Origin of the sequence: Microcystis sp., assembly GCF_048564745.1 — a bacterium.
GTDB classification, from domain to species: domain Bacteria; phylum Cyanobacteriota; class Cyanobacteriia; order Cyanobacteriales; family Microcystaceae; genus Microcystis; species Microcystis ichthyoblabe_A.
This window is the reverse complement of sequence record NZ_JBLZRT010000148.1, coordinates 1-56,460: the sequence shown is the minus strand read 5'-3', so window position 1 is coordinate 56,460 and position 56,460 is coordinate 1. Positions and strand designations below refer to the sequence as shown.

Here is a 56,460-nt window from a genome sequence, read left to right as displayed (position 1 = left end):
TAGGAGTGAATTTAGACCAGATTAAAGCGAAAATAAGGGCTACTGGCACAAAAAAGCTGCCTCCCATTGTCGGGGTTCCTGCTTTCTTTAAATGAGCCTGTGGTCCATCTTCGCGCATGATCTGACCCATTTTCAAGCGCCGCAGCATCGGTACTACTTGACAACCAAGACCACCACTGATTAACGTTGTGGCCATCAGGGGGAGTAACAGGGAATTAGTGGACTGAAAAAAAACTACTAACAGAAATAGTAATCCCGTTAGTAGAATCAGGAGATGGGTTCCAGTGGGTTTTTTAAAGATAGGGGCGGAAAAAATGTTAGCGTTCACGACTAAAGCGCCAGATAAGGGTAAAATTTGCCAAAGAAGACGGGATTAATCTTCATCTAAGACTAATTCATCTTCGTCGTCATCATAACCGATATCATCGACATCCATCAGTTCAGATAGTTCCACATCTTCTTCGAGAGTCAGATCTGGTTCGGCGATTTTATCCCGGGGAATCATGCGATTATTTTTTTCTAACCACTCGACAATGGAAGCGTCTTTTTTTAGGGGAATAACCGCGGCCGGTTCGTAGCGGGGTTCTTGACGAATAGAAGGATTAAGCATAATCACTCGACGATTAACAGCAATCATTTCGAGTTTACCATGTCTTTTAAGGCTCTGATAATCTCTTGATTGGCAGCGGGGAAAGTGTAATGATCTAGTTCCTGGATAGTTACCCAGCGGATTTCTTCACATTCGATCGCCCTTGCTTTGCCGCTGAGATAACGACAGTTATATACTTGTAGATTAACCCGAAAATGACTATAGGTGTGATCGATAGTGATTAAATGACTATCCACTGCGATTTCAATGCCAATTTCTTCTAATATCTCCCGTTTAATACATTCCTGTACCGTTTCATTGCCTTCGATTTTGCCCCCGGGGAATTCCCAAAAACCGCCCAAGAGTCCCTTGGCTAGACGGCGATCGATTAAAATTAAATCTCGATCATCTCTAATTACGGCCACACCGATTTGTTTAGAAGCTAAAGAGTCTGTTTCGGGAATCATAGCGGTTATTGGCGAAAAAATAGGAAAAAATAGTTAAAAACTGACTGCGGAAAATTGAGTCAAAAGATGATATAATCGAGAATTGTACGATTAACGATTAACAATGACAGTCAGTTCCGAATCAAAGTTTATTTTAAAAGTATTGTGGTTAGATCAGAACGTAGCGATCGCTGTGGATCAGGTGGTCGGCAAAGGAACTAGCCCCCTCACCGCTTATTTTTTCTGGCCGCGCAATGATGCTTGGCAACAACTGCAAGAGGAGTTAGAAGCAAAACACTGGATTGATGAGTCCGATCGCGTTGATGTTCTCAACAAAGCCACAGAAGTAATTAATTTTTGGCAAGAGTTACGCAATCAAGGCCGACAAATCCCCATGGCCGATGCACAGTTAAAATTCCCCGAAGTTGTTTTTAGTGGTAGCAATTAATCGGCTTTTTAGCCGTCAGCTAGATAATCTTGATAATAGGCAGAAAAATGGCTAAAAGCTGATTGCTAAAGGCTAAAAAATTAATCGGGTAGGTTTATATAAACCCGCCCGATTTTGCTTTAATTTAATTTGATTTGGTTGGGTTTAAACCGATACTAAACCGCCGGCGGCCTGGTATCTAGCGCGAGCTTTGCGCCATGATTGTTGCGCTTGGATAGTTTTGCGACGGTCATCCCCTTTACTGACTTCATCGAGACGGGTTTGGGCCCGTTCGTATTCGGCGCGAGCTTTTTCTTTATCGATTTTTGAGCCTAATTCCGCCCCATTAACAAGGACTTTGATCTCATTATTTTCGACTTCAGCAAAACCGCCCAAAACTGCGATATTTTCCCAGTCTTTCCCCGGTCGAATTCGCATTACGCCAATATTCAGGGCAGTTAATAAAGGAGCGTGACCACTAAGAATACCTAATTGTCCCGTGGAACTGGGTAGGATTACTTCTTCAGCCACGTTATCCCAGACAATGCGATCGGGTGTAATAACCCGTACTGTAATGCTCATTGGTGATAATAACGATAATTTTGGCAGATTTCTGGGTTAAGTAACCGCTAAACGCGGTTACTACTGACTTTTAATTAGCCTTTTTTGAGTTTTTCGCCTTTAGCGATCGCTTCATCGATATTGCCGACCATATAGAACGCTTGTTCGGGTAAGCTATCGAGTTCACCTTTGAGGATCATCTGGAAGCCTTTGATCGTATCGGCGAGGGTAACGTATTTACCCGGAGAACCGGTGAACACTTCGGCCACGAAGAAAGGTTGCGAGAGGAAACGCTCAATTTTGCGAGCGCGGTCAACGGTGAGACGATCTTCTTCCGACAATTCGTCTAAACCGAGAATAGCGATGATGTCCTGTAACTCTTTATAGCGTTGCAGGGTAGATTGGACGGCGCGAGCGGTGCCGTAGTGTTCATCACCGACGATATCAGCTTGGAGCATGGTGCTGGTGGAACCGAGGGGATCTACCGCCGGATAGATACCTTTGGAAGCCAGGCCACGGGATAGTACAGTAGTTCCGTCCAAGTGAGCGAAGGTAGTAGCGGGAGCGGGGTCAGTCAAGTCATCCGCAGGTACATAGACCGCTTGGATGGAAGTGATCGATCCTTCTTTGGTGGAGGTAATCCGCTCTTGCAGGTCGCCTACGTCAGTGCCGAGGGTGGGTTGGTATCCTACCGCAGAAGGCATCCGACCGAGGAGCGCCGATACTTCCGAACCAGCTTGCACGAAACGGAAGATATTATCAATAAATAAGAGTACGTCTTGCTTGCTGACATCGCGGAAATATTCGGCCATGGTCAAAGCAGAGAGACCGACGCGCATTCTCGCTCCGGGGGGTTCGTTCATCTGACCGTAAACGAGGGCAATTTTCGAGTCTTCGGGGTTATCAGCGTTGATTACCTTCGATTCGATCATCTCGTTGTAGAGGTCGTTTCCTTCGCGGGTTCTTTCACCCACACCGCCAAAAACCGAGACACCCCCGTGTTGAATGGCGATATTGTTGATTAATTCCATCATAATGACGGTTTTGCCCACACCAGCACCCCCAAAGAGGCCGATTTTGCCACCTTGACGGTAGGGGGTGAGCAGGTCAATTACCTTGATACCGGTTTCAAAAACCGTCGGTGTTACTTCAAGATCGACTAATTTGGGAGCGGGACGGTGAATAGGAGAGGTTTCGGTGACGTTAACCGGTCCTTTTTCGTCCACGGGTTCACCAAGAACGTTAAAAATCCGACCGAGGGTGCATTTACCCACGGGAACGCTAATCGCTGCACCGGTATCGACGATATCCATACCGCGCACTAAACCATCGGTGGTACTCATGGCAACGGCCCGCACTTGGTTGTCACCGAGTAACTGTTGTACTTCACAAGTAACGGATAAATTTTGACCAGCGGAGTTGGTTCCTTTTACGGTTAAGGCATTATAAATACGGGGCAGTTTGCCACTGGGAAATTCGGCATCGATGACAGGACCGATGATCTGGACGATTTTACCAACGTTAGTTTCTGTTGTCGCTACCATTGTTTATGTCTACTCTGGGTTTTAGCTGATAACTCCCACAAGGGGAAAGTCTTAATTTTTTGTAAAATTAGCCAATACACAGCTTATCACGCTAGGGGATCAGATCAGTTATCAGTTACCAGTGATCAGATGTGAGTTTTCCGTGGACAGTCTGAGCGGTGATTGGTATTAAATGGCAATTTTCTGCTTACTGGTTACTGATCACTGATAAAAAGTAAGGCAGGCCTTAGCCTACCTTAAAACAAAGCGAGGTTGATCAACTTTGAAGATGCCGATGCGGATGCAGTGCATGGAATTAGTCCATTACCATATATTGTCGATTATAGCAAGGGTTTTGCTGGCTGTATAGATTCAATTAACAAATAATTGTAAGCTTGACCATAGATTTTAATCTATAAATCGATCCACAAGAACTATCTCCCGTCAAATTTTCAAGGGACAGCTTTAGATAGGGTTTATGGTAGGGGTGCCGGGCCTGCGCCCAAAATGTGTTATGGATATTTCTACAAAACTGAGATGCACTGCCTTCTCAACCGTCCGGGAGAATTGTGCTGTAAGATATCCTCAGTTTAAATTGTTTAGGCTCGCAATCGTAGATGAGAATAAATTTCGGTAGCTTTTGCGGCAATCTCAGGAAATTATCGGTTAATTATATGAATTCTGGTAAAATTATCGCCATTATCACAGGAGCGATTTCGATTTTAATCGCCGTTGCCTATTTAATCCTAGTCCAGATTCTGGACTTTCGCACCGAGATGATTCCCGCTCCCCTAGAAGTTATTTTTCCAGGATGATAAAAATCGGGGTTGAAAAATTTTCAACCCCGAAAAAAGCAATTTTTGAGGGGATTAACCCACCGGTTGTAACTGTAATTGCGAGAGAATATCGCTCTGCTCAGAGCGCTGATGACTAGAGACTGTCACCACAGCTTCAGCAGTTACATCTAATATCGCATGGTCTCCAGAATTGACTTTTCCCGATAACATCGCCTCGGCTAAACTATCCTCTAAGCGTCGAGTTAAGGCACGACGTAAAGGCCGCGCACCGTAGCTAGGATCATAACCCTCATTGATGACCAAATCCTTAAAAGCGGCGGTAACTTCCACAGAAATGCCTTTTTCTGTCAATTGTTTGGCTATATCTGCGATCAGAATATCGGCAATCTGGGTAACTTCTTCGCGAGTTAACTGTCGGAAAACAATGATTTCATCGAGACGGTTGAGAAATTCGGGACGGAAATATTGTTTTAACTCCTCTGTCACCCGATTAGAAATCTGTTGGTAACGGGATTGAGCAAAATCGTCAGCAATCTCGAATCCTAAGCTATTACCGCCCTTTTCGATGACTTTTGAGCCAATATTCGAGGTCATGATAATTAGGGTATTCTTAAAGTCCACCCGACGACCTTGGGAATCGGTCAAATGACCATCTTCTAACAGTTGCAGGAGAAGATTAAAAACATCGGGATGTGCTTTCTCGATTTCGTCAAACAAAACCACTCTATAGGGTTGACGACGCACTGCTTCCGTTAACTGACCGCCTTCATTGTAACCGATGTATCCGGGAGGCGCACCAATTAACTTAGAAACCGTATGGGATTCCATAAATTCCGACATATCTAGGCGAATCATACTGGATTCCGAGCCAAAGAGCAACTTAGCTAAGGCTTTCGTTAATTCAGTTTTACCGACTCCCGTGGGACCGGCAAAAATAAACGAGGCAATCGGACGGTTAGGATTCTTTAAATTTACTCGCGCTCGACGAATGGCACGAGAAACGGCATTTACTGCCTCCTGTTGACCAATAATCCGCTCGTGCAGTTGAGATTCCAGATTTAAGAGCGATTCTGACTCAGTTTCAGTTAATTGGGTAACGGGAATACCTGTCCAAGCGGCGACAATTTGGGCAATTTCCTCCGCATCCACCACGGGAATTAAAGATTCGGGGTTAATTAGGGGTGATTCTTCCCTAACCTCCGCAGGACTTTTACTTTGCAGGGAATAGCGTAGATGGGTGCGGGATCCCGCTTCATCGAGAAGATCGATCGCTTTGTCCGGTAAAAAGCGATCATTGATATAGCGAGAGGATAGATTAACGGCAGCTTCGATCGCTTTTTGATCGTATTTTACCTGATGGAAATCCTCGTAGGTGGCTTTTAAACCGCGTAAAATCTCGATCGCCTGCTCTTTAGTCGGTTCTCCCACCATAACTGGCTGAAAACGTCTTTCTAGAGCCGCATCTCGCTCAATATGCTGTTTATACTCATCGAGAGTGGTTGCCCCTAAACACTGTAACTCGCCGCGAGCTAAAGCAGGTTTAAGCAAGTTAGAAGCATCCATGGCTCCTCCCATGCTACCAGCACCCACAAGAGTGTGAATTTCATCGATAAACAGGATAATACTGCCCGATTTGCGAACTTCCTCCACAACACCCTTTAAACGTTCCTCAAAATCGCCGCGAAAACGGGTTCCTGCCAGTAAAGACCCCATATCGAGGGCAATTACCTGTTTATCCTGCAAAAGTTCGGGAATATCGCCATTATGGATGCGTTGTGCTAACCCTTCAGCGATCGCAGTTTTCCCCACCCCCGGCTCACCCAGTAAAATCGGGTTACTTTTGGTACGACGGCCTAAAATTTGGACAACTCGCTCGATTTCTGGCTCTCTACCGATTACAGGGTCAATTTTGCCATTTTTGACCTCTTGGCTTAAATTGCGACCATATTGGGCTAAAATACCGTCTTTGGGAGTATTTTTCTGGTCTTCATAGTCACTATCACTCGTGAAGCGACCACTAGCGACTTTTTCCCCGGCATTTTTAATTAAAAGGCCGCGAAGTTGCAGGAGATCAACACCCTGCATAATTAAAATTTTAGCGGCTAGGGATTCGGGATCGGCGGTGATAGCGAGTAATAGATGTTCAGGTGCGATCGCTTTTTCCCCTAATTGTCGAGCTTCCTGAAATGCTTGCTCGAACATCTTTTTCGCTTTCGGGGTAAAAGGGATATTAACGGGACTGTAACCCGTGCCGCGGCCGGTCATTCCTTCAATCAGGCGGCGACTTTCGTGCAGGGTGACTTTTAAATCCTTGAGAATTAAGGCTGCGGTGGCGGTGGCTTCTCCTATCAATCCTAACAGTAAATGCTCCGTACCCACGACACTGTGACCGGTACGACGGGCCTCTTCTTGGGCGAACATCACCGCTTTGATAGCTTTCTGGTTAAAGTATTCAAACATGATTGACGGCTTCCTGGCTACTGGGCTTTACCTGTTACTGTAACGTTTTCTTTACATTAGCCGGAAGGGTGATATCCGTATCAGTAGGGTGGGTTAGGGGACAGGAGTAGGGAGTAGGGGCAATTCATGAATTGCCCCTACTAGCGGGCGCATCGCACGGGTCATTTTCTACACCATCCAACGGGCGGCTTCTTTGGTAGGCCGCCAATTGCGAATCGAGTTGCTCTGATGAGCTTCTGGTATTGCATTATGAACTGGAGGCGGCGTAAATTCTGCTTAAGGGAAAACGCTATGGCTCAAGTAGCGGTTAGCGAAATTTTGAACCCTATTACCGAATCTGACACACCGCGCCACAATCCCTCACGGAAGGCGATAGGTCGCCTGAGAAGCAGTAAAACAGGGGAAAATACCTGAAACTCTTTACCCTGTGAATCCCTAAGCGAGGGAGAAGAATATAAAGATTTATTAAATTGTAGCTTTTGCTACAGTTGTGGGGGGGAGTGTGTATTAGTTTTCTATCTCATTTTGGTGTTGGGTTGGGGTGTTGCTTTACCTAGCTACGAAGAAGCGATCGCAATACCCGCAATTTCAACAATGGCATGGGCAAGGATGCGCGAGTCTATCTCGATTCGATAGAAACACTACTAAAAAGATTAATATTCATTATGGGTTGGAGAAATTCACTTTTACTAACATTGTTGATTTTTGTTGGTCTTAGACCTCTTGGAGTCTTAGTGACAGCACTTTGGGCAGCAATTGATTCCCATAGAATAGAAATTCATAAGTATAAAATTACAGGATCATTCGTACCCTCATTTGGTAATTCATGGTCAGTTTTTTTGTTTGTATTGCTCCTTTGGGTGTATTGTTTTCCTGTCTATTTGATTATTAGAGGAAAGATTCTTAAAGGAATTATACCTTTAAGAAACGAAGACGAATAAGGCTACTAATGAATCCAGACTAACTCCCCTCTCCTGCTCCCAGAGGGGTTGGGGGAGAGGTCAAATCATCAAACCATTATCTATCAACGAGTTGCTCATCGCCAAGAAATTTATAAAATTTTCCCTTAGTGCGATAACATGATCTTGTATGGTATTTTCTTCAAACGCAAACTAAAACCTTCCCAATCTACCGAAAAAGAAACAACAAAAGCCGGCTAAATTGTTTCTAAAAATACCATAAATGCCCCCTTGATTCAGTCAGACCAAGTTTAGAGTAAAACTCGTAGTTTGGGTTGACGCAAGGAAACCCAACAACTTCCCGGAATATTTTCACAATCTTGGTTGGGTTTCGCCTTTTGAGCCGATTGGTAATACCTGCTCAATAATGATAGCTCAACCCAACCTTGTATTCTTTCTTTTCCTGAACCAGTTTTTTCTTTTCTAAGCAGTTCCTTGAGTTCTGCTTCACTTTCAGATATTTCTATCTTATAAACTCCTGCCATATTTTTCCTTTAACTCTACTAATATGATATTCTAGCCTATCTGTAGTCACATTTTGGAGAATTGGTATCAATTACAGTTTCAAAAAAAAATACTACACGCGGCGGAAAAAGAAAGTGAAAGGGTACAGCAAAAAAGAGTGGAATACTGGTCTCAAGTGCGGGAAATTGAGGCATCAAAACTAATTTTTATCGATGAATCGGGGGTAAATTTAGCCCTTTTGAGACTCTATGCTAGAGCCTTAATTGGCCAAAGAGCTAGGGGAAGAAAACCACAAAAAAGAGGGAGAAATATTTCAATAATTAGTGCTATAAGCTTAGAAAAAGTTGTGGCATCAGTCAACATATACGGTGCAGTGGATGCGGTAACATACGATACATCTGTACTAAAAAAAAGTGCCTGGCTTTTAGGGTATTTTACCTTTTTTTGGGCTTTTCTTCTAGACTTTATTGAGTCGAAACCTTTTTCCTATCGGCATTTCAGGCTTTTTCAGCAAGCCCTAATTAATGCCGTACTGAAAAAATATATGCTAGAACATAATCGTTAAGTGTGATCGCTACAAGCACCACAAATTAACAAATCTCTGCATTCCTCTCCCTAGCGGCGATTCATCTCGGACAATAGCGACATCCCCTCCTTCCGCCAGGAAACGCCTCCTCAACACCCAGATGAGTTTGGAGTTACAGCACAACCAGAATAAGGACTAATATCAACCGACGGGATTCAACTGACCTAATTCGACGCTCACCGCATCAAAGCGATTGTCCCCGGGACGATAGGAGAGAATTTTCAACCCCTAGTTAACAATAACGGGTACGGTAGGGATCGAACCTACAACCGTCCGCTTAGAAGGCGGATGCTCTATCCATTGAGCTACGTACCCAGGAAAGCACAATTATAGATCATACCTCCAAAAGTGACAAGTGGTAGGACTAATTTTCGCCGTTGCCCCTCTTTGCCACTGTCCAAGCTTAATGATGATGGTGATGTCCGTGGTGATGATGGTGGTCGGAATGAATGTGAGGAATTGTTACAGAACTATTGACAGATAAAGCCTCTTGTGATCCGAGAGCTTCGATATGTTCCTCGGCCCAATCGGCGACCATCTGGCAAAATTCGGGGTTATCGTTGACACAGGCCATCTGCACATAATTAACCTGGTCGTGTTTGCGGCGTAAAGCTTCGATAATATGCTCCACATCCAGTAAAGTTTCGTGATTTTCCGTAGCAAAGCCAATCGGCATGAAAATTAAGGCTTTGGCCCCCAATTCGATTAAATTCTTCGCCGCTAACTCTGCATTCGGTTGCGTCCATTTAATTAAAGGGGTTTGGTGATTTAACCAACCCACAGAAATCAAGGGATAACGATAGATTAATTTTTCCCGGACCAACTCGTATAAAGCTTGACTTTCATCGATTCCCGACGTAAATCCCTTAGCTTCGTGGGGACAACCGTGATTCATTAAAATAATGCCAATTTGCGAGGGAAGACAGCTACTAGCTACCTCGGCCGCGATTTTTTCCTCCACTAACCGCGCCATTAAATCTATATAAGCGGGTTGGTTATAAAACGAGGGAATATAGCGCAATCCTTTGACCCAATGTTCCCCCGTTTGTCCTTGAGCTAAAGCTTTGTTAACTTGTTCGATCGCAATGCCACTGGTAAAGATAGAATCAACCACGAGGAGAGGATAGATCAAAATTTTCTCGAATCCCCGCTCGCGGATTTCCGTTAATACTTGTGCTGGTAAAAAAGGCGCGCAGAAGTTAAACGCTTTGAATACCTCCACCCGATTACCCCATTTTGCCTGTAAATTGCGCTCGATTTCCTGTCTTTGATGCTCGAAAATGTGGTTATGGGGCGAAATAAAGTGATTATGCTGGTGTTGCCATTCGTGTAGGTCAAATAGGGCCAATAATTTCGCTAGGGGAGGATAAACCCAAGTCGGTACGGGAGCGAACTTAGCCGTCAGCAGATTTAAGGCCTGTTCATTATAGTTGGCAAAGTCCTCGTAACTCTCCACCTCCCCGTATCCCATCAATAATACCGCCACTCGATCGCTGTGGTTGTGGGTAGCGGCTAACTGTTGTTGATCTGAAATGGCAACCACGTTTTTAACCCCGATTTTCTTAAGTGAAAAACGCTATATCACTGGGATAGTAGCATTTTTCCATCCTATCCCCTCGCACGGGATAGACCGCTAAAAATTTATAACCTCTACAGAATCATACAGATTGCTTATCATCTTCATTAATAAAACGATATGTAAAGAAACTTTAAATAATGTTAAGATCGTTGCAGTCCCACCTATGAGAGATATGACAGCAGGCGTGTTTGGTAGCTTACCTTTTCCCAATCAGAGCGGCGATCAACTCATCAGTAAAGTGGTGAGTGCTGCGATCGCTGCATTATTCAAACGTACAGGCAAGCTGACAGCGACTGTCCGCGCCGAACCCGTAGCCAAATTACTGCAAGGCAGTATCGACGGTTTTGACTTTATCGGTCAGTCGATGCTGATGTACAATGGCCTACGCATCGAAGCCATGGAATTGTATGTGCAAGCGGTGGCGATCGATTTTAGTGCCATTTTTACCGGACAGGTAAAACTCCGTCAACCGACGCGGGCCACTTTGCGGGTAGTTTTAACGGAAGAAGACTTAACCACCTCTTTTAATACACCTTTTATTGTCGAAAAACTGCAAAGATTAGAGTACGAAGGTAAATCAATTCACTGTCAGAATACGGAATTAATTCTCAATGACGACAAAACTTTAACTCTGAAAAGTCTAATTAAATTAGGAGAAGAAGCACCAATTCTTCTAGAAATGACCACTGCTGTGGTTGTGGAAGAACGGCGAAAAATTCAATTTGTTGATGTGGTTTATCAAGGCGACGAAAGATCGAAAGCTTTAGGAGAAGCTTTAATCAGCCACGTTAACAACCTCATGGATTTAGATAAATTTGCCCTCGATGGTACTCAATTAAGGGTTGATCGACTACGTTTAAAAGATAAACAGATTATCTTTTATGGTATCGCCGATATCGAGCGTTTTCCCCAAAGAAAATAGGCAGTATTTTGGCCTTTTAATCGTGCTTGTGGCTACAGGGAGGTACAGGATCGTAACCTCCGGGGTGAAAGGGATGACAACGGAGAATACGCTTAATTGCCAACCAAGAACCCCGCAGCACACCAAAGCGATCAATCGCTTCCATGGCATACTGGGAACAGGTGGGTTGAAAACGACAGGAAGGGGGAAATAGCGGCGAAATAAACCGTTTATATCCCTTAATTAAACCAATAAAAATTCCTTTCATCAATGTCACCTCGATCGCCTAAACTAATAGATAGTCAATTTTCGCTTTTGCCACGTGGAACTATCCGACTCTCTCCTATTTTCGATCTTTTTAGTCGCCTGTTACCTAGTTGTTCTGATTCTGATCGCTGAAAAATTAAAAAGTCTTTTCAGTACCGATGGCGAAATTACCCGCAAAGTTGTCCACATTGGCACGGGAAACGTCATCCTTTTGGCCTGGTGGTTAAATATCCCCGCTTGGGTGGGAATAAGTGCGGCCATCCTAGCGGCAACTATCGCTATACTATCCTATTTTTTACCCATTTTACCTAGTCTTAATAGTGTCGGTCGCCGTAGTTGGGGAACTTTTTTTTATGCTGTTAGTATAGGTGTTCTCGTGGCTTATTTTTGGCCAATTTCTCACCCCGAATACGCGGCAATGGGTATTTTAATTATGGCTTTGGGAGACGGATTTGCGGCCCTAGTCGGACAAAATTTTGGTCAACATCCCTACAAAATTTTCGGCAGTGGCAAAAGTCTGGAAGGTTCCCTGACTATGTTAGCAATCAGCTTTTTAGTCAGCTTGATTATTTTATCTTTTATTAATGGCATGAATCCGCCAATTATTTTAGTATCTTTATTAACAGCGATCGGAGCTACTATTCTAGAAACTTTCTCGAAACTAGGTATAGATAATCTCACTGTACCGATTGGTAGCGCCGCCATTGCCTATTTTCTTACCCAAATTTTCATCTCAAGCTAGTCTATCCCAGCTTTCAAGCGACCGAAAACCGAAGATATTCACTGATAACTGATAACTGATAACTGATATGACCTTTACGATCACTCAAAACCAAAATCAATATCTTACCTATTGTCTCAAGGATGAAGAGGCCGACGCTTATCTGGAAGTGGTTCCCGCTAGGGGAGGAATCATCACCCGTTGGCAAATTTGCGGAGAAGATATTTTCTATCTGGACACAGAAAGATTCAAAGATCCTAACCTCAGTGTGCGCGGAGGAGTTCCGATTTTATTCCCTATCTGTGGCAACTTACCCGATAATACCTATCAATACCAAGGCCGAAACTATAGCCTTAAACAACACGGATTTGCTCGTGATTTACCCTGGCAAGTGAGCAAACAAAGCAGCGAAACTGCCGCTAGTTTAACCCTAGAATTAAACAGTAATCCGGCCACTCGTCAAGTCTATCCCTTTGATTTTCAATTAATCTTTACCTATCAACTGCAAGGAAACAGCCTCAAAATTCACCAAAAAGTGATTAATCTTTCTCCCGAAAGAATGCCCTTTTCTATCGGGTTCCATCCCTATTTTCAAGTCACCGATAAAACCCGATTATCCTTTGATATTCCCTCTTCCCAATACCTCGATCAACGCACGAAAACCTTCCATTCCTACTCCGGCAACTTTGACTTTAATCTCGAAGAAATTGATGCCGCTTTTCCGCAAATTACACGCCATCAAAGTAGTTTTAGTGATTCCTATCATCAGCGTCAAATTGTCCTCGGTTACGATAATCTCTATACGACTCTAGTTTTTTGGACCCTGAAAGATAAAAATTATATCTGTCTCGAACCCTGGAGCGCTCCCCGCAACGCCCTCAACACAGGCGAACATTTGACCTACTTAGAACCCCAGAGCAGCCGCGAGGCGATCGTGGAAATGCGAGTCAATCAAATTTAAATTACCCCTTGACTTAGCCCAAATAAGATGTTATATTGATAAATCGTGTGCAGAACACGAAACGGGTCGCTAGCTCAGCGGTAGAGCACTCGGCTTTTAACCGATTGGTCTTGGGTTCGAATCCCAGGCGACCCATAAAAACTTACTAATACAGAAAGATTGACTTGTCTTCCCCTGTCTATGGATTAGCCTTGCATACCAGCAGTCCCCAACTAGGACTGGCCCTCTCTAATTTCAGCGATGATAGTCGTCAACAAACTTGGGACTTAGACAGGGATTTATCGAACCTATTCCACCCCTATCTAAAACAGTTCCTAGCCCCGCAAAAATGGGCTGATTTAGCCTTTATAGCCACCGCTAAGGGGCCGGGTAGCTTTACCAGTACCCGCATCGGTATAGTCACCGCTAGAACCCTAGCACAACAATTACAGCTACCGATTTTTACCGTCTCCAGTTTAGCGGCCTTTGCTTGGTCACAAGGGGATTTTTACCCCCTTGATACCTATCTAGCCCTAGAAATGCCCGCAACTAGGGGACAATTGTATGTGGGCATCTATCGGGGTAATCGGGTTTATTTAGCTGATAGCCTGATGACTCCAGAACAATGGCATCAGACTTTAGAAAACTTAACTATTCCCTATCAAAGATTAGCCACACCCAGTTGTTTAGGCATAAATGCCACTGATATCCTCGATTTAGCCTATTTGGACTGGCAAATGGGAAAACGCCTCCATTGGTCGGAGGCGCTCCCATTTTACGGGATGTGATTAGGGTTGGCTGAAAAAGTTTCTCGTGGGGGCAGGCTGTGGGGTGTAGGGTGTGGGCTTCGGCCGTGAGCTCAGCCGAACGGGTGTGGGGTGTAGGGTGTAGGATGTAGGGTTTTAGCGATTTTGAGGGGGTCAATTACCTAATTTTCAGGGAAAAAGTACCTGAATTTTCCCCCCGATCCCTCCAATGGCTGGCACTTTTTGATTTCTCAAAAGTCTAAAAGTCTTACCCAACAAGGTTTTTAGATTTATTCAGCCAACCCTAATTAAGTAGTGATTCGGTAGTAGTGGTGAGCCATCTTGCTTATCTGGACTGAGTCGTGTAGAATGTTTATTGATAAAAATAATTGCTTGATAAATGTTGATGATTTGGTTTTTATGATTGCTATTTTTATCAATAGAACTCTTGCAAATTAATTATATAGTGCGCCTAAATGAATTGTGAAAAGGCATCAAATCTTTTCAAGTTAGGAAATTTGAAAAGATTATATTTGGCAAAAAATTCAAATAAAAGATTAATAATCTTAAAGTTTTTGCCGAAACGATAAAACCTCCTAAGCAAATTTTTTAATTGAAACCAAATTGCTTCAACTGGATTTTCTTCGGCGCATAAGGGGCAAAAAGTTCACAAGTAATTTTCCATTCTGATTTGGCTAATCCTTCATTTTGCTCTCCCCAAAAATTCTGCATATTTTCTCCTCTATGATGTCTAACTCTATCCCAAAATATCAACAATCTTTTTCCCGCATTTTTACTTTGTAAACTTTCTAGAAACTTGACGGTATTTTCTCCATTTACTCTGGGATATTTTTCTAAAATTAAATCTGGCTCTAACAAGTTTAATGCACCATAATAAGTTTGTCTATCTTTATAATTATTAATTGGTATTTCCCCTCGCTCTTTTGACTTATTCCAGGCTTTACCTGCGATATCTTCCCCCATTAGATGGCATTCGTCTATCGCATATACCATAAGCTTTCCCGACTCTATCTCCTCTCTATGCTCTTCGAGAATTTGCTTAATTTCTTCATTTCTTTGTTTGACTTTTTCTTCATCTTTTCTTGGGTTTACTTTTTCAGCTTTCTGTCTAGTTATCTTCGCTTTTCTGTAAATCTTATAGTAACTTTATTTTGATTCAAATACTACATCATACTCTTCTATTAAATAGATTTTTAGTTCTGATAAATCCCAATATTCTTGGCATAATAACCATTTTATTGTCTCTTCTTCTTTCTCTTTAGTCAGCTTTGTTTTGGCTCCTTTGTAACCTAGTCTTAGTCCTTCTATTCCTTGTTTGATAAATCTTTTTTTCCATTTACTTACATAACCTTGAGATACATTTAGTATATTTTCTATCGCTTTGTAGGCATAACCCTGTAGAGCCAATTTTACTGCTAAGGCTCTCTTCATCTCTCGCGAGTCTCCATTACTGTTTATAAAATTGATTAAACGCTCTATTTGTCTTTCTCTTTCATTTTGATTGGTTTCCATTTGCTTTTTTTTCTTTCATTTCTTGGCAGAACGTTTCTAATTTACCATAGCAAGCTCTATTTACGTATCAAATGGAATTGCTATATATATCAAAGAAAATTTCCCAAATTTGAAAAAGATGCAGGAATTAAAGGAAGAATTCAGAAAGATTTACGAAACCTCAAAGAATCCGACAGAAGGACTGCTATCCATCTCGGAATGGTTGGTAAAATCCTCCAGTGTTTTTACCAAGAGTTGTCAAAGAATCCGAAACTGGTTTGGAGAAATCATTAGTTATTTCGAGCCAAGGACAAGGAATGGGGTGGTCGAGGGAATCAACAATAAACTTAAACTAATAAAACGGAGAGGCTATGGCTTGAGAAACTTTCGGAATTTTTGGGTTAGAAGTATGTTATCTTGACATCTTGTCTGTTGATTTAGCATAAAGAGTAACGAAGAGCCGATTTTTGTCAAGTCTGAACTCGAATTAGTTAACAATTCGGTGAAGGTGAATCAACGAGAGCCGTCAAGCTTTATTAACGGGGATTTACCCTCAATTTCCTTCGTTGAAGGACTTATAAAAACCAGAAGAAGGCAACTAAAATAACAGTGAGAGTGGCGGCAAAAATGAGAGCATATTCAATTTTTTGATTGATAATACCAATAACCACAACTAGGGTAATTGCCAGAAGAAACACACCGATATAGACTAGATCTTGAGTACCTGAATTAACTAAATTATTATTTAAAGTCGGTGGGGGTGTGGGAGTTTGTATAATTGTTGACGAGAGACTAATCGTGGAAGTAATGAACATAAATATTTATGACTACCATAGAACTAATTTTATACAGTAAACCGGACTGTCATCTTTGCGAAGGGTTGCTAGAGAAACTAGAAAAAATCCGTCAACCGGAGTGGCAGTTAGAAATTAGGGACATTACCAGTCGAGAGGATTGGTTTAACGCTTATCAGTACGAAGTCCCCGTCCTCTGTCAAAAACTGGCCACGGGGGAAAAAATCCTTCCTCGTCTTTCCCCCCGGGCAAATGCCGAACAATTGGCCCGTCTTTTAGCCAATAATTTAACCTAGGGGCTAATTAGGGTTTGCTTAATAAATCTAAAAACCTTGTTGGATAAGACTTTTAGACTTTTTTTCCCTCAAAAAGTGCCAGCCATTGCGGGGATCGGGGGCAAAATTCAGGTACTTTTTCCCTGAAAATTAGGTAATTGACCACGGCTCGACTGAGCTTCGCCGAACGTCCTGAAAATGGGTAAAACCCCACACCCCACACCCCACACCCCACCCCCACGAAAAACTTTTTGCCGCAAACCCTAATTACCCGGACTAGGAATAACGACCGGACTCGGAGAGGGAGAAGACTGGGGGACTGGTTGCTGTTTGGCTGCGGGTTTAGATTGATACCATTTAAAGTGTTGGTAGGCCGTGCGCGATATCTGTTGAATCAGAGTCCTAGCGTTACTATCATTGTGGGGACGTTTCACCATCACTGCTCCTAGATAGCGTTTCCCGTTGGGCATATCAATAATCCCCGCATCCGCTAACATCGAGCCAATATCACCGGTTTTATGGGCAATATCGGCGGATTTCTCGATACCTTGCGGCAGCAGGGTGCGAGTGCGCGTTTCCTGCATAATATTCAATAGACGATCTCTGGAACGTAAACTGAGTAATTCCCCTTGATTAACTTTTCCTAAGATTGTCACCAAATCTCTCGGACTTGTGGTATTGGTTCCTTCCAAGTCTGGTAAAGCGTTATTAATTACCGTACTGGTCAAACCCCAAGCTTGAAAACGCTGATTAAGAGCCTTTTTGCCGCCCATGCGCTTAATTAACATATTAGTAGCAGTATTATCGCTAATTACGTTCATTTTAGTGGCGGTTTCTAGGGCAGTATAGGTTTTATTCGCTCCTAGATACTGCATATCTCCGGACCCACTGGCCAGGACATCCTTACTGGCCACAAGGGGTTCATCGAGACGAATTTTTCCCGCGTCCACATCCTCAAAAAAGGCCACCAGAATGGGGATTTTAATCGTACTAGCGGCGGCAAAAATAGTATCTCCGCGAAAATTAGAGTAAGCACCGTTATCGAGGTCAATAAATAAAGCTCCCGCCTGTAATTTCGGATATTTGACCACTAAAGCCTGTAATTTCTGGTTAAGGCTGCTGAGATTTTCGTTGAAAACTAAGGTGGTCGGTTTTGGGGTGACGGGTTGGGGAGTCGGGGAATTAGTAGCGGTGGGTTTTGGGTGTAGAGGTAATTTGCTCGGATCCACCACCGTTAAAACCGTACCAGCGATCGCACCTAAACCGACACCAAGGATAGAGAAACGAAGAACCTGAAGGAGAAAAGAGGCGATTAGGTTAGGTTTACGCTGTTTTTTTGCCCTTTTAACCGGTAAAGACTTTTTTTTGTTGTTTGAGTCCAGGGACCTAGGGGACTCAGGACCGGATTGGACTTTGGTGGGACGACGAGTTACTTGACGAGTCACGGTTTTCCTCAAGGGTATCCAGATTTATTATCGGTCGCTAGGAGAATTTTTTTTCTTGCCCTTGAGACTATCAAGACCGAGAAAAAGTTGCCCGATACTTTCAATATGACCGATAATACCCCGCAGCAGGGCTAATTCCTCCACCGTGGGCCGGGCCCGATGATAAAATTGCCGGAATTTCTCCATCCTAGCGGCGGCGGTGTGGGGGTAAAGATAGCCAATTTTGAGCAAAAAGCTCTCCAAGTGCTGATAATAGCCTTCTAGAGCCTCAAAAGTGGCATTAGGGAGCGTTTCTACCGGGGGTTCGAGCCTATTTTCCGTTGCCATTTGGTACAGTTCGTAGGAGCAAACCGCCACCGCTTGGGCCAGATTAAGGGAGGAATATTGAGGATTAGCGGGAATACCGACAAAACGCTGGGCGTGGTTCAGTTCGCTGTTACTTAAACCCCGGTCTTCTGGCCCGAAAATTAAGGCCGATTCCAGGTTAGGGGTGAGTAACCAGGGTAAGGCGGTCCGGGGTGTTTCGAGGGGAGTATTCAGGTGACGGGGTTTTGAGGTGGTGGCAATGATGCGATGACAACCCTGCAAAGCTTCCCCAAGGGTGGCTACCCGTGAACAGTTTTCTAGGACTTCAATCCCGTGTACTGCCATGCGTCGCGCTTCTTCTGCAAGGATATCACAGGCAGGATTGACGATAATTAAGCGACTTAAGCCCATATTCCGCATAATTCTGGCAGTGGAACCCACATTTAAGGCTCCGGCCGGTTCAACCAAAATAATTCTCAGGCGATCGAGTGGGGAGCTCTGATTATTTTCATCTACACTCATAGATAAGGCGCAGTTTTTGACTTTTTAATTTTAATCATGGCACGTCAGGTCTCGAAGTCCGATCTTCCCAGTAAAATTTGTCCCGTTTGCGGTTTATCCTTTACTTGGCGCAAAAAGTGGCAAAACTGTTGGCATGAGGTCAAATACTGTTCAGAACGTTGTCGTCGTCGCAAGTCCTCGGCCAATCAGTAAAAAGCCGAGAATTTTAACTATCAAATAGGCACTCTTGCAAAGGGCAATTTTTAGCTGAGGACTTAGATGGGTAATTAATTTTGCTTGGGTACTCTATTAGCTTTTAATTTTACGGCTAATTTAGTAAGCTGATACTTGGCTAAATTAACTTTTTCTTAAGAGAATCTGAATGCACATTGCCTGGTTAGGAAAAAAATCTCCTTTTTGCGGTAACGTTACCTATGGGCGAGAAGTGACTAATTCCCTGCTCGATCGAGATTATCAAGTCAGTTTTCTGCATTTTTCTTCCGAAAAACCCACCGTAAGCGATTGGCCCGACTTTTACGACGAAATCACCCTGCCACGTCTCTATAGTTCCCAAGTCTATACTATTCCCACCCTGAAATCGAGTCGGGTTCTACAGGATAAACTCAGGGAACTGAAACCCGATCTAGTTCATGCGTCCTTACCCCTGTCTCCCCTCGATTTTCTGCTACCAGAAATTTGTGAGTCTTTAGATTTGCCTCTGGTGGCGACTTTTCACCCGGCTTTTGATAGTAAAATTCGCAATCTCATCTCCAGTACCCAATTATTAACCTACCAACTACACGCCCCTTTTTTAGCTAATTACGATAAAGTAATTATTTTTTCCACCTCTCAACGGGATTTTTTAGTTAAATTGGGAGTTCCCGAAGAAAAATTAGCAATTATTCCCAATGGGGTTGATGTTAATAAGTATTGTCCAGGACAATCGAATATTAAAGCGCAATATAATGCCGATTGTTTATTTATTTATCTCGGTCGGATCATGCCGGAGAAAAATGTAGAATCTTTATTGAAAGCTTGGAAAAAAACCAATTTAGGGGGTAGATGCAAACTGCTCATTGTTGGCGATGGTCCGTTAACTCCTTCCCTCAAACCTTTTTATGGAGAAGAAGATGGTATTATCTGGTTAGGTTTTATCGGCGATGAAAATAAACGAATTGAAATTTTGCGCGGGGTTGACGGCTTTATTTTACCCTCATTAGTGGAAGGTTTATCGATTTCCCTTTTGGAAGCGATGGCCTGCGGTGTTGCTTGTCTGGCTACGGATGTGGGTGCCGATGGGGAAGTGTTAAAAGGTGCGGGAATAGTTCTAGATACTAAAGGACTAATTACCCAATTAAAAACTCTCTTGCCTGTATTACGAGATCATCCCGAATTAACCACAATTTTAGGACAAAAAGCCCGTCAAAGAGTTTTAGACTCCTACACTCTCAGCAAAAATATTGACCGCTTACAGTTAGTTTATCAAGAAGTGTTAGCCAAAAAACAATCTTCTCTTAGCTACTTTCACTAAGGAATTTATATGACGATTGCCCGGACAATTTGCTTGGGATTTATGGCGGTAATTTTAGCGGGAACTTCCCTGTTGATGTTGCCTGTTTCTACCACCAGCGGCACTTGGAATGACCCAATTGTTGCCCTCTTTACCTCCACTTCTGCCGTCTGTGTCACGGGTTTAGCAGTAGTAGATACGGGGACTTATTTTTCTTTTTGGGGTCAATTATTTATTGCTTTATTAGTGCAAGTGGGGGGGTTAGGATATATGACCACTACCACTTTTTTAATGTTATTAATTGGGCGAAAATTTGACCTGAGACAGAAGTTAGCAATTCAAGAATCCTTCGATCGACCTTTCCTACAAGGTAGTCAAAGTTTAATGAAATCAGTGATTGCTACTACTCTAGTTTTTGAGTTAACAGCAACTTTGGTTATGTTAACTGTCTTCGCCCAAAAGTATGATTTTAGATATGCGGTGTGGTTATCTTTATTTCATAGTATTAGTGCTTGGAATAATGCGGGTTTTGGCTTGTTTAAAGATAACTTAATGTCCTATCAGTCTTCAATTATTATTAACTTATCTATCACAGGATTGATCATTTTTGGAGGTATCGGCTATCAGGTAATTATCGAGTTTTACACTTGGTTTATTTACCGCTTTCAATATAAACGAAAAGGCTTTGTTTTTTCCCTTAACTATAAAGTTGCTATCAGCACAACTATATTTTTATTAGTGATAGGAACCTTGGCTTTTTTACTTACTGAACAGGGAAATGGTGACACTTTGGCTAATTTATCAATTAAAGATAAATTGCTGGCTGCTTGGTTCCAATCGGTAACATCGAGAACAGCAGGATTTAATACTATTGATATTGGTAAAATTTCCGTAGAAGGTTTGTTAATCACCATGGCTTTGATGTTTATAGGAGCCAGTCCTAGCGGTACAGGGGGAGGTATTAAAACCACAACTTTTAGGATTTTATATAACTGTACCCGCTCGGTTTTAAGAGGCCGTGAAGAAGTTACTCTCTATCAAAGACGCATTCCCATGCCGTTAATTTTAAAGTCAATGGCGGTGGTTTTTGGTTCGGTTATAGCGATTATTATTTCCACCCTAGCCATCTCATTTGTGGAGACAGATTTTCAAATGATTCAACTGTTTTTTGAGGTAGTTTCTGCCTTTGGAACTGTCGGCTTATCTATGGGTATAACCGCCGCTTTATCGCCGATTTCTAAGTTAATTATTGTTTTTATGATGTATCTGGGACGGGTAGGAGTTATACTTTTAATAGCGGCTATTATCGGCGATCCGAAACCAACAGTTATTAACTACCCCGAAGAAAACCTTTTAGTGGGATAATTAATATCAGTTATCAGTTATCAGTTATCAGTTTCTCCTGTCTCCTCACTCATTGACACTAGCATTTTAAATGCGTAACAGTTTAACTTCTTATGCAATCAATTAAATTTTTTAGTAGTATGCGTCCCCAAAATCGTCAATTTGCCGTCATCGGATTAGGCAGATTTGGGCGTGCCGTTTGTGAAACCTTACGCAAACAAGGTTATCAGGTGGTAGGGACAGATATTGACGAAGGATTAGTAGCACAAGCGTTATCTGATCGGATAGTAGATAATGCGATCGAGCTTGATTCTACCAAACCTAACGCTCTGCGAGAAGCGGGAATTTTTGAAACCGATACGGTGATTGTCGCTATTGGTAAATACGTGGAAGAAAGTATCATTACCACTCTCAATTGTAAGGAAGCAGGGGTTAATTTTGTCGCCGCTAAAGCCTCCACAGAAATCCATGGAAAATTACTCAAGAAAGTTGGTGCAGATTTAGTAGTTTTTCCCGAATATGATGCCGGTTGTGAGTTAGCACACCGTTTAACTAGACCATCAATCTTAGAACGATTTGATCTCGATCCCGAACATAGTATTGTCGAGTTAAAAGTCCCGGAGGCTTTTCACGGTAAAACCCTAGCAGAGTTAGAAATTCGTAATCGTTATGGGTTAAATATTGTCGCTGTCGGTAATGCGGAAAAATTCAAGATTAACCCCAATCCCCAAGAAAGATTACACAAGGATTTAGCCATGGTGGTAATTGGTTCTAACCGAGATATTCAGCGTTTACCGATGTAAAATTTAGTCAAATAGATGAAGGCGATTTTTTAGCCTTCAGCCGCCAGACTTCGGCGTGAGACTTCAGGACGTTCGGCGAGACTTCGGCGTGAGCTTTTGTCGAACACTTTTTTCTCCTGATATCCCTGATAACTGATAACTGATAACTGATAACTGATAACTGATAACTGATAACTGCTTAATTTCCTCGCCAAAAGATAATCGAATTATTGAGAGGTTGGATGGTGGTACCGGGATAATAGAAAGCGAGAATTTGTTCAGGAGACCAACCCAAACGGGCTAAATTATAGGAACCAAATTGACTTAATCCTACCCCGTGGCCGAAACCGCCACCAATAAAGTTATAACCCTGGATCTGTCGATTGGTATCGTAGATAGGATCGATGTAGAATAGGGTACTGCGAGGCGGTCCTAAGGCACTACGCACCTCATTTTTATGCAGTTCCAAAATCCCCTTATCGGTTTGAATGGTCATAGTCAGAATCCGACCAGAAGGAGAGCGCTTAGTCACTTCCATCCACTGGATTTTCTGGAAGTCGGCGAGGGGATGTTTTCGCCGTGTTAGATAGGTTTCTAGGTCTTGACTCAAATCAGCTAAAGAAGCTTGTTTTTGCCAGCGAAAAACCCGTCGTCCCGTCTCATTAAAACCATCTTTAAGATTAATAAACTGGCGAAAAGTTGTCTCATTAGCGAGGGATTGTTTCGACAGATCCCAGACTCGATTAGGGGAGTCCACCACTGCCCGGAGATAAGGTCTTTCTTCCCCATCCCACACATCACTAAAGAGGGCAGTTACTCCGCCGGTGGTGGAGGAATAAAGGGCATCCACTAACTCATTTTGGTAGGTTAAAACCAGTCCTTGGGTAGCTGCGATCGCTTGATCAGCCCGGGGATTAGTTCCCGTCAATCCATAATAAACTTGACAATGGGTATCGGCACAGAGTTCGTAATTATCGGCTTGAAAACGGCGGAGATTGCGGAGGGCGTAGGTGCGGGCGATAATAGTTTGCGCCTGGGTGGCACTTTCTGGAGCATCATGACCGATTTCGTGGGGTACAACCCCGCGCAGGTAGGTTTCGAGGGGAACGTTATTAACTAGGGTAAAAGTGCCGTAGGCGTTGGGCTGTAGGCGCATAGTCCCACCGTACAAACGTACCTGATCGGGGCTATGGGTAACTTGAATCAGGTTTTTTTGGCTCTCGATTTCCAATTCTTTGGGAAAATAGCGCACCCCGTTGATCTGGAAAGAAACTTGCGGCTTTTCTTTGAGTAAAACACTATTAATATAGGGTTGATTGTGGCCTTTGGCTTGCAAACTGGTCAGCAACCAACGCCGCACTAGGGGATTTTCATAAACTTCTCGTTTTGCCCAGACCTGCCAGCGTCCGGGTTGGGTAATTTCCACTTTAATGCCCATTTTTGCCCAATTTTTGGCACTATTTTCGGCGGTTTCAAAGGTGGCGTGGTCGCTCAAAATGACTTTTTCTTGGAGGATGGGAGAAGCGAGGGGACGGGGAATAACTTCTAATTGTAGGCGATTGGTTTGCAGGGTTTGGGATTGGCCATCTTCTCCCACCACGCGCAGGGTGAGATTATCACCACTGGTACTACTCAGGGTTAATTTTTCCTTGGCTTCATCGCCAAAACGTTGGACAATGCCCACTCTCAGAAGGACATCCTTGGCTATAGCGGCAGGAATTAGGGTTAAACTGAGCAAGATCGCCGCAGTTATGGAACCGATGCTAATTATTGGTTTTTTTTCCTTGATTTTTAGCATAAAGTCAAGTATCTGTTAATAAGTTTTCATAAAAGTTGAGGATAATCAGAGATTATAGCAGCAAGCCGTTAGGGGAATGGGAGAATAGGGTAATGAGGGAATTTCAACTAAAACCCCAACACCCCAACACCCAACACTCAACAAAGCATCTAACTTCCCCCATCGCTGATAATGCGTAAACGTACCATTTTCTGGCCACCTTCATCCAGTTCTACTTCGATCACTTCACTGGTTAAACTTTCCAAACAGGTTAACATCGATCGCAGATGGGGATTACTTGCTCCCGTATCCACATAGAGGCGATCGGACAAACTACCTAAACGTTTCCAAGTAGTATAAAGTTTAGCCACGGCCTGCTCTAATTGTGTGGCTTGTTTAACCAGATCCGCCGCCGTATTTAGACAATCGACGCGCAAAGCTTCTTCTAGAGCCATTTCGATATCTAAATTACCCCGTCGGAGAGTTTGTACTTGGGCCGCCGCGTCGAGATATTTGGCTAAACTGCGTGCTTCCGAGGTGATTAATTTTACCGTATCTACATCGGGATTAGCGGCGATTTCTTGACGGAGAGTGTCGATATGAGTATCGGGTAACTTTTCTAATTCTTTCACTAGGGGAGCGAGATGACGCGCCGGTAAACTGCCGTCGCTGGCTTTTTCCTTCACTTCATCGGGTAGTAAGTCTGAACTCATCGCCGTCCATTCATCGGCCAATTGCTTCACCTCCCGACGGGTAATTCTCTCCCCTTGTCGGGCCGCATCACTGACTAATTTTTGAATTTCCGGGGCAGATTTGGCCGTTTCTACGAAGGCGCGTTTACTAAAATTATTGATACTATCGGGATCCAGTTGTCCTTCCGCCAGGAGAGTATCGGCACTATTAGCCAATTGAATCAGAGCATAAGCTTGACTTTTAGTGATTTCTCGCTGTTTTAACCAGTTTAAAAAGCCCGTACCGCGACTATCACCGCCTTGCTTCTCCCGGTCGCGAATAGCTCGCAAAATTCGCCCCCGCCAGATTTCCGTTTGCAAATCAAAGCGATCGCAAACTTTCCAAAAAGAATCCAGTTGCTGCTGAAAGTCATGATCTTGGATGGTTTCATCTTCGGGATCCGGCAGTTGAAAGTTAAACTCTAGAGGCGTTTCAAAGGCATCAATGATCGCGGAGGTGTCGGAGGAGAACGTCGCAGCATCAACCATATATGATAGACTCGGCAGTTAATCGGGCATTTTATCTTAACTCGCTCTGGCAACCCCCGACAAGTCGATTAATCTTCAGCCACATATAGGGAAGTGGGGAAGTGGGGAAGTGGGAATTATGAATTAGGGATTGGGGGGACTCGGACTGGTTACAGGTGCGGGAGGTGTCGTCACCGGACTCGGACTGGTGACTGGTGCGGAAGGTGTCGTCCCGGTTGTGGGACTCGGACTGGTGACAGGTGCGGAAGGTGTCGTCCCGGTCGTGGGACTCGGACTGGTGACAGGTGCGGGAGAAATCGATGGATTGGAAGCGGGATGACGACCCAAGAATTGCCAAGCGATCGCAGCCAGCAAACCGAGAACACCGACGGCGATCGCTGCCATGACTAGGGGTGAAACGGTAGTGGGTGGGGGGGGAGAGGTAGGACTAGGAACCGAAGAAGACGCGGGGGGGGGAGTGGGTATTGCCGTTACCACTTCTTCCCCGGGGTCGGTGTCCCCGTTGTGATCAAAATCTTGGTCATTAAGATGGGGAATAATTCGTTCTTTGGCCTCAGCATAAATTAAAGGCCTGACAGTTTCAGCCGCAGGAACTACCCGACAATAAACTAGGGCGATGGTGGAGTTATCGTGACCGTTTTTCTGGTTAGCTAGTTGTAATAAACTTTCCCCCACGGCCGTCACGGTTTTCTCTCCTCGCAAAAGAGGCAGAATTTCACTGTCCCAGTATTGTTCTACCCGATCATAATCACTTAAACCATCGGAACAGAGGAGAAAAACACAATCTTGATCAACAATCAACCTCTGAACAGTGGGATGGAGATTAGTGGCGCTACCCATGCCCAAAGCTTGCACCAAAGCCCCCGCGTTGGGATACTGTATGGCATCACGATAGAGGAGATAGCCTAATTTCACTTCCCTGGAAGCGAGATCATCATCCACTGTCACTTGATGACAACCCTGGGGGGTAATCCAATAGATGCGGGAATCCCCCACATGAGCTGCGTACATTTCCTGAGCATGGCCAAAGGCCATAACTAGAGTAGTACCCATGCGCCGGCGATCTTGTCTTGACTCCTGATCATTGCGTTGACTGATCAGATCATTGGTGACACGAATCGCCTGTTCGAGGACAAGACTGTAACTATCGGGATAGATTTCAATATCACTGGTGGGACTGGGATTAATTTCCCTAGGCAGGGTTTCGATCGCCAATTGAGCAGCGATTTCGCCCCCTTCCTGACCGCCGATGCCATCACAGACAATCGCCAGGGGCTTGCCCTGAGCTTTGTCGAAGGGATTTTGACCATGGCCGAGGGTGATGGCCTGATTAGCCGGGGGATAACAGGCATCCTCGTTATGTTCCCGCAGCGGACCGGTATCGGTGCAGGTGAAAATCTCATAGCTGCGTTCTTGACCCGCACCGTAGTGCTGTAGTGCATAATCGAGAATAGCGATCAGGGATTCTGGGCGATCGAGATCACCGGATTCTAGCTCTTGGGTCAGGGATGCGAGAAAACCTTGAATATTAGCGGCTGCCGTCGGGATCAGACCGGCCCAGAAAGCCCCTAAATTTCGTAAATTGGGAGCGGTAGCCTCGTCTTTGCTTAATTCTAACAATTGCAGCAGCTGATTATTCACTCTCGTCAGAAAAGGGTTAAGCAGACTGGAAACCACAGCTTTTTTCTGGAGGGGATGCCAGAGTTTGGCCATTTGCCATAACCAGTGAATTTGTCTTAAATCGGAAGCTTGCGACCAAACCTCGTCCAGAGTGGGCAATAGTTCTGGATAAATTAATTCTCCCGTTTCATCGAGGGGAATAGTGCCGTATTCTAACAGCCAGATGTCCATATTTAAGCGTTCGTCGGGACTGGGAATATAGCCATAGACTTGGGGAATATGAAGATGGAATGGTAACAATTTTAGGTAGAGGGAGAGCCAGCTAGGAGGTTCTTCCGGTGCTTCGGGTGCTTGAGCGGGTTTAGTATCAAGAACAATTTGTGGTTGTTTGACCAAATAACGATCATCAATTAGCTCGCCAACACGATAATAGCTTCTCACCCAATCACCGATCATCCATAAATAGCGCTTAACTAAAGGAGTGCCGCATTTTTCACAGAATCTATTAGTGAGAGCGTTCGGGGATAGACAGGTTAGGTTTTGACATTGGAGGGTTGTCACGGAATCCATGAAAACTGCTGACTCCTAAAGCGCGGTTAGTATAGGTTAATAAAATAGCGTGTTTTTATCCACGATGACTGCCAGCATATTGCAGTGTTTCCCAAATTTTACCCTTTGTCGCTCGATCGGAAATAATTAATGCTGACAGTGCCATCTCTATAGGTATGTCTGGGGTTGGGGAAGTGGGGAGTGGGGGAGTGGGGGTGTGGGGTGTGGGGAAGTGGGGAAATTGAACTAAAACCCCAAAACCCTATCACCCTATCACCCTATCTCCTGTCTCCTAACAGTTTCTAAATATTTTTCCACATCAGCAAAGAGCGAGTTTGAAAGCCGAGATTTTGGTAGAGATTGAGAGCATTGTCGTTATTGATGAAGACTTGTAAACCGATGTGGGTTTGTCCGCGACTTTTTGCCCAATCCTTAGCTCGATCGATTAGTGCGCTGGCGATACCTTGGCGACGATGCTGGGGATCGACGTAAATTAGAAAAATATGACCATAGCGATCGCCTGTCACCTGATCAACGGCGCTCCCCATCCAGAGACAAGCGATCGCCGTTTGTTGTGCTTCGACGATCCAGAGCGGAGTATCGAGGCAAAAAAACTGTCTGACTGTATCAGCTAGATGGGAGAGGTTTTTTTGTTCGGGAAAAAATTCTTGATAGCTGCGGGTGAGAAAATTAATTAGTAGATAGCGATCGCCCATTTTTCCCAGTCGCAGCTGATAATCTTCGGGAAGGTTAGCCATGCCAAGGATAAGAGAAAATTATGCCCAGGGATGGCTCGATCGGAGCGGGTGCGGCTAAATCTGCCGGTAAAAAAATCCGGATGCCGGTGGCAACCAGAGCAACTAAAAACACTAAGATAGTCAGGAACGGGGCGATATATTGCCGGAAAAAAGCCATAATTATTTGATCTCTAAACTGCTGTTCTTTCTATTTTAGGGATTGCCAGTGAAGATATCGGCAATTTTTTTCCTAAAAATTCGCCTAAAAAAAAGTGATCGGCATACCGATCACTAGAAACCGACAACTAGACTATGACTAAACACCGATTAAATCTAACGAAGGTGCAAATAGGCCGCCTCTGCTTCTAATTGACGCACTAAAGCTTCATTTCCCTGCGCTCTAGCCACTTCCAGTCGGTGTTGTAAATTTCTGCGGAGTGTTTCTCTATGAGCGACGGTGGCCTGTGTTAGGACTTGCTGACGATTTTTGTTCATGATGGACAGACTTTTGAGCGACTTAACTTACCTTATATCTAAATCATAACATTCTCCTTGGAGAACTGTATCTTTAGCTACTGAATTTCCCATTAAGATTTATTAAAGTCGTTGGCCACCCTAGTAACCAGTCAATGACGGAACAGGCACTAATAACCCTTACTAGCGATTTTGGACTACAGGACGGTTATGTGGGCATTATCAAGGGAGTAATCGCGGGAATTGCCCCCCATGCTCGCACGATCGATCTGAATCATCAAATTTCGCCCCAAGACCTCTACGCTGGTCGTTTTATCCTCCTGAATGCCTATCAATATTTTCCCCAAGGCACTATTCATCTGGCAGTTATAGATCCGGGGGTGGGAAGCAAAAGACGCGGGGTAGGGATTCGTTTTGCTGGTGGTTATTTAGTCGGGCCAGATAATGGTTTATTTAGTGGCATTTTAAGCCAATCTCCCGCTATATCTGCCGTTAATCTCAATAATTCTTCCTATTGGCGCACCCCTAACCCTAGCACTACTTTTCACGGTCGTGATATTTTTGCTGCTGTGGCCGCTTATTTGGCCCAGGGAGTACCCCTAGAAATATTAGGTGAGATTATTGATCCCGATAGCTTGCAACAATTAGCGATCGCTGTTCCGCAAATCGAGGAAGATAAAATTAGGGGTCAAATTCAATATATTGACATTTTCGGCAATTTAATCAGTAATATTCCCGATTATCTCCTAGAAGGAAAAAATTGGTCAGTGCAGTTAGGACAAAAAATTATCCCCGCAAAAAACACCTACAGTGATGTTCCTTCGGGGGAAATAGTCGCTTTTATCGGTAGTCACGGGGGGTTAGAAATTGCCGTCAATAGTGGTAGCGCCCAAAAGCAATTACACTTAAATATTGGCGATGCGATCGAGGTTAGAATAGATAGGAGTCAGTGATCAAAACTGATAACTGATAGAGCCTTTTAATCAATTATCATACTAATATCTAACCAAGTAGAACGGGTAATCGGGGCGCTAGTGGAAATATAATCTACTCCTGTTTCGGCAACGTTGCGAATGCGATCGAGAGTAATATTTCCCGATGCTTCTATTTTGGTTTTACTATTAAAATTGCGGATCATCTCCACAGCAGTTTGCATCATCTCTAAATCCATATTATCTAACATAATGATCTCTACCTGCTGCTCTAGGGCCTGATTCACTTCTTCTAATTGGCTAGTTTCTACCTCAATTGTGAGAGGATAGGGCATATTTTGCCGTACACGACGCACTGCTTCCTCGATGCTGCCGGCTGCTTGAATATGATTATCTTTAATCATAATTGCATCATCTAACCCCAAACGATGGTTAATAGCGCCACCGATACCGGAGGCATATTTTTCTAAAATTCGCAATCCGGGGGTAGTTTTGCGAGTATCCACCAATCTTGTCGATAAATCGGCAATTTTATCCACATACTGACGAGTGGCAGTAGCAATCCCACTCAAGCGCATGGCAAGATTTAAAGCGACTCTTTCCCCGATTAACAGCGCATCGAAGGAACCTTCTATCTCGGCAATAACTTTAGACTTGGGGCAGAATTCCCCTTCGGCAACGGTGGGGGTAAAGTGAATAGTGGGGTTAAGCAGTTGAAAAACTCGTTCAGCTACGGGTAAACCAGCAATAACACCCGCTTCCTTGGCAATCCAAGTGGCTTGACCGATTTTAGCATGACCGAAGAAAATTGCTTGGGTGGTGCGATCGCCTCTACCGAGATCTTCTCGTAACCAGTTTTCTAACAAGGGATCAAGAACTAATAGGGGCGGTAACATAGAATTTATCGAAACAATCGGGACGTATTTATTTTAAGTTTAGGAATATTTGACCTTTTTGTAAACTTTCTTTAATCGAAACTTATCCCTTCATAGATTAACTCGATCGCACAGTGAAAATCGAGACTAGATAGAATAATTTCTTCCCCTTGACTATAAGCGCAGTAAAACCAAATTTTATCTTCACCGCGACGATAAACCTCAACACTGATCGATTCAGGATCGACTAAAACGTATTCTTGTAAACTAGGAATCTGACGATAATATTGTAACTTTTTAGTGCGATCATAGTTTCCTGTGCTGGGGGAAAGCACTTCAATAATCACTTGTGGATGTTGAATAAAATTACGAGATTCTCTATCCCTAGAATCGCAACTAATCACCAAATCGGGATAAAAATAACGACTATTATTAGCTTGGACTTTCGCATCAGATACATTCACTCGACAGCCTCGCGGACGGAGATGAAGTCTTAAAGCAGTATAAAAATTCAAGGTAATATCATTATGGGGCAGACTACCCCCGGTCATGGCGATAATTTCCCCATCAATATATTCATGGCGACCTTCCTGTGTAGCTTCCCATTCTAGATACTCTTCCGGGGTCATTCTTTCTGGGTATTGAGGTTGAGCGATCATTTTTCTTTTTCCTTGTCAACTAACTAAATTAATATCCCATTTCCTTTTTATCTTATACCATTTTCTCGCCCGAAGATTGAAGAATAGTCATAATTAAGCGGTGACTGATTACCCTAATGATAAGATGGAGAGAGAAAGCATTATTATCGCAGGTAGCTAAGATGACAAAAACAATTGCCGATATCATGACTCCCAATCCCATCACCGTCACCGCTAACACTTCTCTGTCGGAAGCAGTGAAGATTTTGGCCGAAAAGCGGTTTAGTGGTTTACCCGTGGTGGATGACAAGATGCGACTGATTGGGGTTATCTCCGAAACTGACCTTATGTGGCAGGAAACGGGAGTAGAAGCTCCTCCTTACATTATGCTCCTCGATAGCGTCATCTATCTACAAAATCCTAGCCGTCACGAGAAATTACTCCATAAAGCTCTCGGTCAAACCGTGGGGGAGGTAATGACCGATAAACCTATTAGTATCACGGCCGATCGCCCTTTGAAAGAAGCGGCCTCGTTAATGTACGATCGTCATGTGCGTCGTTTACCGGTAATTGAGGAAGAAACCCACAAAGTAATCGGTATTATCACTCGCGGCGATATCATTCGCGATATGGCAAAATCGGAAGCATAATTGTTTTTCTAAGGCAACAATTAACTAAAAGATCTTGAACAAATGAATCAATCTCAGGAAACGGTTACTTATTCCCTAGAAACTATCTTGATGCGGATTGAGGGAAAAATCGATTCGTTACAAAAAGATGTGACGGATTTAAAGGTAGGACAAGCGGTGTTAACGGGAAAAGTTGAGGGAATGGAAAATCGACTAAACTCATTAGAAGGAAACCAAAAATATCAGGCTTGGGCATTAATTGTCCTCTTAGCTGGCGCAATTGTGAAACCTTTTTTTCTGAGCAGTAATCCCTAAATTCTTATTTCCCTTGCAATTTCTCTAAAAACTATCAGGATGAAGCGCCGTCAATTTCTCACTACTACTGCCCTAACTGTTGTTAGTTTTTCCCTAATTCCTAGAAAAGTTGTTAGTAATAATTTTCCTCTAATTAAACCGCCACATCTACAACCCGGGGACGGAGTGGGTATTATTAGTCCGGCAGGGGCAACTTTTAAAGAAGATGATTTAAATATAGTTATCGAAGCAGTTAAAGCCCTAAAATTAGTCCCAAAAGTTGGTGAATACGCTTTAGATCGTTATGGTTATCTAGCCGGTAAAGATGGCGAGCGAGCGTCGGATATAAATCAATTTTTTGCCGATGATAATATTGCCCTAATTTTACCAATTCGTGGCGGTTGGGGCAGCGCTCGTTTATTACCTTATCTTGACTACGATTTAATTCGTCGTCATCCTAAAATCATCTGTGGTTTTAGTGATATAACTTCTTTATTATTAGCTATTTATGCCAAAACTGGTTTAGTTACTTTCCATGCTCCCAATGCCTTTTCTAGTTGGCGCACTGCTCAAACTGAAAGCTTTCGACAAGTTTTATTTTCTGGGGAAAAGTTAACTTTTAGAAATGTTCCCGATCCTGATGATGCTAATCGTTTAATGCAGGTAAAAAATCGCATTCAAACTATTACTAAAGGTCAAGCAAAAGGTAAATTAATCGGGGGTAATTTAACCACTTTAACATCAATAGTTGGTTCTCCCTATCTACCAGATTTTACCGGAGCTATCCTATTTTTAGAAGATATTGGTGAAGATGTTTATGAAATTGATCGCCTGTTAAATCAATTAAAATTAGCGGGAATTTTTGATAATTTAGCTGGATTTATCTTCGGTCAATGTAGCAATTGTAGTGCCAATAGTGACTATGGTTCCTTGACGTTAGAAGAAGTGATCAGAGAATATATCCAACCCTTAAAAATTCCCGCTTGTTTAGGTTTAATGATCGGACATTTAGAAATTATTGAAACTATTCCCATTGGTATTGCAGTAGAATTTGATGCTAATCGGGGAACAATTACCATGTTAGAATCGGCGGTTAGTAAACCCTAAAAGCTGATTACTGATTACCGATAACTGAAAAAGCTAATTAGGGGCTGCTGAATAAATCTAAAAACCTTGTTGGATAAGGCTTTTAAACTTTTTTTTCCTCAAAAAGTGCCGACCATTGGAGGGATCGGGGGTAAAATTCCTGGACTTTTTCCCTGAATATTATACCATTTCTCTAAATGAAAACTACACATCGAATTTAAGTCACCCTTTTTAAGGGGGATTTAGGGGGATTAAACTTCTGTAGTCAGACTTTGGAGAATTGGTATTAGGTAACTGACTACCTCAAAATCGGTAAAACCCCACACCCCACACCCGTTCGGCTGAGCTCACGGCCGAAGCCCACACCCCACACCCTGCCCGCACGAAAAACTTTTTGCCGCAAACCCTAATTACTGTCGCGGTTGTACGGGGAAACCTTGACGCTGAAGCATTTCCGCCGCATCTTGGCCAGGTTGATAGTTGATACCGAGGGTAGAAGTGGCCGAATCTTCGATGATTTTGGGAGTGAGGAGAATAATCACCTCCGAGCGACCGTTGCGATTGTTTCGACTGCGGAATAAAGCCCCTAAAATGGGAATATCGCCTAAAATCGGCACTTTTGTCTCAGAACTTTGTTGTGTTTCTTGGATAATCCCAGAAAGAATTAAACTCTGTCCATCCCGGAGACGAATTAAACCCGATAATAAGTCCCGGCTAATCAAAGGAGTCAATTCGTTCCTTGTCCCCCCACCGCTATTAAATGGAATCGGGGGACCTGGTTGGGCAATTGTAGGGGCGACATTTAAACTGATGTAACCATTATCGTCAATTTGATTCACCTCGACGGTTAAGGTCAGTCCAGCATCACCAAACACAGGAGTTGTAATTCTCTCACCGCTAATGTTATTGGTATTGGCCACAATGGTGGTTGTAACACTGACCAGCACTTTCCGAGTTAGCTTAACGGTGGCCTGTTGACCTTCCTGCACCACCAAGGAGGGATCGGTGAGAATCTTGGCATTTCCTGTCTTAATTGAGGCTTGCAGGGTCATCAGGAATTTTTGGGGATATTGGAATAGGCCGGGTAGTCCATACTCTATTGCATCTTCTGTAATTTCAGTTACACCGGGTTGAAAAGGGTTATTAAATGTCCCAAAATTAGGACGGGCATAACCAGCAAAATTTTGAGATAAAGGATTACCCAATGGCCCTTGGGTAATATTACTAAAAGGCGCACCATTCTGAACATCAAAAAAAGGTGATAGTTCTGCCCCCGTACCCGATATGATATTCCCAATAGGTACAACAGGCTGTGCAAAAGCCCCCGGTGTGGATACAGTTGATCTACTGGGTGGGTTCATATTACCAAAGTTCAGCACTGCCGCCCCGTTATCTTGAACGAAGAAACCATCGTTAAACCCGAAGGAAAAACTACTGCTAAATTCGTCCAAATTCTCCAGGTTAACATCGATAACTTTGACATTAACCACCACCTGACGGCGACGGGCATCCAGTTGGGTTAATAAAGAGGTGGCGATTTGGACTTGCCGGGGTTCGCCGATTAAATTGATAGAATTAAGGCGCTCGTCGGCGGCAATTCTTAAACCAGTTAAAAGTAGGGCAGCTTTTGAGCCTTCTGTGTTTTGGGGTGCCAGTGGCTCTAGGGTGGGAGGAATATCCCGGCGGCCGATGACTCGTCCGGTGAGGGGATCGACGATATCCTCGGTTTGGGTAACTAAACGCTGGTATTCTGCCCCTTGGGTGGCGAGGAAAGTGGCGGCGGCGACAGCTTTAACTTGATTGAGGCGCAGGGTGCGGCTAATCAGATTACGAGCGCCTTGGGGTAATTGCGCCCCGACAAAGATGGTTTTACCCTGACGGTTGGCCTGGAGTCCAGAAATTAACAAGACGGCGTTAAAAATGTTTTCCACCGATTCGTTAGTAAATTCCAAGGAAACTGTCTGAGAAGTGGCGTTAGTTTCCCCTTGGGCGCTGGTGAAAACGACGTTATAACCGGCATAGTTAGCAAGGGTCATTAACACTTCTCTAGCGGAAGCTTCCCGCAATAAAACACGAGGTACAATCATACTACGCTCGAATTTGACTTTTTCGGCACTAGCATCGATGTTAGAGATGGCAATATCTCCCACCGGTGGGGCGACGGCCCGGGGTAGGGTGGGAGCGCCGGGGGCTTGAGGTATGCTTTGAATGATAATTTCGGGGTTGGGAACCATGGGCGCACTTTGGGCGAGCAGTTTTTCACTGGCTAAAATGCGATCGCTGATTTCCTTTTCTACGGCCGCGCTGGAAGGGACAAGCTGATTTGGCGATTTTTGTAAAGTTTCTTTACTAAGCCCTTGCGAAAATTCAATTTTTGATGTATGGGATTTTAACTCTGAACCATGGAAGGAAATGGGGGTTTCGGCCAAGACGCTCAGGGGAGCCATCAATAAAAACGAGGCAATTTGGGGGATAAATAGGACATAGCGGGACGGATTCACTTTAACTTCACTCCTCAACAATTACGCGATTCAACGGACAAAAAACGCAATACTCACACCAGATTGAAGACTATTATTGGGACGGACTAGCGGGGGGTTGACCCTCGGCGGGGGGTGGTGGTGCTAATTTCGCCAATTCTTCAGCACTGAGAGGAATAATCACATCGAGAAGAAAGGTGGTAGTCACGGGTTTATCGCCTTGGGGAACGATAGTGGCTTTATTTTTGCCGGTACTAAGCACTTTAACCGTCGATCCTTGCTTTTCCATCTGGGTATTGAGACTGTTCAGCAAAATGAGCGGCTGTAATCTTTCTAAATCCCGAATAACCTCTTGAGTTTTAGCATAGTTCCCTTCCATCTTGACGTTAAAAGTTTGACGTTTGAGCTTATTATTAACCTCACTACCGAGGGAACCATCGGAGACCACCACCTGTTCTAGTCCTTGGGGTTGAAAACTAACCAGCTTAACATCGCGAGACTTAAAGATATTACTAACATCTAAGAGAATAGTGCTTAAGTCCCTTTCTTTAGCAAAAAGCGAGAGAATTTTCTGTTTAATAGCTTTTTGTTGTTGCAACTGACTCTCGATTTTTTGGAATTCTGAAAATTCGAGACGGCTTTTTTGTTGATCTACCAGTTGTTTTTTGTCGGCTGCATCGGTTTGCAGTTGCTGCCAGGTATTATAAGCGGGCATCACCCAGTTAAAAAGCAGATAGAGGGAGCCAAGTAAACCTAGCACAGCGGCAGCGATGCCACTATTACGGGGAGTAAAAGTTATCCCGAAAGCGATAGGATACTCCTCAAATTCCTCTAATTTCAGCTTCTCAAATTCTTCGTTAAAGGTCATGGTTGAATGGCTCCTTGGCGTTTGAGAGTATTAATCCTAGTGATAACTCCGATCGCTCCATTCCGGGCAAGATTGGGCAGTTGTTGAGTGGTGGGAGTATCACTTAATTGGGCGGTGATCACAAATTGAACCACTTGCGGGAAAGTAATATTAATATTTTTGTACTGATTGTCCACCTCTACGGGTAAATCGGCCAGGGCAGCACTTTCGATCGCCGTTTTCTTCCCCTCTAAAAAAGGAGAAGCTTGCAGGGTTAAGAGATAATCATTGACTGCTTCGTAATTACTGGCAAAACCACTGATTTTTAAGCGAGTAGCCGGATTGGGTTGCCCTTGATTGGGGTTCGCGGGAACCTCCACCTGTTGCACACTATTTAACTGCACACTAGGAGGAGTTTGTTGGCGAATTTCTTGGAGAATGGCTGACCAAGGCCTAATCTGATTGAATACACTCACCAGAGCTTTATTTTCTACTTCTACCGCCTTTAGTTCCCCTCTGATGTCTTCTAGTTTTTTACTTTGGACTTGTACTTGACCTAATTCCCCGTCCAGTTGCTGAATTTTGACCTGAGTTTCGCTGGTTTTCCAACCGACGGTTAAACCGAGTAATCCCGTCAGTGTCAATAATCCAGCCCCCACTCCCACACCGATGAACAGGGGTATTTGTTTACTCAGGTTAACAACGGTGGAAATCTCGAAGTTAGACGTTGTTTGGACTGTTCGGTTAAGATGGCGATCTTTGAGAAAATTAACGTCAAGACTATACATAATTTCTGTCTATACCGATACTTTTTGCTAACATTGATTAAGCTAAGACGTATTTTAATCGCTTATTCTTGGATTAGCCGAATTTCCCCCAATCCCTTTACTGTTGCCTCTTGCCTCGTTTCAACAAGCAATTTGAATTAGGAACAGCTTAACATTTCTGTTAATGGGTTAACAATGCACGCTCAAAGAGTCTTTGAACGAGGGTGTATCTACCAGAGCAAGAAGGAAGAACCCCCCTGATCCATTAAGATACCTGTCCATTTGTTGCCCACCAATTTCTGATTTAATTACTTTTTTTCCACCCAAATTATCGATTAATTCACCATTCCAGCTAACTGTCTTTGACGTATAAGCTTCACAACAATCTATAACGGGTTTTCCGTACTCAAACGCCTTAGATTTTAAGAACATTTTAAACCGATAGTGTGACCACGTTAACATCTGTCTAACAGACTTTGATTTGATTTTTCTTCCAGATCTTAAGACCATTTCTGATACTTCAAATGTCGGCAATAAAATCCCATCGAAGTTTTCTACTAAGAATCTAGCTACTTTGTGATGTAGTTCATCAACTAGGTTTCTAATTCTTAATCTTAGTCGGTTACAGGTGTTATGATGGCATTTACAGGTTTTGGCTTTAACTTTAGTGGAACGAAAAATTAAGTCATCTAAATGATAGCACAAACGAAGACTTCTAATCACTTCAAAATGGGCGAGAATGCCTTCACTCTTTGACAGTCTTGCCCCTTTGAGAGCCAGTTTCAGATTAGACCTATTCATAATATTATCTTAAAACTAAAAGTTTTTCTAGTTAAGGAATCTAACCAAATAAAAATGATTTTAATTGTCTCATATTTTTTCAGTGAAATTGAATTAGCAACGATAGATATACATTTCAGGCATAGAAATAGTTAGCTAGTACACAAGCTAAAAGCAAGCTGTGATTGGGTTATAATTTTTGAGGATGTCTATTGTCGATAGTATCATCGGGTAATTTTGAGACGGCGTTCGGCGAGACTTGGGACGTTCGGCGAGCTCAGTCGAGCGGACGGTGAGACTTCGGACGTTCGGCGAGCTCAGTCGAGCCGTTGGCCAGGGTTCTTTTTTTGACTTGATCTCCTTCTCGATAGGAATCTGGTCGAAGAACAGCGGGAGGGTAATTAAGGTTAGGAACTTTTTCTATAAGTACCTAAGCAAAATTAATTACACATATCTAACCCCCTCCTTGCCTCTTGCCTTTTGCCTTTCTTCACTAGGAAATTTATTTTGCACGACTACTTATACATTACCGCCATTCTAGCAAATGGAGAGAATTCTTGTCCATTAATAAATGTTACAAATTACATGGCTACATCAAGAAAAGTTAATGGGTGTATCCATTGATGGATAAAGGTTTTCGGCTATTGTAGTAGATATGTATGGGGGAAGTTCAGTAATAAGTCTATGACAAATTGATCTCTAATAACCCCGGTGGTGGCGCAATCTCGATGCGTGCCGCTTTCAGATCCACCAGTGGAACAATTTCTTTGACGAAGGGAACCAGGGCCCTGGCCCCTGAGTCGGAGGATGGACTTTTTTTCTTGACAGAGGCGAGATTTGCTTCTAGTTGCACTGCTAAAATGTCATTACCCGCCCACAAAATATCCACTACAACCCCGATTTTTTCTCCTGTCAGGTGATGATAAACCTCCAAGTTCACTAGCTCACTAACATGATATTCATCCGCTTTTAGACGAGGTTTTTCTAGTTTATTCGCCCATAATTTATATCCGCGCAAAGCTTCGGCCTGTTCCCGATTTTCAACCCCCTCTAACTTGATAACATAAACATTTTTGCCCGGTAGCTCACGTCCCCTGAGCAGAGTAATTTCTTGGATTTCTCCCCCTTGGGATCTTTGTATTCCCCTAATACCTCGCTTCTGAAAACGTTCGGGAAAATCTGATACCGATAAAACTCGCAATTCTCCCTCCAGTCCCTGGGGTGCTACTATTGTCCCAATTTCTAGCCAATTTTCTTCCATTGTCTCGATATGTTTTGCTATAGCTTTCTCTAGTATATAGCCTTTTTTGTCTCGCTCCTAGATTTTAAAAGTCTTGGTAAGGTAAAATTTTTAGTTGGGTGCATCTCCTATTTGTGACTTTCTCTCACCTATTGGTGAGCAGCAGAAGTTGTTCAAAGAGGGCGAATACAATTCGCCCCTACAATAATATTATCGCGCCAATGGTAGGGGCGCACCGCGTGCGCCCAAAATGTCATATAGATATTTCAACAAAACTCAGATGTACCCATTTCTTGACTTTTTACTGGTGACTTTTGACTAAATTATGACTATTTGGCAAGCGGATTTTTATAAATCTTCATCTTCCTCCCCTCTTGAGACAGTCTGGCAATTGCTAATTTTCGATCCTCTCGGTCATCTTATTTATGAAAATTCCTGTCCCCAATCCCAAGCTAATAGCGACTGGTTAACCCAACAGTTAGAGCAAGCTTGTCAAGTCTCCCCTCCGGAAATTATCCAAGTTTTTCGCCCCCAATGCGCCAATTTATTTCTCCTCGCTGGTCAAAATTTACAGATCAAAATCGAGTTAACCCGTCACGTTAAAGCCCTGAAAAAACAGCTAGAATTGCGGCAAATCCCCATAAATATCGACTCTCCTCCACCGCAACCCCTACAGGAGCAATTTTTAGGTCAAGAGTGGCGTTTTGCTCGTTTTCCCGCCGTTGATTTAGTTAACTTTTTTGGCGATCGCAGAATACCGATTCTTTCCCTACCAGAGGCCTTTTCTCCCTTAAAATTAGGTTTAGCCTCCACTTTAATGATCCCCGGTCTGGTTATTACCGGTGGTAAAAAATCTTTGGCGATCGCTCGTTGGTTAGGGGAAATTAACCCAGTATTTATCGATCATATTCCCACAGAAACGGGGCGATCGGGCGGTTTAGTCTTAGAATCGGGCCTCAATGAGCGTTGGATTTTCCTAACCTACGAGGATGAAGAAGTGGCCTGGGCAGCCAATGTTTATCAGGCAACCAAAGAGGAAAGCCAAGGTTTGCACTTTCTCCTCATACAACCGGATGATTCTGGTCGCACTTTTACCGGCTTTTGGCTACTGAAGCAGGTTTAACCCCCAAGCTGTCCCCAAGAGGCAAAGAATACCCGCTAAACCCGCTAAAGGTTGGTTATAGATACCTTTAATCCAAGCTAACCCAGAATCGCTGTAAGACATCAATTCGGCACTGTCTAGCAACGCTAATCCCCACACCCAACCGCTATGAAGTCCCCAAGCTAATCCTAAACTACCATGATCGATCGCCCGCGCCCAGACCAGAACCATGCCCATCAGAAATAAACCGGGTAGTTGCGGCAGCGTTTGCTGACGTTCCCAAAGCAGGTGCAGCAGGGCAAAAATTAGGCTAGAAATGGCTCCCGCCACCCAAAAATCGTATTCTTGGCTTAATTGGCTCAAAAAGATGCCCCGAAAGATTAATTCCTCGGTAATACCCACCCAGAGGGCCACTATCAACAGGGGTAAACTCAAGGAAAAAGCACGAGTTAGATTTTTGGGCTGCCAATGTACCCAGGTCAAAATCCCCTCTAGGAAAAAAATTATCCCTAATCCCACCACTGCCAAGATTAATCCTTTAGTTAGGGAGATAAATAGGGAAAATGACCAAATTAATCCGTAATTATCGAGGCTGCTTCCCTCTATCTTGAATAATCCCCAGATAACTAAGGGAGCCAAGACGTAAAGAGAGGCCACCAGTGGCAATTTTTGGTCAGGTTTTGTCCCTTGCAGCGGTTGCCATCCCAAACGACTCCCTAAAACCATGGCAATGGGCAGCCAGAGAATTAACCAGGCTAACAGGAAAATAATAATTTTTATTAAGGCAGCAATGTCCATTGTCAATTAGGTGCCAGGGAAGTGGGGGTGTGGGGTGTGGGCTTCGGCCGTGAGCTCAGCGTTCGACCGAGCTCACGCCGAGGTCCGAACGGGTGTGGGGTGTGGGGTGTGGGGTGTGGGGTGTGGGGTGTGGGGTATTAGTTGAAATTTCCCTACCCCCTACCCCTAACACCCATAAAACAAACCCCCTAGGCATACGATAACTGTGGAACTTTGCTCTGGTAAAGCCTAGCTCCAACAAAAATCCATCCCTAGGGGGTTGCGAAAAAGAAGAAAAAGTGCTTAAGGAAAACCCCTCGAGTTGATGAAAGAGGCGGTCAGGGGTTAGAATTAGGGATAAGAATCTATATTGTCTTTTTGGTCGGTCTTGTCAAAACTAGCCCTTTTGACTGCCGATTTTTTTTATCCTTATCCCTACTCCGTAACCTATTTAAGCTTCTACTGGTTCTTCTGATTCCATTTGTTTGAGGTGGATGTGCTTGTAGCCAAGTTTGATTTCAAATTCATCGCCGGGCTGCAAGTTCATTTGTTCGGTATAGGTGGAACCGATGACGATTTGACCATTTTTGTGGACGCTAACCCGGAAAGTGGGTTCGCGGCCGCGGCCATCTTTAGTGCCTTCGGGATCGAGGGGAACCCCTTTTGCACCTAAAACAGCATCGTAAAAGTCGGTTAAATTGACCCGAACTTGGCCATCTTTACTTTGAGAGTAGTAACCACAACGTTTTGCCGTTTCGCGACGGGGTAAGTGGGATAACTCTTTGACTTTTTGTAGTAGAGCTTTCCCGGTTAGGGGAGTAGGAGAGATATCACTCATGGTACTTTTTAATGTCCCTTGATTTTTGACTGACTGTCAATTAAGTTTACACTGACAAATTGATCATACCAAAAATCTTGCCAAAAATGTCTAGAGGGGAATAATAAATTTTTTAAAACTGATGGTTCGGTGATGACAATCGTGCTAAGAAGACCCCAGACTAGGTAGTAAGTGTAAACCTTGTGGGGGAGAGGAAATTTTTGGTTAAGACTGTCGCAATTTTTGCTCGGGTGGGAGGAAAACAGGGGGGAGAAAGTAAGGAGATAAAATGGATCAAGCTATACCTAGCAAGGAATTGAGAAACTATACTTGTGGTTGGAGTTGGCAAAAAACTAATGCCCCAGAGCAGTAAATCCGGGGGGATTAAACTGTTTTCCATCGACTTCCCCATCTATGATTAGGTCTAGATACCCACCCCTTGGCTCAACCGACCGGGGAAAATCTTAAGGATTAATTACCATTACTAGCTCCCCTTTGGCCCGTTAACATCGATTATCCTGAGTATTAGGAGTCCCTCACCCCCGTGCCGAGTATGGAAGTTTATTTTAAAATTCTGCGTCAACGACCCAACGACACCCCCTACCTAGAAAATTTTACCCTAGAGGTGGAGGCGGGAAATACAATTCTCGACTGCCTTAATCGCATCAAATGGGAACTTGATGGAACTTTGGCCTTTCGCAAAAATTGCCGCAATACAATTTGTGGCAGCTGTGCGATGAAAATTAACGGTCGTTCGGCCTTGGCTTGTCAAAAAAATATCGCCGGTGAATTAAACCATTGTAGCCAAAAAGATGCCGGAGAAATTCCCGAAATCACGATCGCACCCCTGGGTAATTTACCGATTATCCGGGATTTAATCGTCAATATGCAACCGTTTTGGGACGATTTAGAAAAGGTTGAACCTTATATCAGTAGTCAAGCACGCACCATTCCCGAACGAGAATTTCTGCAAACTCCCGAAGAAAGAGCCAATCTCAATCAGATGGGTAACTGCATTATGTGCGGGGCCTGTTATTCGGAATGTAATGCCAAGCAAGTGAATCCCGATTTTGTCGGGCCCCATGCTTTAGCAAAAGCGCAGCGCACCCTAGCAGATTCCCGCGATGGTAATCAGGAAAGTCGCCTAGAACTTTATAACCAAGGCACCGCAGGGGTTTGGGGTTGTACCCGTTGCTATTTCTGTAATGCGGTTTGTCCCATGGAAGTGGCCCCCATGGATCAGATCGGTAAAATTAAACAGGAAATACTCGCTCGCAAGTCGGCCGATAGTAGTCGTCCCATTCGTCACCGGAAAGTTTTAGTGGAATTAGTCAAAGCAGGGGGATGGGTGGATGAACGCCAATTCGGCCTCTATGTGCTGGGCAATTATTGGCGCGATTTACAGGGTTTATTAAGTATTGCCCCCTTGGGATTGCGGATGATTGCTAAGGGTAAATTTCCCACTTCCTTTGAAGCTTCCGAGGGAACCGAGGAAGTGAGAGGTTTAATTACTGCCATTCAAAATTCTCGCTCTCGATAGTTAGAGTAATTCTGAGATGATTATGATCTATATTCTATTTGACTGGAGAACCCCTTATCATGTTCGATCGAGATAGTATCCGTGGTTTTTCTGCCCTAATCACCCTTGTGGGAGTCGCTTCTAGTTTGGGTTTTAGCTTCAACGCACCGGCTTTCTCCCAAGCTACCTCTAACAATTTATCCCTACTCTTAGCCCAAAAAAGCGAAAAGGTGCGCGTAGCGGTTTTAGACTTCGATTATAGCGGTCTGAGTAATCCCCAATGGTTAACATTTCTCAATGGTGGAGCCAGTGGTGTTAGTGATATTCTCGTCAATAGATTGGTGGAAAGTGGTCGCTATACAGTCATTGAGCGCAGTCGCATTGATGCTGTCCTCAGAGAACAAAATTTTGGAGCTTCGGGACGGGTAGATGCCGCTACCGCCGCTCAAATCGGGCAAATTTTGGGGGTGGACGTGGTGATTATCGGTTCGATTACCCAATTCGATTTACAAAAAAAACAATCCGGTGGCTCGTTTATTATTTTTAGCACCTCCAAGACAGAAACCGATGCTTTTGTCAAGTTGAATGTCCGGGCAATTAATACCACCACGGCCGAAATTATTACCACCGCTCAGGGAGATGGTAGTGCCAATCAATCCGATGGTTCAACCGTGGTTTTAGGGGTTGGGGGTGGTTCCCAAACCTCCAACGAAGGGAAATTACTCAGTATTGCCACCGATAAGGCAGTGGCGCAGGTGGTGGATAATCTGAACAATAAAGCCGACCAAATCGCCGCTACACCTCGCTCGCTCCCGACTGTCACCGCTTTAGTGGCTGCCGTGGCGGGAAATCAGGTAATTCTCAATAAAGGTACGGGAGAAGGATATCGTGTCGGTTTACGCATTTCCATCGAAAGGACGACTCAAACGGTCAAGGATCCCCAAACGGGTAAGGTTATTCGTCAGATTACTCAACCGATTGGCACTCTCGAAATTGTCGAAGCTGATGGTCAATCTAGCGTCGGCCGCATCATTACCGGTAATGGTTTTAAAATCGGTGATTTAGCTAAACCGATTCGTTAACCTGGAATTATGAATTATGAATTGGGGAGGTGGGGAAGTGGGAAGATCGGTAAACTTAAAACTCAAGTCTGATCACTGATAACTGATAACTGATAACTGATAACTGATAAGTGAACACTCACGAAAATTTGAAGTTATGTAAAGGGAACCCTGGGGTCAGGTAAGACAACCGATAGAATTTATAATCGGAATCCCTTGGATATTCCCTAGACCAGAGCGATTAACGAAAACTATCAAAAAATGGTACAAGATCAAAAACCCACGGTGATCATTACTGGGACAACTTCTGGAGTCGGTCTCTACGCCGCTAAATCCCTTGCTCAAAGAGGTTGGTTTGTGGTTATGGCCTGTCGGGATATCCCGAAAATGGAACAGGCGGCCAAGGAATTAAACATTCCCCGGGATAACTACTGTATTGAATTTATCGACCTCGGTTCCCTCGATAGCGTCCGGCGCTTCGTTAAAAATTTCCGGTCTTTGGGCAGATCTCTAACCGCTTTAGTCTGTAATGCCGCTATCTATCTGCCTTTGCTCAAAGAACCCTTAAGAAGTCCCGAAGGTTATGAATTGAGCATGGCCACCAATCATTTAGGTCATTTCCTGCTCTCGAATTTGCTCTTGGAAGATCTAAAAAATTCCCCTTCTCCCGACCGCCGTTTAGTCATTCTCGGCACTGTCACCCATAATCCCGATGAATTAGGCGGCAAAATTCCTCCTCGTCCCGATTTGGGCGATTTAGACGGGTTTGCCAAGGGTTTCAAAGAGCCGATTACTATGGCCGACGGTAAAAAATTTGAATCGGTCAAGGCCTACAAAGATAGTAAGGTGTGTAATGTTCTCACCATGCGGGAACTGCACAAACGCTATCACGAATCCACCGGAATCACTTTTACTTCCCTCTATCCGGGTTGTGTGGCCGATACACCCCTTTTCCGCAACCATTACCCCTTTTTCCAGCAGTTTTTCCCCTGGTTCCAGAAAAATATCACTGGTGGCTATGTTTCCCAAGAATTAGCCGGGGAAAGAGTCGCTATGGTGGTTGCTGACCCCGAATACCGTCAATCCGGTGCTTACTGGAGTTGGGGCAACCGTCAGAAAAAAGAGGGTAAATCCTTTGTTCAAAGGGTTTCTCCTCAAGCTCGCGACGATGAAAGAGGCGCAAAAATGTGGGAATACAGCGCTCAATTAGTCGGATTGGCCTAATTTCCGATTTTGAGCCTGAAAAAGGACACAAGGTAACTTGTGTCCTACCGAAGCGGGGAGCGCCGGAGCAGCAAGAAACAATCCATAACTGGGTTTTTAAAGTTGGATTGGCAGTTAATCATATTATTAAAAACGGATTTGGTATTATTCCGATTTTACCGCAAGCTTTGGCCAATCTTGACGGACAAGATTAGTGAACTTTCCTCAATGATCACTTGATCGGTAAAAATTTTTAAGTCAGAAAATTCAAAAATTGCTGGATGATAAAAGCATTAAACAAATCAATAAAAAATGCCCCCACCAAAGGAACAATAATAAATGCTTGGGGAGAAGCCCCAAAATTTTCCGTTACTGCTGTCATATTGGCGATCGCTGTGGGAGTTGCCCCTAGAGTTAAACCCAAATAACCGGCGCAAACTACTGAAGCATGATAGTTTTTTCCCATTAAGGGAAAGACCAGTAAAACAGTATAAATAATACTGAGTGAGAACTGCACTAATAACAGGATAGCAATCGGTCCAGCCAAATCAATCAATGTCCATAATTGTAAACTCATCAAGGACATAGATAGGAACAAACCGAGACTAACATCAGAAATTAAGGCTAAAGAGGGCGTATTAGCAGGCCAAGGAAAGCGTTTCAATAGCAAAGGTACGGTATTAGTCAGGATAATTCCTGCCAATAAACAGGTGACAAAATCTGGTAATTTTAAACCGAGGGGAGTTACCCAGTAGTTAATCTGAATACCCAAACCGATAGTTAAACCAATCACCAAGATCGAATGGAGCATCGTATTGTAATCGATATTAACATTCCTCTGGCTTTGTTTAATTCCCACCGTTAAATCTTGGTCTTGATTATTGGCTCGCAGTCGATTTCTAGTAATTAACCATTTAGCCACCGGTCCGCCAATAATTCCCCCTAAAACTAGCCCAAAAGTAGCACTAGCTACACCGATTTCTGATGCTTTGACGATGCCATAATTATCACGAAAAATAGGAGCCCAAGCAATGGCAGTCCCGTGACCCCCACTCAAAGAAACGGAACCAGCAATCAAACCGATGGGTAAATCTAATCCCATCACTTTTGCCACTCCTAGACCGGCTAAATTTTGTAGAATGAGATAAACCACGGCGGTTATTAATAAAATTAGCAAGGGTTTACCCCCTTGCAGCAGGGTTTTTAGTTTTGAGGACAGCCCGATAGTAGTAAAAAAAACGATTAACAGGGCATCCCGAACATTAAGGGTAAATTCGATTTGCCATTTAAAAACAGCAAAAAATAGACCGAAAAATAAGGAAGCTAAGACACCACCAGCAACGGCATCAGGAATGTTATAGTCTTGCAGAAATTTGATATTTTTGCTTAAATACTTACCGAGATAGAGGACTAGAATAGCAATAATAATTGTCTGGCGTTGGCTAAATTGGTAAATTTCCATTTTCTTAATCTTAGTTCTCCAAGATGGTTTACTTAGGGTTTGCTGAAAAAGGCCTAGGGTGGGGTCAGGCAGCAGTCAGGAGTTTCAGGCTTTGTTGCCCTCTTTTCGTACCAGTTTATGTACTACAAAAAGAATAATGCAAGGTTTTTGAAAGTCCCAATTCTATTTTCTGGCACTAACATCGGATTTTAACAGGTCAAAAGCCTTATTTTAAAAGAGTTTTACCATTATTCAGCAATCCCTAACTATTAATAAAAAAGGTTCTTCGGTTTGTCTTATGCAACGTACAGGGGTATAAGGAATGAAACTCTTATAGAGAAAGACATTTGGCGATTTTTGTCAATTGTTTTCGATCTAGAGCGAACTAATCAATTAAATCTCCTGCCAGATAAGAATTTAGTCGATTTATGCCACCCTATCGAACCATACTAGGTAACGAAGAACCATAAATTGCGCTATTTCACCGAGTCGGGTGAATTGGTTCCCACCCCTCAAGAGTCGGCCCGACAGGAAAGATTAGCCAAAGAACAGGAAAGATTAGCCAAAGAAAGAGAACAACAACGGGCGGAAAAATTAGCCCAAAAGCTGCGAGAATTGGGCATTAATCCCGATGAAATTGCTTAAATATCCGGTTGGGGGTGTTAGGGTGGAAACCACGGCGCAATTTTTCCTTAATTGCTAGGCATTAAGATGAGGAATCCGAAACTCTGATTCTAGCCTAGGAATCATGGCAAAATCTCCACACTGATGTTATAACAATGACCAAGGGCAACAATCTTCAAATATAATTAATGCCATGGTGCAAAAAATAGCTTTTTTTAATCATAAAGGTGGAGTCAGCAAAACTACAACCACTTTTAACCTTGGTTGGATGCTTGCTGAGAAGGGCAAAAGAGTAGACCTCTTGCAAAAGTCTTAAGTCGATCCTTGTACAGCAACATTTTTGAAGATTATCAACTACTAATAAATAATTAACTGAAAGTCCCTCCCATTATTGTTTCTATCGTTGGTTTTCGGATTTATGCAAGAGGTCTAGTAATTATTGTCGATACCGATCCCCAATGTAACTTAACTGGTATGGCTTTGGCTAAAGAAAGTGAAGATAGGGAGGAAAGACTACAAGCCATCTACAATACTTACTATAATATTAAAACAGCTTTAGCACCTGCTTTTGAGTCTCAACCGAGATTAATTGAAGCTGTGGACTGTATTCCTATTGATGGTCGTGATCGTTTATTTCTATTGCCCGGTCATGTGGGGTTAGCTGAATATGAAGTTACCCTAGGTATTGCTCAAGAACTTAGTGGGTCAATTCAGGCTTTAAAAAATCTCCCCGGTGCGATTACATATTTATTAGACAAAACTGCCGAAAGATTTGAAGCTGACTATATTTTAATCGATATGAGTCCCAGTTTGGGGTCAATCAATCAAAATATACTGATGACCAGCAACTTTTTTATTGTGCCAACCACGCCAGATTTTTTCTCGGTTATGGCTATCGATTCTTTAGCTAAAATATTGCCTAAGTGGCACCAATGGGCTAAGGCAGCTAGTGCTTTACCAATTCTCAAAACAGCCAACTATCCCTTTCCCGAAGTTGACCTACATTTTTTGGGAACTATTGTTCAGAAATATCGAATCATAGGTGGCCAAGAAACAAAAGCTTTTCAAAACTGGATTAACACAATCGAGAAAAATATTGGCGATAAAATGATTCCATCTCTAGAAAAAAATGGCATGATGCTACCGAAATTTATCTACGATCAGAATGGTGTACCGGCTTGCTGTACTTTAGTAAAAATTCCTAATTTTAATAGTCTTATTGCCTTATCTCAAGAGCATCAAACGCCCGTTTTTGCGCTAACTGCTGAACAATTGAAATCAGCTAAGTGGCAGGGTAAAGTGTTAGGTAAAGCCCAAGAAAAACGAGAGGACTTTAAAAAGATTTTTTCTGACTTAGCAGACAAAGTTATCGGTCTTACCTCCGAGATTTATGCAGTTAGCCATTGAACAATTTCGCCTTAGTCTTGCCCGCGTTCGTGACTTGATCGCTATCCACAATTCCCTCAAATCTCAGACTACTTCCGCCCTAGATGTATCGGATATCCTCAGAGCGGCTTTAGTCCTGACTGTGAGCGCTTTAGATTATTATATTCACGAAGTGGTTACTCTAGGAATGCTAGAAATTTATCGAGGCCAACGTTCAGAACCTTCTCCCACTCCTAACAGTTCTCAATCTGCCTTTTCTCGTTTTCAAGTCTCCTTGAATGGCGCACGACAAGAACGATTGATAGCTATTGGTATTGGCTCTTGGTTAGAGAACGAAATTCAACAAAACTACGGTTCTTTTTTTGATCAAGAATCTCGCTCAATTTCCGAGGTACTACCAATGATTGAAAATCTCTTCACCAACAAACTTAATAGTAATTATTGGCTAGAGACTGAAATTAGAGAAAACCTCAGATATAAAAGCTTTCAACAACCGGACAAGATAGCGGAGGCCATTAGATTAATTTCAGCCAAGAAATTGTGGGAAGAAGTGGCCAGCAAACTAAATAAACCAGCCAAAGATATTAAAAGCCAACTTAGCATAATTGTTGATCGAAGGAACAAAATCGCCCACGAAGCTGATATAGACCCGAGTTATGGCATTGGCAGTCGCTGGAATATCGATGAAAATCTCGTTAATGATGCCGTTACCTTTATAGAACAGCTTGTTGAAAATATCCATCAGGTACTTGAGGACATCCACTAGCCGAGAATTTCCCCGGCAGTCCAGCAATAAATACTTATGATTTCTCAGGGAATTATAACAATTATTAAATAATGTGTAGTTTTGTATACTGATGTCAAGAACTTAGCTACAATATCAAGTGGCGTAAGATATATAGAGATTAGCTTGTGAGTCGGAATCAAGACAGTCAAACTGACGGGAAACGAGAAGAAGCACAGTTCACTCCTTACAGTGCAGAAGCGATCGCTCAACAATACCGTTACAAACCTTGGCAATTGTTTGGTCGCGCTTTCGTGATTACTTGGTCTTTAGGATTATTTCTCCTCAGTCTCCTCTGGGACAAATGGACAAAGCAAGAAGAAGCCAATAAATACCAGCGTGCCAGCGAACTTAGGCAAATTCTCACCCGTTTGGGTCCCACCTTCATCAAAGTCGGTCAAGCTCTCTCTACCCGTCCCGACCTAGTTCGCAAAGACTTTTTAGACGAATTAGTTAAACTGCAAGACCAACTTCCCCCCTTCGATAACGATATCGCTTTTGCCCTTATCGAGACAGAATTGGGGATGCCTGTAGAAAAAGCCTATCGGGAAATATCCCCCACCCCTGTGGCTGCCGCTAGTTTAGGACAGGTTTACAAAGCGATTCTACCCACCGGCGAAGAAGTAGCCGTTAAAGTGCAAAGACCGGGGCTGCGGGCGCTTTTAAGCCTCGATTTATATCTAATGCGCTGGGCTGCTCAAAAATTCGGTCGTTTATTACCCCTCAATCTCGGCCATGACCTCACCTTGATTGTCGATGAATTCGGCACCAAACTGTTTGAGGAAATCGACTATCAAAACGAAGGTCGCAACGCTGAAAAATTCGCCACTAACTTCCAAAATAACCCCGAAGTTAAAGTTCCCAGTATCTACTGGCGTTATAGTGGTCGCCGCGTCCTCACCCTGGAATGGATTGATGGCTATAAACTCACCGATACCGAGAATATCAAAGCTTTAGGATTAGACCCCAATAATATCGTTAAAATCGGCGTCACCTCTGGATTACAGCAACTCCTCGAACACGGCTTTTTCCACGCTGATCCCCATCCAGGTAATCTTTTCGCCACTTTTGATGGTCGCATGGCCTATATCGATTTTGGCATGATGGACCAGTTAGAGGAGGAAACTAAAGAAACCCTCGCCAGTTGCGTCGTCGATTTAATTAACAAAGACTACGAAAACCTGGCCGCCAACTTTGTCAAACTGGGATTTTTAACCCCAGAAACGGATATAAAACCCATTATTCCGGCTCTAGAACGGGTTTTAGGCAATGCCATCGGTCAAAGGGTCGGTGACTTCAATTTCCGCACTATTACCGATGATTTCTCCGAATTGATGTACCAATATCCCTTCCGGATTCCCGCCAAATTCGCCCTGATTATTCGTTCCCTCGTCACCCAGGAAGGGGTGGCCCTCACCCTCGATCCTAACTTCAAAATCGTCCAAGTAGCCTATCCCTACGTCGCTAAACGTCTCCTGACCGGGGAATCGCCCCAACTGCGCCGGCGTTTATTGGATGTGCTGTTCAAAGATGGTAAATTCCAGTGGCAACGCCTAGAAAACATGATTACAATGGCTCGATCGGAAAGTAACTTCGATTTACTGCCCACAGCGCAATTAGGCATCACTTTTCTTCTCTCGGAAGAAGGTCGTTATCTGCGTCGTCAATTGCTATTAGCTTTGACGGAAGATGACCGTCTCCATACTGCCGAAGTGCAACGTCTCTGGGGTTTAATTCAAGGAGAATTGCAACCGCGACGACTCTTGGATGTGGCCATGAGCGCTTTTCGGGAATTATCGGCCCAAGGTGTGGCCGCTGTCCTTCCGGGAGAAACCAGTTCGCGTTAAAGTGTTTAAGGTCAACATCGGTTAATCACTTTTTCTATGGATTATTATTTTCTGCCCCAACCGCCCTATTTTCTGGTTGTTGCCGGTTTGTTTATCGGTATTACCTGCGGGGCCGCTTTTGAAGCTAGTCTCAAGCAAGTGGTTAACAATTGGTATAAAAACAAGGGTTCAGACGATCAAAATCTTTTAAAATCCAGTTCCTTACAAATTCCTTTTATTGGTATTTGTGTAGGAATCTGTCTTTTCCTTGCCTCGGGATTAGATATATTTATTCTCAATGGTTGGGTTGCCTACGCTATCTCTCTCCCGATGACTATCTTTATCGGTGGTTTGGTTTGGAGTCAGTTAGGGGAATTATTAGGCCAATTACAGCGCGGCGGTTCTAAAGAAATTGACCTCGATTATCGGGGATAATTAGGAGGCAGCAAATATTTAGGACTAAGATCATAGGTGTTAGCAGATAGGAAAGAGCAACTCCCCCACAACTAACACCAAAACCCTAGTTATACCCAATTTACCAGCTATTTTGGCCCGCAATTAGATGCAAAAACCTTTAGCATGGCATTGGCGATCGCTTCCCTTGCATCAGCGCACTGGTTCCGAGGTTTTTGCCTGCTTATTCGCCGAAGATGCGATCGCTACTTTACTAGAAAGTCCCTATCCGGGTAATTCCCTCTCCCGTTACTCTCTTTGTGCTGGTTCCCCGCGTCAGCTTTGGACCCCCGCACTGGGCGAAATTTTGCCCTTTTTAAGCAGTTTACTCCCCCAAACTCGATCGGATGTGCTTCCCGATCATCTTCCCTTCCATGGCGGTTGGTTGGGGTGGTTAGGCTACGATTTAGCTTGGGAAATAGAAAAATTACCCGACAGGAAAGCTGATACTCTCCCTTTTCCCGTCGCTTATTGGTATGAACCAGATAGTTTTGCCCTTCTCGATCACCAAGCACAAATTCTCTGGTTAGCTGCCACTAAACCCGAAGATTTAGATAAATACGAACAATCTTTAACCACTAACCCCGATTTTGAGTTCATCGAGCCTCATCCCTCTCCCTTAATCTTTTATACTTCTCAACTCGACTACGAAAAAGCTGTTAAAAAAGCCTTAGATTATATCAGAAAAGGCGATATTTTTCAAGCAAATTTATCCCTAAGATTTCAAAGCACAACTAAGGCAAAAGGATGGCAAATTTATCGCAGTTTACAACAGATTAACCCTTCTCCTTTTGCCAGTTATTGGCGCACACCTTGGGGCGAAATGATTAGTTGTTCTCCCGAAAGATTGGTAAAATTAGAAAGAGGAATAGCCAGCACTAGACCGATCGCTGGAACCCGTCCCCGGGGTAAAACCGAGGCACTCGATCGACAATTGGCCGAGGAACTATTAACTAATAAAAAAGAGCGGGCCGAGCATATTATGCTAGTGGATCTAGAACGTAATGATCTAGGTAGAGTTTGTGAATGGGGATCGGTTTATGTTGATGAATTACTGACGATCGAGCGTTATAGTCACGTTATGCACTTGGTCAGTAATGTTCAAGGAAAATTAGATAAAAAGTATCATGCTATTGATTTAATTAAGGCTCTTTTCCCTGGGGGAACAATTACCGGTTGTCCGAAAGTTCGTTGTCTAGAAATTATCGAAGAATTGGAACCGATGCGACGCAATTTATTCTATGGTTCCTGTGGCTATATTGACCTACGGGGTCATTTAGATTTGAATATTCTCATCCGTACCCTATTAATGACTACTCAAGGGAATTTAAACACCGTTTGGGGACAAGTGGGAGCGGGAATAGTTGCCGATAGCGATCCCGAAAAAGAATGGTTAGAATCCCTTCATAAAGCTGAAGCACAATTAATCGCTTTACGTTCTTTTTAATTTTTGATTTCAACAAACTAACCTATTGTTGCATCTTGCATGAGTGCCTTTTGCATGAGTGCCTATCCTAACCAAGAAATTAATTTGGCACGACTACTTACTTTTTACCTTATCTGCTATTTTGTAGGATAGCTTCCGATCTTGAACCCTATTCATGAATCAAATTTCTATCGCTGTTACTTTTTTTCTTAGTTTAGTCTTGACCTCGCTTCCCTTTTTACTTTTGGGGGCAGCCGTTTCCAGTTTTTTGCTGGTTTTCGTCAATAAACAGCGATTAGCGGCGATATTTCCCCGTAATCGACTGTTAGGAGCGATCGTTGGCAGTACAATCGGATTAATCTTACCCGTCGGACAATACGGCACGATTCCCGTCGCTAGAAGATTCTTATTAGAGGGAGTACCCCCAGGGGTGGTGTTTAGCTTTCTCACCGCTGCACCTACCCTAAATATCGTCACTCTTTGGCTAACTTGGCAGACTTTCACCTATTCTAGTGTTTTCTTCTATCGATCGCTTTCGGTGTGGTTAATGGCAATTTTTATCGGCACTCTCTTTAGTTTCTATCGGGAAAAACCCCGCACCGATAGTGAAATTCCCCTAGAATCGAGTTTAGTTCTTTCTGGTAGTTTTTTACCGGAGGAAGCAGCCAGTCAACCCCTGCAAAGAGTCGGCAGTCTTGTTTATGAGTATAAAACTAGAGATAGGCAAGCTTGGCCAATTTCTGTGCAGTTATTTCTCGATAACTTTATCGATGAAGCACTGGAATTAGGGGGATTATTAATTATTGGCTGTGCCATCGCTAGTATCTTTCAGTTATTATTACCTCAGAGTCAATTAATTGCCTGGGGGAATACTCCCGCTACTCAAATTCTCGTGCAGTTGTTTTTTGGTTTCACTCTCGCTGTTAATGCCAGTCTTAGCACTTTTGTCCCCGGTTCTTTAATTACTAATCTGTCCGTGGGTTCCACTCTAGCTTTTTTACTGGTCGCTTCCCTCATTGATATTAAAGCTTTTATCCTCCTCCTATCAGCTTTCCGTCCTAAAATCGTCCTTTATTTCGGAATTTTATGCCTGTTAATGACTTTTTTAGTGGCTCTGATCCTCAGTTTTTATCTAGGTTGAATTCCTTCCGGGTCAGAAAAATTTTCTCTTGACAAAAGCCCCTTGACATGATATTATATTCATAGTGGAAAATCCGTGCGCCTACAAGCCCTATTTTCCCAAGCATTTAAACTCTAACTCATCCTGATTCTGCTTGCCGGAGTTGTTTAGTTGTTTTTGAACGGGTTTCGGAATAATAACTCTGTAGTTCACGCTTGAGTTGCCTCATATTCTTCGAGGGTTAGATAGTCTCCTGCTTGATAAGCTGATTCAGAAGCGATTATGTTAGCTTGCTCTTCTTCTGTAATTTCTATTGCAGTATGTCGTTCTTTGATAAAGAGCAAAAAGTCAAGTAATTCAGTCAAAAGGGTGTCAGGTGTCTGCTCGATTTCTTTAATTAGTTGTTCTTTGAGTGTCATAGCTTTATCAGTCATCAGTCATCAGTTATCAGTTATCAGTGATTAATTCAATCATAGTCGATGATTGGTGGTGCGTTACGACGGATTGTTAGCTTGAAGTTAAAACAGAAATTTTTGCCGTCTAACGTACCCTACATTATCTGGATGTTGTCAAATTTTCTCTTGACAAAAGCCCCTTGACATGATATTATATTCATAATGGAAAAGCCGTGCGCCTACAAGCCCTATTTTCCCAAGCATTTAAACTCTAACTCATCTTAATTCTGCCTGCCGGAGTTGCGACAACATAGTTTTATAGTTCTCCATAATTGTTTGGCTATCGGGATGATTTTTCCCTAATACTTGGGTAGCAATCTTAATCGCTTCTAGATAGAGAGGTTCTGCTTCTGTGTACCTGCCTTGGTAACAGTACAATGCTGCTAAATTGTTGAGGGAACTTGCCACAGAGGGATGATTGTCTCCCAAGAGTCGTTTATACAAATCTAATGCTTCTAGAAGGAGAGGTTCCGCTTCTGTGTACCTGCCTTGGGAACGGTACAATGCTGCTAAATTGTTGAGGGAAGTTCCCACATCGGGATGATTGTCTCCTAAGAGTCGTTTTCTCAAATCTAATGCTTGTAGATAGAGAGGTTCTGCTTCTGTGTACCTGCCTTGGTATTGGTACAAGTATGCTAAATTGTTGAGGGAACTTGCCACAGAGGGATGATTGTCTCCTAAGAGTCGTTTATACAAATCTAATGCTTCTAGAAAGAGAGGTTCTGCTTCTGTGTACCTGCCTTGAGAATAGTACAAGAGTGCTAAATTGTTGAGGGAAGTTGCCACAGAGGGATGATTGTCTCCTAATAGTCGTTTATACAAATCTAATGCTTCTAGAAAGAGAGGTTCTGCTTCTGTGTACCTGCCTTGAGAATAGTACAAGAGTGCTAAATTGTTGAGGGAAGTTGCCACAGAGGGATGATTGTCTCCTAATAGTCGTTTTTTCAAATCTAATGCTTCTAGATAGAGAGGTTCCGCTTCTGTGTACCTGCCTTGAGAATAGTACAATAGTGCTAAATTGTTGAGGGAAGTTGCCACATCGAGATGATTTTCTCCTAAGCGGGTTCGAGTTGCGGTTAAACAAT

Annotated in this window: 55 protein-coding genes, 2 tRNA genes and 6 pseudogenes (1 of these 63 only partly in view); 31 read left to right on the top strand and 32 right to left on the bottom strand. The window is 43.4% G+C overall.

Annotation, left to right across the window (positions count from 1 at the left end):
• The 3 genes in view from mraY to mutT are tightly spaced (at most 45 nt apart) and all read right to left on the bottom strand, a layout consistent with a single transcriptional unit that may run on beyond the window.
• On the bottom strand, nt 1–328 hold the beginning of the coding sequence (mraY, locus tag ACOCD9_RS16175; protein ID WP_287700959.1) for a phospho-N-acetylmuramoyl-pentapeptide-transferase. The gene continues 740 nt to the left of window position 1, outside the view; only the first 328 of its 1,068 coding nucleotides appear in the window; the start codon lies at nt 326–328; its stop codon lies beyond the left edge, outside the window.
• 45 nt (nt 329–373) lie between these two features.
• Nucleotides 374–637, bottom strand: a complete 264-nt coding sequence (locus ACOCD9_RS16170; RefSeq protein WP_002735746.1) for a DUF3134 domain-containing protein — start codon at nt 635–637, stop codon at nt 374–376.
• Nucleotides 634–1,056, bottom strand: coding sequence for an 8-oxo-dGTP diphosphatase MutT (gene mutT / locus ACOCD9_RS16165; protein WP_287700961.1), 423 nt, complete (start codon nt 1,054–1,056; stop codon nt 634–636). The genes ACOCD9_RS16170 and mutT overlap by 4 nt, the downstream gene beginning before the upstream one ends.
• A 103-nt stretch (nt 1,057–1,159) precedes the next feature.
• Between mutT and ACOCD9_RS16160 the strand changes: the two genes are divergently transcribed.
• Nucleotides 1,160–1,483, top strand: a complete 324-nt coding sequence (locus tag ACOCD9_RS16160; RefSeq protein WP_002760450.1) for a 30S ribosomal protein PSRP-3 — start codon at nt 1,160–1,162, stop codon at nt 1,481–1,483.
• Between the two features lie 144 nt (nt 1,484–1,627).
• Here the strand turns inward: ACOCD9_RS16160 and atpC are convergent, their stop codons facing one another.
• Both atpC and atpD read right to left on the bottom strand, forming a co-directional pair.
• Nucleotides 1,628–2,044, bottom strand: a complete 417-nt coding sequence (atpC, locus tag ACOCD9_RS16155) for an ATP synthase F1 subunit epsilon (RefSeq protein WP_002735380.1) — start codon at nt 2,042–2,044, stop codon at nt 1,628–1,630.
• A 74-nt stretch (nt 2,045–2,118) separates the two neighbouring features.
• The gene (atpD, locus tag ACOCD9_RS16150) at nt 2,119–3,567 is read right to left on the bottom strand and encodes a F0F1 ATP synthase subunit beta (protein WP_149986192.1); all 1,449 of its coding nucleotides are present in this window, start codon (nt 3,565–3,567) and stop codon (nt 2,119–2,121) included.
• 653 nt (nt 3,568–4,220) lie between these two features.
• Here atpD and ACOCD9_RS16145 point away from each other — a divergent pair.
• A complete protein-coding gene (locus ACOCD9_RS16145) occupies nt 4,221–4,361 on the top strand; it encodes a hypothetical protein (RefSeq protein WP_170863676.1) in 141 nt (46 codons plus the stop codon).
• A 54-nt stretch (nt 4,362–4,415) separates the two neighbouring features.
• Here ACOCD9_RS16145 and ACOCD9_RS16140 read toward each other — a convergent pair whose 3' ends face one another.
• On the bottom strand, nt 4,416–6,803 hold the full coding sequence (locus ACOCD9_RS16140) for an ATP-dependent Clp protease ATP-binding subunit (protein WP_419547947.1): 2,388 nt from the start codon (nt 6,801–6,803) through the stop codon (nt 4,416–4,418).
• 1,210 nt (nt 6,804–8,013) lie between these two features.
• Complete coding sequence (locus tag ACOCD9_RS16135; protein ID WP_287700964.1) at nt 8,014–8,247, bottom strand: hypothetical protein; 234 nt, start codon at nt 8,245–8,247, stop codon at nt 8,014–8,016.
• A gap of 66 nt (nt 8,248–8,313) precedes the next feature.
• On the opposite strand from ACOCD9_RS16135, the pseudogene ACOCD9_RS16130 reads away from it, so the two are divergent.
• A pseudogene (locus ACOCD9_RS16130) lies at nt 8,314–8,639 on the top strand (transposase); the annotation flags it as partial.
• A gap of 416 nt (nt 8,640–9,055) precedes the next feature.
• Here ACOCD9_RS16130 and ACOCD9_RS16125 read toward each other — a convergent pair.
• Together ACOCD9_RS16125 and ACOCD9_RS16120 are read right to left on the bottom strand one after the other, a co-directional pair.
• Nucleotides 9,056–9,128: transfer RNA gene (locus ACOCD9_RS16125), tRNA-Arg, on the bottom strand.
• An 88-nt stretch (nt 9,129–9,216) separates the two neighbouring features.
• Complete coding sequence (locus tag ACOCD9_RS16120; protein ID WP_287700966.1) at nt 9,217–10,356, bottom strand: ferrochelatase; 1,140 nt, start codon at nt 10,354–10,356, stop codon at nt 9,217–9,219.
• Between the two features lie 199 nt (nt 10,357–10,555).
• Between ACOCD9_RS16120 and ACOCD9_RS16115 the strand changes: the two genes are divergently transcribed.
• Complete coding sequence (locus ACOCD9_RS16115; protein ID WP_287700968.1) at nt 10,556–11,314, top strand: DUF2993 domain-containing protein; 759 nt, start codon at nt 10,556–10,558, stop codon at nt 11,312–11,314.
• Between the two features lie 16 nt (nt 11,315–11,330).
• Here the strand turns inward: ACOCD9_RS16115 and yidD are convergent, their stop codons facing one another.
• Complete coding sequence (gene yidD, locus ACOCD9_RS16110; RefSeq protein ID WP_287700970.1) at nt 11,331–11,561, bottom strand: membrane protein insertion efficiency factor YidD; 231 nt, start codon at nt 11,559–11,561, stop codon at nt 11,331–11,333.
• Nucleotides 11,562–11,615: 54 nt separating this feature from the next.
• Between yidD and ACOCD9_RS16105 the strand changes: the two genes are divergently transcribed.
• From ACOCD9_RS16105 to tsaB, 4 genes are all read left to right on the top strand, one after another.
• Nucleotides 11,616–12,302, top strand: coding sequence for a diacylglycerol/polyprenol kinase family protein (locus ACOCD9_RS16105; RefSeq protein ID WP_287700972.1), 687 nt, complete (start codon nt 11,616–11,618; stop codon nt 12,300–12,302).
• 67 nt (nt 12,303–12,369) lie between these two features.
• Nucleotides 12,370–13,242 carry an aldose epimerase gene (locus ACOCD9_RS16100; protein WP_287700974.1) on the top strand — a complete coding sequence of 291 codons (873 nt, stop codon included), beginning with the start codon at nt 12,370–12,372 and terminating at the stop codon, nt 13,240–13,242.
• 63 nt (nt 13,243–13,305) lie between these two features.
• Nucleotides 13,306–13,377, top strand: a tRNA-Lys gene (locus ACOCD9_RS16095).
• Nucleotides 13,378–13,406: 29 nt separating this feature from the next.
• Nucleotides 13,407–14,009: a tRNA (adenosine(37)-N6)-threonylcarbamoyltransferase complex dimerization subunit type 1 TsaB gene (tsaB, locus tag ACOCD9_RS16090; protein ID WP_287700976.1), complete on the top strand. Its 603-nt coding sequence runs from the start codon at nt 13,407–13,409 to the stop codon at nt 14,007–14,009.
• A gap of 430 nt (nt 14,010–14,439) precedes the next feature.
• Here tsaB and ACOCD9_RS16085 read toward each other — a convergent pair.
• Nucleotides 14,440–15,500, bottom strand: a pseudogene (locus ACOCD9_RS16085) (IS630 family transposase).
• A gap of 88 nt (nt 15,501–15,588) precedes the next feature.
• On the opposite strand from ACOCD9_RS16085, the pseudogene ACOCD9_RS16080 reads away from it, so the two are divergent.
• A pseudogene (locus ACOCD9_RS16080) lies at nt 15,589–15,900 on the top strand (ISL3 family transposase); the annotation flags it as partial.
• 154 nt (nt 15,901–16,054) lie between these two features.
• On the opposite strand, the gene ACOCD9_RS16075 reads toward ACOCD9_RS16080, so the two are convergent.
• Entirely contained in the window at nt 16,055–16,294 is a 240-nt protein-coding gene (locus ACOCD9_RS16075) for a hypothetical protein (protein WP_287700978.1), read from the bottom strand.
• An 8-nt stretch (nt 16,295–16,302) separates the two neighbouring features.
• On the opposite strand from ACOCD9_RS16075, the gene ACOCD9_RS16070 reads away from it, so the two are divergent.
• Nucleotides 16,303–16,569 carry a glutaredoxin family protein gene (locus ACOCD9_RS16070; RefSeq protein ID WP_287700980.1) on the top strand — a complete coding sequence of 89 codons (267 nt, stop codon included), beginning with the start codon at nt 16,303–16,305 and terminating at the stop codon, nt 16,567–16,569.
• 242 nt (nt 16,570–16,811) lie between these two features.
• Here ACOCD9_RS16070 and ACOCD9_RS16065 read toward each other — a convergent pair whose 3' ends face one another.
• Both ACOCD9_RS16065 and ACOCD9_RS16060 read right to left on the bottom strand, forming a co-directional pair.
• Complete coding sequence (locus tag ACOCD9_RS16065) at nt 16,812–17,993, bottom strand: serine hydrolase (RefSeq protein ID WP_287700981.1); 1,182 nt, start codon at nt 17,991–17,993, stop codon at nt 16,812–16,814.
• Nucleotides 17,994–18,020: 27 nt separating this feature from the next.
• The gene (locus tag ACOCD9_RS16060; RefSeq protein WP_046662435.1) at nt 18,021–18,821 is read right to left on the bottom strand and encodes an RNA methyltransferase; all 801 of its coding nucleotides are present in this window, start codon (nt 18,819–18,821) and stop codon (nt 18,021–18,023) included.
• Between the two features lie 36 nt (nt 18,822–18,857).
• Here ACOCD9_RS16060 and ACOCD9_RS16055 point away from each other — a divergent pair, with 36 nt between their 5' ends.
• The 4 genes from ACOCD9_RS16055 to ACOCD9_RS16040 all read left to right on the top strand — a co-directional run bounded on the left by ACOCD9_RS16055 (nt 18,858) and on the right by ACOCD9_RS16040 (nt 22,457).
• Complete coding sequence (locus tag ACOCD9_RS16055) at nt 18,858–19,013, top strand: DUF2256 domain-containing protein (protein ID WP_002801262.1); 156 nt, start codon at nt 18,858–18,860, stop codon at nt 19,011–19,013.
• Nucleotides 19,014–19,182: 169 nt separating this feature from the next.
• Nucleotides 19,183–20,331: a glycosyltransferase family 4 protein gene (locus ACOCD9_RS16050; protein WP_271930172.1), complete on the top strand. Its 1,149-nt coding sequence runs from the start codon at nt 19,183–19,185 to the stop codon at nt 20,329–20,331.
• A gap of 9 nt (nt 20,332–20,340) precedes the next feature.
• The gene (locus tag ACOCD9_RS16045; protein ID WP_287700984.1) at nt 20,341–21,675 is read left to right on the top strand and encodes a TrkH family potassium uptake protein; all 1,335 of its coding nucleotides are present in this window, start codon (nt 20,341–20,343) and stop codon (nt 21,673–21,675) included.
• 92 nt (nt 21,676–21,767) lie between these two features.
• Nucleotides 21,768–22,457 (top strand): potassium channel family protein, encoded by a 690-nt coding sequence (locus ACOCD9_RS16040; RefSeq protein WP_002732601.1) that lies wholly within the window; start codon nt 21,768–21,770, stop codon nt 22,455–22,457.
• Nucleotides 22,458–22,635: 178 nt separating this feature from the next.
• Here ACOCD9_RS16040 and ACOCD9_RS16035 read toward each other — a convergent pair whose 3' ends face one another.
• The 6 genes from ACOCD9_RS16035 to ACOCD9_RS16010 all read right to left on the bottom strand — a co-directional run bounded on the left by ACOCD9_RS16035 (nt 22,636) and on the right by ACOCD9_RS16010 (nt 28,834).
• Nucleotides 22,636–24,234, bottom strand: a complete 1,599-nt coding sequence (locus tag ACOCD9_RS16035; protein ID WP_419547946.1) for a SpoIID/LytB domain-containing protein — start codon at nt 24,232–24,234, stop codon at nt 22,636–22,638.
• A 149-nt stretch (nt 24,235–24,383) separates the two neighbouring features.
• Nucleotides 24,384–25,433 (bottom strand): hypothetical protein, encoded by a 1,050-nt coding sequence (locus ACOCD9_RS16030; protein ID WP_002798288.1) that lies wholly within the window; start codon nt 25,431–25,433, stop codon nt 24,384–24,386.
• A 123-nt stretch (nt 25,434–25,556) separates the two neighbouring features.
• Nucleotides 25,557–27,623, bottom strand: a complete 2,067-nt coding sequence (locus tag ACOCD9_RS16025; protein WP_287714877.1) for a PP2C family protein-serine/threonine phosphatase — start codon at nt 27,621–27,623, stop codon at nt 25,557–25,559.
• 281 nt (nt 27,624–27,904) lie between these two features.
• On the bottom strand, nt 27,905–28,360 hold the full coding sequence (locus tag ACOCD9_RS16020) for a GNAT family N-acetyltransferase (RefSeq protein ID WP_287700987.1): 456 nt from the start codon (nt 28,358–28,360) through the stop codon (nt 27,905–27,907).
• Nucleotides 28,353–28,517, bottom strand: coding sequence for a hypothetical protein (locus ACOCD9_RS16015; protein WP_016516873.1), 165 nt, complete (start codon nt 28,515–28,517; stop codon nt 28,353–28,355). Before ACOCD9_RS16015 ends, ACOCD9_RS16020 begins: the two co-directional genes overlap by 8 nt.
• A 155-nt stretch (nt 28,518–28,672) precedes the next feature.
• The gene (locus tag ACOCD9_RS16010; protein ID WP_002733724.1) at nt 28,673–28,834 is read right to left on the bottom strand and encodes a hypothetical protein; all 162 of its coding nucleotides are present in this window, start codon (nt 28,832–28,834) and stop codon (nt 28,673–28,675) included.
• 134 nt (nt 28,835–28,968) lie between these two features.
• Here ACOCD9_RS16010 and ACOCD9_RS16005 point away from each other — a divergent pair, with 134 nt between their 5' ends.
• Nucleotides 28,969–29,766 carry an SAM hydrolase/SAM-dependent halogenase family protein gene (locus tag ACOCD9_RS16005; RefSeq protein WP_419547945.1) on the top strand — a complete coding sequence of 266 codons (798 nt, stop codon included), beginning with the start codon at nt 28,969–28,971 and terminating at the stop codon, nt 29,764–29,766.
• A gap of 26 nt (nt 29,767–29,792) precedes the next feature.
• Here the strand turns inward: ACOCD9_RS16005 and nadC are convergent, their stop codons facing one another.
• Together nadC and ACOCD9_RS15995 are read right to left on the bottom strand one after the other, a co-directional pair.
• Nucleotides 29,793–30,641, bottom strand: coding sequence for a carboxylating nicotinate-nucleotide diphosphorylase (gene nadC / locus ACOCD9_RS16000; protein ID WP_419547944.1), 849 nt, complete (start codon nt 30,639–30,641; stop codon nt 29,793–29,795).
• A 71-nt stretch (nt 30,642–30,712) separates the two neighbouring features.
• Nucleotides 30,713–31,279 (bottom strand): Uma2 family endonuclease, encoded by a 567-nt coding sequence (locus ACOCD9_RS15995; protein ID WP_287700992.1) that lies wholly within the window; start codon nt 31,277–31,279, stop codon nt 30,713–30,715.
• 161 nt (nt 31,280–31,440) lie between these two features.
• On the opposite strand from ACOCD9_RS15995, the gene ACOCD9_RS15990 reads away from it, so the two are divergent.
• Genes ACOCD9_RS15990 through ACOCD9_RS15980 form a run of 3 tightly spaced genes read left to right on the top strand, consistent with a single transcriptional unit; the run spans nt 31,441 to nt 33,288 of the window.
• Nucleotides 31,441–31,908, top strand: coding sequence for a CBS domain-containing protein (locus ACOCD9_RS15990; protein WP_043997632.1), 468 nt, complete (start codon nt 31,441–31,443; stop codon nt 31,906–31,908).
• Nucleotides 31,909–31,950: 42 nt separating this feature from the next.
• Nucleotides 31,951–32,202, top strand: coding sequence for a hemolysin XhlA family protein (locus ACOCD9_RS15985; RefSeq protein ID WP_287700994.1), 252 nt, complete (start codon nt 31,951–31,953; stop codon nt 32,200–32,202).
• A gap of 39 nt (nt 32,203–32,241) precedes the next feature.
• Nucleotides 32,242–33,288 carry a S66 peptidase family protein gene (locus ACOCD9_RS15980; RefSeq protein ID WP_419547943.1) on the top strand — a complete coding sequence of 349 codons (1,047 nt, stop codon included), beginning with the start codon at nt 32,242–32,244 and terminating at the stop codon, nt 33,286–33,288.
• Between the two features lie 389 nt (nt 33,289–33,677).
• Here the strand turns inward: ACOCD9_RS15980 and ACOCD9_RS15975 are convergent, their stop codons facing one another.
• The 5 genes from ACOCD9_RS15975 to rimM all read right to left on the bottom strand — a co-directional run bounded on the left by ACOCD9_RS15975 (nt 33,678) and on the right by rimM (nt 39,402).
• On the bottom strand, nt 33,678–35,768 hold the full coding sequence (locus ACOCD9_RS15975) for a secretin N-terminal domain-containing protein (protein WP_419547942.1): 2,091 nt from the start codon (nt 35,766–35,768) through the stop codon (nt 33,678–33,680).
• A 73-nt stretch (nt 35,769–35,841) separates the two neighbouring features.
• Complete coding sequence (locus ACOCD9_RS15970) at nt 35,842–36,615, bottom strand: pilus assembly protein (RefSeq protein WP_419547941.1); 774 nt, start codon at nt 36,613–36,615, stop codon at nt 35,842–35,844.
• Nucleotides 36,612–37,382 carry a PilN domain-containing protein gene (locus ACOCD9_RS15965; protein ID WP_287701002.1) on the bottom strand — a complete coding sequence of 257 codons (771 nt, stop codon included), beginning with the start codon at nt 37,380–37,382 and terminating at the stop codon, nt 36,612–36,614. The genes ACOCD9_RS15970 and ACOCD9_RS15965 overlap by 4 nt, the downstream gene beginning before the upstream one ends.
• 168 nt (nt 37,383–37,550) lie before the next feature.
• Nucleotides 37,551–38,162, bottom strand: coding sequence for a zinc ribbon domain-containing protein (locus tag ACOCD9_RS15960; protein ID WP_419547940.1), 612 nt, complete (start codon nt 38,160–38,162; stop codon nt 37,551–37,553).
• A gap of 661 nt (nt 38,163–38,823) precedes the next feature.
• Nucleotides 38,824–39,402 (bottom strand): ribosome maturation factor RimM, encoded by a 579-nt coding sequence (gene rimM, locus ACOCD9_RS15955; protein ID WP_287701006.1) that lies wholly within the window; start codon nt 39,400–39,402, stop codon nt 38,824–38,826.
• A 304-nt stretch (nt 39,403–39,706) separates the two neighbouring features.
• Between rimM and ACOCD9_RS15950 the strand changes: the two genes are divergently transcribed.
• On the top strand, nt 39,707–40,504 hold the full coding sequence (locus tag ACOCD9_RS15950; protein ID WP_419547939.1) for a Tab2 family RNA-binding protein: 798 nt from the start codon (nt 39,707–39,709) through the stop codon (nt 40,502–40,504).
• On the opposite strand, the gene ACOCD9_RS15945 is transcribed toward ACOCD9_RS15950, so the two are convergent.
• Entirely contained in the window at nt 40,487–41,281 is a 795-nt protein-coding gene (locus tag ACOCD9_RS15945; protein ID WP_419547938.1) for a CPBP family intramembrane glutamic endopeptidase, read from the bottom strand. The two genes, ACOCD9_RS15950 and ACOCD9_RS15945, sit on opposite strands and share 18 nt — an antisense overlap.
• Before the next feature lie 430 nt (nt 41,282–41,711).
• Nucleotides 41,712–42,098, bottom strand: a complete 387-nt coding sequence (locus ACOCD9_RS15940) for an AbrB family transcriptional regulator (protein WP_002782369.1) — start codon at nt 42,096–42,098, stop codon at nt 41,712–41,714.
• Between the two features lie 532 nt (nt 42,099–42,630).
• On the opposite strand from ACOCD9_RS15940, the gene ACOCD9_RS15935 reads away from it, so the two are divergent.
• From ACOCD9_RS15935 to ACOCD9_RS15920, 4 genes are all read left to right on the top strand, one after another.
• On the top strand, nt 42,631–43,617 hold the full coding sequence (locus ACOCD9_RS15935) for a succinate dehydrogenase/fumarate reductase iron-sulfur subunit (protein WP_287701012.1): 987 nt from the start codon (nt 42,631–42,633) through the stop codon (nt 43,615–43,617).
• Between the two features lie 59 nt (nt 43,618–43,676).
• Entirely contained in the window at nt 43,677–44,678 is a 1,002-nt protein-coding gene (locus tag ACOCD9_RS15930) for a CsgG/HfaB family protein (RefSeq protein WP_287701014.1), read from the top strand.
• Nucleotides 44,679–44,918: 240 nt separating this feature from the next.
• Complete coding sequence (locus ACOCD9_RS15925; protein WP_419547937.1) at nt 44,919–45,881, top strand: protochlorophyllide reductase; 963 nt, start codon at nt 44,919–44,921, stop codon at nt 45,879–45,881.
• Entirely contained in the window at nt 45,845–46,075 is a 231-nt protein-coding gene (locus ACOCD9_RS15920) for a hypothetical protein (protein ID WP_287701018.1), read from the top strand. Before ACOCD9_RS15925 ends, ACOCD9_RS15920 begins: the two co-directional genes overlap by 37 nt.
• Before the next feature lie 38 nt (nt 46,076–46,113).
• Here the strand turns inward: ACOCD9_RS15920 and gltS are convergent, their stop codons facing one another.
• On the bottom strand, nt 46,114–47,322 hold the full coding sequence (gene gltS, locus ACOCD9_RS15915) for a sodium/glutamate symporter (protein WP_419547936.1): 1,209 nt from the start codon (nt 47,320–47,322) through the stop codon (nt 46,114–46,116).
• A gap of 444 nt (nt 47,323–47,766) precedes the next feature.
• On the opposite strand from gltS, the pseudogene ACOCD9_RS15910 reads away from it, so the two are divergent.
• From ACOCD9_RS15910 to ACOCD9_RS15875, 8 genes and pseudogenes are all read left to right on the top strand, one after another.
• A pseudogene (locus ACOCD9_RS15910) lies at nt 47,767–47,946 on the top strand (Uma2 family endonuclease); the annotation flags it as partial.
• A gap of 172 nt (nt 47,947–48,118) precedes the next feature.
• Nucleotides 48,119–48,217, top strand: a pseudogene (locus ACOCD9_RS15905) (ParA family protein); the annotation flags it as partial.
• Nucleotides 48,218–48,357: 140 nt separating this feature from the next.
• Nucleotides 48,358–49,332, top strand: a pseudogene (locus ACOCD9_RS15900) (ParA family protein); the annotation flags it as partial.
• Nucleotides 49,316–50,077 (top strand): HEPN domain-containing protein, encoded by a 762-nt coding sequence (locus tag ACOCD9_RS15895; protein WP_419547935.1) that lies wholly within the window; start codon nt 49,316–49,318, stop codon nt 50,075–50,077. The pseudogene ACOCD9_RS15900 and the gene ACOCD9_RS15895, both read left to right, overlap by 17 nt.
• Before the next feature lie 146 nt (nt 50,078–50,223).
• Nucleotides 50,224–51,942 (top strand): ABC1 kinase family protein, encoded by a 1,719-nt coding sequence (locus tag ACOCD9_RS15890; protein ID WP_419547934.1) that lies wholly within the window; start codon nt 50,224–50,226, stop codon nt 51,940–51,942.
• Nucleotides 51,943–51,978: 36 nt separating this feature from the next.
• Entirely contained in the window at nt 51,979–52,356 is a 378-nt protein-coding gene (locus tag ACOCD9_RS15885) for a hypothetical protein (RefSeq protein ID WP_002801269.1), read from the top strand.
• A 127-nt stretch (nt 52,357–52,483) separates the two neighbouring features.
• The gene (locus ACOCD9_RS15880) at nt 52,484–53,821 is read left to right on the top strand and encodes an anthranilate synthase component I (RefSeq protein ID WP_419547933.1); all 1,338 of its coding nucleotides are present in this window, start codon (nt 52,484–52,486) and stop codon (nt 53,819–53,821) included.
• Nucleotides 53,822–53,975: 154 nt separating this feature from the next.
• Nucleotides 53,976–54,941 (top strand): permease, encoded by a 966-nt coding sequence (locus ACOCD9_RS15875; protein ID WP_419547932.1) that lies wholly within the window; start codon nt 53,976–53,978, stop codon nt 54,939–54,941.
• A 188-nt stretch (nt 54,942–55,129) separates the two neighbouring features.
• Here the strand turns inward: ACOCD9_RS15875 and ACOCD9_RS15870 are convergent, their stop codons facing one another.
• On the bottom strand, nt 55,130–55,339 hold the full coding sequence (locus ACOCD9_RS15870; RefSeq protein WP_002760925.1) for a hypothetical protein: 210 nt from the start codon (nt 55,337–55,339) through the stop codon (nt 55,130–55,132).
• Between the two features lie 252 nt (nt 55,340–55,591).
• The coding region (locus ACOCD9_RS15865; protein ID WP_419547931.1) for a tetratricopeptide repeat protein at nt 55,592–56,460 on the bottom strand (869 nt) is incomplete at its 5' end.

Excerpts from the sequence above, each read along its gene's own strand:
- ACOCD9_RS16025 (WP_287714877.1), bottom strand. The coding sequence starts at position 27,623 with ATGGATTCCGTGACAACCCTCCAATGTCAAAACCTAACCTGTCTATCC.
- ACOCD9_RS16005 (WP_419547945.1), top strand. The coding sequence starts at position 28,969 with ATGACGGAACAGGCACTAATAACCCTTACTAGCGATTTTGGACTACAG.
- yidD (WP_287700970.1), bottom strand. The coding sequence starts at position 11,561 with ATGAAAGGAATTTTTATTGGTTTAATTAAGGGATATAAACGGTTTATT.
- ACOCD9_RS16070 (WP_287700980.1), top strand. The coding sequence starts at position 16,303 with ATGACTACCATAGAACTAATTTTATACAGTAAACCGGACTGTCATCTT.
- ACOCD9_RS16035 (WP_419547946.1), bottom strand. The coding sequence starts at position 24,234 with ATGCTAAAAATCAAGGAAAAAAAACCAATAATTAGCATCGGTTCCATA.
- ACOCD9_RS15950 (WP_419547939.1), top strand. The coding sequence starts at position 39,707 with ATGACTATTTGGCAAGCGGATTTTTATAAATCTTCATCTTCCTCCCCT.
- ACOCD9_RS15985 (WP_287700994.1), top strand. The coding sequence starts at position 31,951 with ATGAATCAATCTCAGGAAACGGTTACTTATTCCCTAGAAACTATCTTG.
- ACOCD9_RS16010 (WP_002733724.1), bottom strand. The coding sequence starts at position 28,834 with ATGAACAAAAATCGTCAGCAAGTCCTAACACAGGCCACCGTCGCTCAT.
- ACOCD9_RS15945 (WP_419547938.1), bottom strand. The coding sequence starts at position 41,281 with ATGGACATTGCTGCCTTAATAAAAATTATTATTTTCCTGTTAGCCTGG.
- ACOCD9_RS16055 (WP_002801262.1), top strand. The coding sequence starts at position 18,858 with ATGGCACGTCAGGTCTCGAAGTCCGATCTTCCCAGTAAAATTTGTCCC.
- ACOCD9_RS16015 (WP_016516873.1), bottom strand. The coding sequence starts at position 28,517 with ATGGCTTTTTTCCGGCAATATATCGCCCCGTTCCTGACTATCTTAGTG.
- ACOCD9_RS16050 (WP_271930172.1), top strand. The coding sequence starts at position 19,183 with ATGCACATTGCCTGGTTAGGAAAAAAATCTCCTTTTTGCGGTAACGTT.
- gltS (WP_419547936.1), bottom strand. The coding sequence starts at position 47,322 with ATGGAAATTTACCAATTTAGCCAACGCCAGACAATTATTATTGCTATT.
- ACOCD9_RS16170 (WP_002735746.1), bottom strand. The coding sequence starts at position 637 with ATGATTGCTGTTAATCGTCGAGTGATTATGCTTAATCCTTCTATTCGT.
- ACOCD9_RS16045 (WP_287700984.1), top strand. The coding sequence starts at position 20,341 with ATGACGATTGCCCGGACAATTTGCTTGGGATTTATGGCGGTAATTTTA.
- ACOCD9_RS15970 (WP_419547941.1), bottom strand. The coding sequence starts at position 36,615 with ATGACCTTTAACGAAGAATTTGAGAAGCTGAAATTAGAGGAATTTGAG.
- nadC (WP_419547944.1), bottom strand. The coding sequence starts at position 30,641 with ATGTTACCGCCCCTATTAGTTCTTGATCCCTTGTTAGAAAACTGGTTA.
- ACOCD9_RS15935 (WP_287701012.1), top strand. The coding sequence starts at position 42,631 with ATGGAAGTTTATTTTAAAATTCTGCGTCAACGACCCAACGACACCCCC.
- ACOCD9_RS16140 (WP_419547947.1), bottom strand. The coding sequence starts at position 6,803 with ATGTTTGAATACTTTAACCAGAAAGCTATCAAAGCGGTGATGTTCGCC.
- rimM (WP_287701006.1), bottom strand. The coding sequence starts at position 39,402 with ATGGAAGAAAATTGGCTAGAAATTGGGACAATAGTAGCACCCCAGGGA.
- ACOCD9_RS16075 (WP_287700978.1), bottom strand. The coding sequence starts at position 16,294 with ATGTTCATTACTTCCACGATTAGTCTCTCGTCAACAATTATACAAACT.
- ACOCD9_RS16020 (WP_287700987.1), bottom strand. The coding sequence starts at position 28,360 with ATGGCTAACCTTCCCGAAGATTATCAGCTGCGACTGGGAAAAATGGGC.
- ACOCD9_RS16160 (WP_002760450.1), top strand. The coding sequence starts at position 1,160 with ATGACAGTCAGTTCCGAATCAAAGTTTATTTTAAAAGTATTGTGGTTA.
- ACOCD9_RS15995 (WP_287700992.1), bottom strand. The coding sequence starts at position 31,279 with ATGATCGCTCAACCTCAATACCCAGAAAGAATGACCCCGGAAGAGTAT.
- ACOCD9_RS16030 (WP_002798288.1), bottom strand. The coding sequence starts at position 25,433 with ATGGTTGATGCTGCGACGTTCTCCTCCGACACCTCCGCGATCATTGAT.
- mutT (WP_287700961.1), bottom strand. The coding sequence starts at position 1,056 with ATGATTCCCGAAACAGACTCTTTAGCTTCTAAACAAATCGGTGTGGCC.
- ACOCD9_RS15875 (WP_419547932.1), top strand. The coding sequence starts at position 53,976 with ATGAATCAAATTTCTATCGCTGTTACTTTTTTTCTTAGTTTAGTCTTG.
- ACOCD9_RS16060 (WP_046662435.1), bottom strand. The coding sequence starts at position 18,821 with ATGAGTGTAGATGAAAATAATCAGAGCTCCCCACTCGATCGCCTGAGA.
- ACOCD9_RS16115 (WP_287700968.1), top strand. The coding sequence starts at position 10,556 with ATGAGAGATATGACAGCAGGCGTGTTTGGTAGCTTACCTTTTCCCAAT.
- ACOCD9_RS15880 (WP_419547933.1), top strand. The coding sequence starts at position 52,484 with ATGCAAAAACCTTTAGCATGGCATTGGCGATCGCTTCCCTTGCATCAG.
- ACOCD9_RS15965 (WP_287701002.1), bottom strand. The coding sequence starts at position 37,382 with ATGTATAGTCTTGACGTTAATTTTCTCAAAGATCGCCATCTTAACCGA.
- ACOCD9_RS16145 (WP_170863676.1), top strand. The coding sequence starts at position 4,221 with ATGAATTCTGGTAAAATTATCGCCATTATCACAGGAGCGATTTCGATT.
- atpC (WP_002735380.1), bottom strand. The coding sequence starts at position 2,044 with ATGAGCATTACAGTACGGGTTATTACACCCGATCGCATTGTCTGGGAT.
- ACOCD9_RS15990 (WP_043997632.1), top strand. The coding sequence starts at position 31,441 with ATGACAAAAACAATTGCCGATATCATGACTCCCAATCCCATCACCGTC.
- ACOCD9_RS15885 (WP_002801269.1), top strand. The coding sequence starts at position 51,979 with ATGGATTATTATTTTCTGCCCCAACCGCCCTATTTTCTGGTTGTTGCC.
- ACOCD9_RS16040 (WP_002732601.1), top strand. The coding sequence starts at position 21,768 with ATGCAATCAATTAAATTTTTTAGTAGTATGCGTCCCCAAAATCGTCAA.
- atpD (WP_149986192.1), bottom strand. The coding sequence starts at position 3,567 with ATGGTAGCGACAACAGAAACTAACGTTGGTAAAATCGTCCAGATCATC.
- ACOCD9_RS16135 (WP_287700964.1), bottom strand. The coding sequence starts at position 8,247 with ATGGCAGGAGTTTATAAGATAGAAATATCTGAAAGTGAAGCAGAACTC.
- ACOCD9_RS16100 (WP_287700974.1), top strand. The coding sequence starts at position 12,370 with ATGACCTTTACGATCACTCAAAACCAAAATCAATATCTTACCTATTGT.
- ACOCD9_RS15960 (WP_419547940.1), bottom strand. The coding sequence starts at position 38,162 with ATGAATAGGTCTAATCTGAAACTGGCTCTCAAAGGGGCAAGACTGTCA.
- ACOCD9_RS15870 (WP_002760925.1), bottom strand. The coding sequence starts at position 55,339 with ATGACACTCAAAGAACAACTAATTAAAGAAATCGAGCAGACACCTGAC.
- ACOCD9_RS15925 (WP_419547937.1), top strand. The coding sequence starts at position 44,919 with ATGGTACAAGATCAAAAACCCACGGTGATCATTACTGGGACAACTTCT.
- ACOCD9_RS15895 (WP_419547935.1), top strand. The coding sequence starts at position 49,316 with ATGCAGTTAGCCATTGAACAATTTCGCCTTAGTCTTGCCCGCGTTCGT.
- ACOCD9_RS15980 (WP_419547943.1), top strand. The coding sequence starts at position 32,242 with ATGAAGCGCCGTCAATTTCTCACTACTACTGCCCTAACTGTTGTTAGT.
- ACOCD9_RS15930 (WP_287701014.1), top strand. The coding sequence starts at position 43,677 with ATGTTCGATCGAGATAGTATCCGTGGTTTTTCTGCCCTAATCACCCTT.
- ACOCD9_RS15940 (WP_002782369.1), bottom strand. The coding sequence starts at position 42,098 with ATGAGTGATATCTCTCCTACTCCCCTAACCGGGAAAGCTCTACTACAA.